This is a genomic window from Streptomyces sp. NPDC050704 (genome assembly GCF_040654355.1).
Classification (GTDB): Bacteria; Actinomycetota; Actinomycetes; order Streptomycetales; family Streptomycetaceae; genus Streptomyces.
Genome location: NZ_JBFAHW010000034.1, coordinates 57672 through 98933 on the forward strand (window position 1 = coordinate 57672; position 41262 = coordinate 98933).

At 70.6% G+C, this 41262-nt stretch carries 37 protein-coding genes (1 of these 37 cut by a window edge); 26 read left to right on the plus strand and 11 right to left on the minus strand.

Annotation, left to right across the window (positions count from 1 at the left end; all coding sequences use genetic code 11):
* The 5 genes from AB0I18_RS21235 to AB0I18_RS21255 form a co-directional block, all read left to right on the plus strand.
* Positions 1 to 207: the 3' portion of a hypothetical protein gene (locus AB0I18_RS21235; RefSeq protein ID WP_363107086.1), read on the plus strand. 120 nt of this gene lie to the left of the window's left edge; 207 of the gene's 327 nt are visible here — the last part of the coding sequence; the start codon falls outside the window, past its left edge; its stop codon occupies positions 205 to 207.
* A 494-nt stretch (positions 208 to 701) separates the two neighbouring features.
* The gene (locus AB0I18_RS21240) at positions 702 to 1370 is read left to right on the plus strand and encodes an NAD-dependent epimerase/dehydratase family protein (RefSeq protein WP_363107087.1); all 669 of its coding nucleotides are present in this window, start codon (positions 702 to 704) and stop codon (positions 1368 to 1370) included.
* 253 nt (positions 1371 to 1623) lie between these two features.
* Positions 1624 to 3045, plus strand: coding sequence for a DUF2252 domain-containing protein (locus AB0I18_RS21245; RefSeq protein ID WP_363107088.1), 1422 nt, complete (start codon positions 1624 to 1626; stop codon positions 3043 to 3045).
* Positions 3046 to 3212: 167 nt separating this feature from the next.
* Positions 3213 to 4247 carry a hypothetical protein gene (locus AB0I18_RS21250; protein ID WP_363107089.1) on the plus strand — a complete coding sequence of 345 codons (1035 nt, stop codon included), beginning with the start codon at positions 3213 to 3215 and terminating at the stop codon, positions 4245 to 4247.
* A gap of 150 nt (positions 4248 to 4397) precedes the next feature.
* The gene (locus AB0I18_RS21255; RefSeq protein ID WP_363107122.1) at positions 4398 to 4727 is read left to right on the plus strand and encodes a rhodanese-like domain-containing protein; all 330 of its coding nucleotides are present in this window, start codon (positions 4398 to 4400) and stop codon (positions 4725 to 4727) included.
* A 288-nt stretch (positions 4728 to 5015) separates the two neighbouring features.
* Here the strand turns inward: AB0I18_RS21255 and AB0I18_RS21260 are convergent, their stop codons facing one another.
* Positions 5016 to 6152 (minus strand): acyl-CoA dehydrogenase family protein, encoded by a 1137-nt coding sequence (locus AB0I18_RS21260; protein WP_363107123.1) that lies wholly within the window; start codon positions 6150 to 6152, stop codon positions 5016 to 5018.
* Between the two features lie 376 nt (positions 6153 to 6528).
* On the opposite strand from AB0I18_RS21260, the gene AB0I18_RS21265 reads away from it, so the two are divergent.
* The 3 genes from AB0I18_RS21265 to AB0I18_RS21275 are packed head-to-tail and all read left to right on the plus strand — an operon-like array spanning position 6529 to position 9532.
* Entirely contained in the window at positions 6529 to 7332 is an 804-nt protein-coding gene (locus tag AB0I18_RS21265; protein WP_363107090.1) for a DUF5819 family protein, read from the plus strand.
* Entirely contained in the window at positions 7329 to 8792 is a 1464-nt protein-coding gene (locus tag AB0I18_RS21270; protein ID WP_363107091.1) for an HTTM domain-containing protein, read from the plus strand. Before AB0I18_RS21265 ends, AB0I18_RS21270 begins: the two co-directional genes overlap by 4 nt.
* Complete coding sequence (locus AB0I18_RS21275; RefSeq protein WP_363107092.1) at positions 8789 to 9532, plus strand: TrmH family RNA methyltransferase; 744 nt, start codon at positions 8789 to 8791, stop codon at positions 9530 to 9532. The genes AB0I18_RS21270 and AB0I18_RS21275 overlap by 4 nt, the downstream gene beginning before the upstream one ends.
* Positions 9533 to 9613: 81 nt before the next feature.
* On the opposite strand, the gene paaN is transcribed toward AB0I18_RS21275, so the two are convergent.
* Entirely contained in the window at positions 9614 to 11308 is a 1695-nt protein-coding gene (gene paaN / locus AB0I18_RS21280) for a phenylacetic acid degradation protein PaaN (protein WP_363107093.1), read from the minus strand.
* A gap of 148 nt (positions 11309 to 11456) precedes the next feature.
* Between paaN and AB0I18_RS21285 the strand changes: the two genes are divergently transcribed.
* Entirely contained in the window at positions 11457 to 12977 is a 1521-nt protein-coding gene (locus AB0I18_RS21285; RefSeq protein ID WP_363107094.1) for a 3-hydroxyacyl-CoA dehydrogenase, read from the plus strand.
* Positions 12974 to 13564 (plus strand): TetR/AcrR family transcriptional regulator, encoded by a 591-nt coding sequence (locus AB0I18_RS21290; protein ID WP_363107095.1) that lies wholly within the window; start codon positions 12974 to 12976, stop codon positions 13562 to 13564. The genes AB0I18_RS21285 and AB0I18_RS21290 overlap by 4 nt, the downstream gene beginning before the upstream one ends.
* Positions 13565 to 13596: 32 nt before the next feature.
* On the opposite strand, the gene AB0I18_RS21295 is transcribed toward AB0I18_RS21290, so the two are convergent.
* The gene (locus AB0I18_RS21295; protein WP_363107124.1) at positions 13597 to 14082 is read right to left on the minus strand and encodes an Lrp/AsnC family transcriptional regulator; all 486 of its coding nucleotides are present in this window, start codon (positions 14080 to 14082) and stop codon (positions 13597 to 13599) included.
* A 189-nt stretch (positions 14083 to 14271) separates the two neighbouring features.
* Between AB0I18_RS21295 and pdhA (AB0I18_RS21300) the strand changes: the two genes are divergently transcribed.
* From pdhA (AB0I18_RS21300) to AB0I18_RS21330, 7 genes are all read left to right on the plus strand, one after another.
* Positions 14272 to 15447, plus strand: a complete 1176-nt coding sequence (gene pdhA / locus AB0I18_RS21300; protein ID WP_363107096.1) for a pyruvate dehydrogenase (acetyl-transferring) E1 component subunit alpha — start codon at positions 14272 to 14274, stop codon at positions 15445 to 15447.
* Positions 15444 to 16448: an alpha-ketoacid dehydrogenase subunit beta gene (locus tag AB0I18_RS21305; protein ID WP_363107097.1), complete on the plus strand. Its 1005-nt coding sequence runs from the start codon at positions 15444 to 15446 to the stop codon at positions 16446 to 16448. The genes pdhA (AB0I18_RS21300) and AB0I18_RS21305 overlap by 4 nt, the downstream gene beginning before the upstream one ends.
* The gene (locus AB0I18_RS21310; protein WP_363107098.1) at positions 16448 to 17974 is read left to right on the plus strand and encodes a dihydrolipoamide acetyltransferase family protein; all 1527 of its coding nucleotides are present in this window, start codon (positions 16448 to 16450) and stop codon (positions 17972 to 17974) included. Before AB0I18_RS21305 ends, AB0I18_RS21310 begins: the two co-directional genes overlap by 1 nt.
* A 113-nt stretch (positions 17975 to 18087) precedes the next feature.
* Entirely contained in the window at positions 18088 to 19068 is a 981-nt protein-coding gene (locus tag AB0I18_RS21315) for an NTP transferase domain-containing protein (RefSeq protein WP_363107099.1), read from the plus strand.
* The gene (locus AB0I18_RS21320; RefSeq protein WP_363107100.1) at positions 19065 to 20483 is read left to right on the plus strand and encodes a molybdopterin molybdotransferase MoeA; all 1419 of its coding nucleotides are present in this window, start codon (positions 19065 to 19067) and stop codon (positions 20481 to 20483) included. The genes AB0I18_RS21315 and AB0I18_RS21320 overlap by 4 nt, the downstream gene beginning before the upstream one ends.
* Positions 20471 to 21577 (plus strand): potassium channel family protein, encoded by a 1107-nt coding sequence (locus tag AB0I18_RS21325; RefSeq protein ID WP_363107101.1) that lies wholly within the window; start codon positions 20471 to 20473, stop codon positions 21575 to 21577. Before AB0I18_RS21320 ends, AB0I18_RS21325 begins: the two co-directional genes overlap by 13 nt.
* An 85-nt stretch (positions 21578 to 21662) precedes the next feature.
* Positions 21663 to 22643, plus strand: a complete 981-nt coding sequence (locus AB0I18_RS21330) for an NAD(P)H-quinone oxidoreductase (RefSeq protein ID WP_363107102.1) — start codon at positions 21663 to 21665, stop codon at positions 22641 to 22643.
* A 48-nt stretch (positions 22644 to 22691) separates the two neighbouring features.
* Here the strand turns inward: AB0I18_RS21330 and AB0I18_RS21335 are convergent, their stop codons facing one another.
* Positions 22692 to 23213 (minus strand): hypothetical protein, encoded by a 522-nt coding sequence (locus AB0I18_RS21335; RefSeq protein ID WP_363107103.1) that lies wholly within the window; start codon positions 23211 to 23213, stop codon positions 22692 to 22694.
* Between the two features lie 130 nt (positions 23214 to 23343).
* Here AB0I18_RS21335 and AB0I18_RS21340 point away from each other — a divergent pair, with 130 nt between their 5' ends.
* On the plus strand, positions 23344 to 23922 hold the full coding sequence (locus tag AB0I18_RS21340; RefSeq protein WP_363107104.1) for a PadR family transcriptional regulator: 579 nt from the start codon (positions 23344 to 23346) through the stop codon (positions 23920 to 23922).
* Positions 23923 to 24008: 86 nt separating this feature from the next.
* Positions 24009 to 24554: a bacterial proteasome activator family protein gene (locus AB0I18_RS21345; RefSeq protein ID WP_363107105.1), complete on the plus strand. Its 546-nt coding sequence runs from the start codon at positions 24009 to 24011 to the stop codon at positions 24552 to 24554.
* A 134-nt stretch (positions 24555 to 24688) separates the two neighbouring features.
* Here the strand turns inward: AB0I18_RS21345 and AB0I18_RS21350 are convergent, their stop codons facing one another.
* Positions 24689 to 26347 (minus strand): protein kinase, encoded by a 1659-nt coding sequence (locus tag AB0I18_RS21350; RefSeq protein WP_363107106.1) that lies wholly within the window; start codon positions 26345 to 26347, stop codon positions 24689 to 24691.
* 347 nt (positions 26348 to 26694) lie between these two features.
* On the opposite strand from AB0I18_RS21350, the gene AB0I18_RS21355 reads away from it, so the two are divergent.
* On the plus strand, positions 26695 to 28242 hold the full coding sequence (locus AB0I18_RS21355) for a protein kinase (RefSeq protein ID WP_363107107.1): 1548 nt from the start codon (positions 26695 to 26697) through the stop codon (positions 28240 to 28242).
* Between the two features lie 115 nt (positions 28243 to 28357).
* Here the strand turns inward: AB0I18_RS21355 and AB0I18_RS21360 are convergent, their stop codons facing one another.
* The 3 genes from AB0I18_RS21360 to AB0I18_RS21370 form a co-directional block, all read right to left on the minus strand.
* On the minus strand, positions 28358 to 29383 hold the full coding sequence (locus tag AB0I18_RS21360; protein ID WP_363107108.1) for a phosphotransferase: 1026 nt from the start codon (positions 29381 to 29383) through the stop codon (positions 28358 to 28360).
* 45 nt (positions 29384 to 29428) lie between these two features.
* Entirely contained in the window at positions 29429 to 29857 is a 429-nt protein-coding gene (locus tag AB0I18_RS21365; RefSeq protein ID WP_363107109.1) for a pyridoxamine 5'-phosphate oxidase family protein, read from the minus strand.
* A gap of 151 nt (positions 29858 to 30008) precedes the next feature.
* Positions 30009 to 30671: a response regulator transcription factor gene (locus tag AB0I18_RS21370; RefSeq protein WP_363107110.1), complete on the minus strand. Its 663-nt coding sequence runs from the start codon at positions 30669 to 30671 to the stop codon at positions 30009 to 30011.
* Between the two features lie 379 nt (positions 30672 to 31050).
* On the opposite strand from AB0I18_RS21370, the gene pdhA (AB0I18_RS21375) reads away from it, so the two are divergent.
* The 3 genes from pdhA (AB0I18_RS21375) to AB0I18_RS21385 are packed head-to-tail and all read left to right on the plus strand — an operon-like array spanning position 31051 to position 34695.
* On the plus strand, positions 31051 to 32226 hold the full coding sequence (pdhA, locus tag AB0I18_RS21375; protein WP_363107111.1) for a pyruvate dehydrogenase (acetyl-transferring) E1 component subunit alpha: 1176 nt from the start codon (positions 31051 to 31053) through the stop codon (positions 32224 to 32226).
* Between the two features lie 2 nt (positions 32227 to 32228).
* Positions 32229 to 33209, plus strand: a complete 981-nt coding sequence (locus AB0I18_RS21380; RefSeq protein ID WP_363107112.1) for an alpha-ketoacid dehydrogenase subunit beta — start codon at positions 32229 to 32231, stop codon at positions 33207 to 33209.
* A 10-nt stretch (positions 33210 to 33219) separates the two neighbouring features.
* Positions 33220 to 34695 carry a dihydrolipoamide acetyltransferase family protein gene (locus AB0I18_RS21385; protein ID WP_363107113.1) on the plus strand — a complete coding sequence of 492 codons (1476 nt, stop codon included), beginning with the start codon at positions 33220 to 33222 and terminating at the stop codon, positions 34693 to 34695.
* 140 nt (positions 34696 to 34835) lie between these two features.
* On the opposite strand, the gene AB0I18_RS21390 is transcribed toward AB0I18_RS21385, so the two are convergent.
* Entirely contained in the window at positions 34836 to 35858 is a 1023-nt protein-coding gene (locus AB0I18_RS21390; RefSeq protein WP_363107125.1) for a BRO family protein, read from the minus strand.
* A 177-nt stretch (positions 35859 to 36035) separates the two neighbouring features.
* Complete coding sequence (locus AB0I18_RS21395; RefSeq protein ID WP_363107114.1) at positions 36036 to 37295, minus strand: MFS transporter; 1260 nt, start codon at positions 37293 to 37295, stop codon at positions 36036 to 36038.
* Between the two features lie 102 nt (positions 37296 to 37397).
* Between AB0I18_RS21395 and AB0I18_RS21400 the strand changes: the two genes are divergently transcribed.
* Positions 37398 to 37844 (plus strand): helix-turn-helix transcriptional regulator, encoded by a 447-nt coding sequence (locus AB0I18_RS21400; protein ID WP_363107115.1) that lies wholly within the window; start codon positions 37398 to 37400, stop codon positions 37842 to 37844.
* A gap of 127 nt (positions 37845 to 37971) precedes the next feature.
* Here AB0I18_RS21400 and AB0I18_RS21405 read toward each other — a convergent pair whose 3' ends face one another.
* Positions 37972 to 38868, minus strand: coding sequence for a D-alanyl-D-alanine carboxypeptidase (locus tag AB0I18_RS21405; RefSeq protein ID WP_363107116.1), 897 nt, complete (start codon positions 38866 to 38868; stop codon positions 37972 to 37974).
* A gap of 246 nt (positions 38869 to 39114) precedes the next feature.
* On the opposite strand from AB0I18_RS21405, the gene AB0I18_RS21410 reads away from it, so the two are divergent.
* Both AB0I18_RS21410 and AB0I18_RS21415 read left to right on the plus strand, forming a co-directional pair.
* Positions 39115 to 39777 (plus strand): GntR family transcriptional regulator, encoded by a 663-nt coding sequence (locus tag AB0I18_RS21410; RefSeq protein WP_363107117.1) that lies wholly within the window; start codon positions 39115 to 39117, stop codon positions 39775 to 39777.
* On the plus strand, positions 39774 to 41117 hold the full coding sequence (locus AB0I18_RS21415; RefSeq protein ID WP_363107118.1) for an MFS transporter: 1344 nt from the start codon (positions 39774 to 39776) through the stop codon (positions 41115 to 41117). Before AB0I18_RS21410 ends, AB0I18_RS21415 begins: the two co-directional genes overlap by 4 nt.
* Positions 41118 to 41262 lie beyond the last annotated feature (145 nt).

Consider the following 41262-nt stretch of genomic DNA (forward strand, 5'->3'; position numbering starts at 1 on the left):
TTCTGCAACTGGCGGATCGACTTCACGTACGCGAACACCAACAACAAGACGTACAGGACCTCCCGGGGGCGAACGCACCCCGAGTGCAAGATCGATCCGATGCGGAACAACTCTCCCCAGACGCTGCCTCGTTATGGAAAGGCGTGTGCGCATCTCCACGTCAACGGGGTGCGCCGAGTGAGCCAGTGCCACCACATTACGAAGTGAGCCGTTCATGATTGATCAACAGCAGGGGCGGGACCAGCGATGGGAGGCGCGACGGCGGTCGGCTGGGACCGCCGTGTTCGTGGCGAGTTTCGTCGTGACACTCATCTTCTTCGCTTTCTTCCCCGGGCTTCCGCACGTCATCGACTGGGGGGCGATCGTCGTCGCCGTCCTGGCAGGAGCACTCGCCCGATGGGTGTGCCAATCCTGGATGGGAAAGAGGAGCAGGGAGAGCAAGTGAGACGTCTTGCGGGTGCTGGACGTTCGGAGCCTTGAAGCCCTTGATCTGCGCTGTGGGAAATCTGCGCCAACAGTGCCGGAAACGACCTACGCGTCGGACTCAGGGGCCTGATCAGTATGTTTCGTCGGTGCCCCACTATTGAAGACCCGCGTCTTGTTGTCCGGGTGGGGCGTGGGCGCTTCGGGGTTGTGGCGGTGAGGTATCTCACGTAGCAGGTCCCGGGCTTCCGGTCCGGCTGCGTGGGAGGTGGGGCTCTGTGAAGGTGATCCTCTTCGGGGCGACCGGGATGGTCGGGCAGGGGGTTCTGCGGGAGTGTCTGCGGGACGGGTCGGTTGAGAGTGTGCTGGTGGTCGGGCGTACGGCGGTGGGCGTCACGCATCCGAAGCTGCGTGAGGTCGTGCGTGCGGATCTCACGGACCTGAGCGGGCTCGACGGCGAACTCTCCGGGTACGACGCCTGCTTCTTCTGTCTCGGGGTTTCGGCGGCGGGTATGAAGGAGGACGCGTACCGCAGGGTCACGTACGACCTCACGCTCGCGGTGGCGCGCACCCTGGCCGGGTGGAATCCGGGACTGACCTTTTGTTACGTGTCCGGGCAGGGGGCCGACAGCTCCGCGCGGGGACGTGTGATGTGGGCGCGGGTCAAGGGAGATACGGAGAACGCGCTGCTCGCGCTGGACGGCGTGGACGCGTACATGTTCCGGCCGGGGCTCATCCAGCCGTTGCACGGGATCACGTCGAAGACCCGGGCGTACCGCGTCGTCTACACGCTGACCGCGCCGCTGCTCCCCGTCCTGCGGAAACTCATGCCCAGGCGCATCACCACGACCGAGCAGATGGGGCTGGCGATGATCGCGGTGGCGCGGGGTGGGGCGGGCGGTCGGGTGCTGGAGGCCGAGGGGATCAACAGGGCCGCGGCGGGGTGATCGGGCCTCTGCCGCCGTTTCGGGTCTTCTACCGCGCAGGCGCAGGCGGAGTCGGAGGCGGGTGCGGCGTGGGAGCCCTCACTCAAGGAGCCGGGGCCGGGGGTGTTGGCGAAGACGCGGTGAGGGTCTGGTGGTCGTGCTGAGCTGGGTTGTTTTCCACAGGTGCGGAGTTGTCCACAGGGGCTCACGCGGATCGGCGCCCGGCTGTACGGTCGTCACGAGTTGATGTTCGTACGCGGGGGAGGCGGTCGGTGTGAGCGAGGTCGGTGGCGCGGTGGCGGCAGAGGGATCGGCAAGGGTTCCGAGGGTGCGCGGATTCGCGCAGTGGCCCGTGGAGGGCTCGCCCAAGGAGGAGGGCAAGGCACTGCGGGAGCGCGTCCCGCGCGGCGCGCATGCCTCCTTCGACACGAACGGCGACCGGCCGGCCGCCGTGACCGCGGTCGAGGAGTCCAACCGCGGCCGCCTCCCCCAGTTCACGCCGATCCGGGTCGGCAGGATGGCGGCCACCCCCTTCGCCTTCCTGCGCGGTTCGGCCGGACTCATGGCGTACGACCTGGCGCGGACGCCCCTGACGGGCATAGGCGCACAGATCTGCGGGGACGCGCACGCCGGGAACTTCGGCCTGTACGGGGACGCCCGCGGCGGCCTCGTCATCGACCTGAACGACTTCGACGAAACCGTGCACGGCCCGTGGGAGTGGGACCTCAAGCGGCTCGCCACCTCACTCGTGCTCGCCGGCCGCGAGGCGGGAGCGGACGAGGACACCTGCCGCAAGGCGGCGCAGTTCGCGGCCGGTTCCTACCGGCGCACCATGCGGCTGCTCGCCAAGCTCCCGGTCCTGGACGCGTGGAACGCCATCGCGGACGAGGAACTGGTCTCCCACACCGACGCCCACGACCTGCTCGGCACGCTGGAGCGGGTCTCGGAGAAGGCGCGGGCCAACACCAGCGGGCGGTTCGCGGCGAAGTCCACGGAGGCGGTCGAGGGCGGCGGGCGGCGCTTCGTCGACGCGCCGCCCGTACTGCGGAGCGTTCCCGACGAGGAGGCCGCGGCGGTGGCGCTGGCACTGGACGAGTACCTGACGACGCTCTCCGATGACCGGCTCCCGCTCCTCGCGCGGTACACGGTGCACGACGTCGCCTATCGCGTGGTCGGCACGGGAAGCGTGGGCGCGCGCTCGTACGTGGTGCTGCTGCTGGACCACCTCGGTGAGCCCCTCGTCCTCCAGGTGAAGGAAACCCGCGGCTCTGTCCTGGTTCCCCACCTGGCGACGGCCGGTTTCGAGGTGCCGGAGGTCGTGCACGAGGGCCGCCGGGTCGTCCTCGGCCAGAAGCGCATGCAGGTGGTGAGCGACATCCTGCTGGGTTGGACCTCGGTCGACGGGCGGCCCTTCCAGGTACGGCAGTTCCGCAACCGCAAGGGCAGCGTCGATCCCGCGGCGCTGGCCGCGGACCAGATAGACGACTACGCCCGCATGACCGGGGCGCTGCTGGCACGGGCGCACGCACACAGTGCCGACCCACGGCTGATCGCGGGGTACTGCGGCAAGAGCGACGAACTGGACGAGGCGATCGCCTCCTTCTCGACGGCGTACGCGGACCGGACCGAAGCGGATCACGCGGAGCTGGTGGGAGCCGTGCGAGCGGGACGGATCGCGGGGGAGCTGGGGGTCTGACGGAGACGGAGGAGAGGGGACGGAGGGGGAGCTGAGGGTCTGACGGATCGGGGCAAAGGCCCCTGCCCAGGTGATTCCGAGCTTGGGGAAAACCTTGCCCAGGTGGCGAAAAGCCCTTGCCCAGGCGGTTTTGAGTGGGTGGGGGAGCCGTGGCCTAGGCTGGACAGGTGACGACCCCGGAAGCTGAGCAGTCCCCGACCGAGCCCTCCGAGGAGCCCGGCGCAGGCCAGGCGTCCGCCGAGGAGGTGACGTCAGCCGAGCCGTCCGCGGAACCGGGCACCGACGCGTCCTCGGACGCGGCCGGAGCCGACGGGACCGCGGGTGAGCAGACCGTGACTGACGAGACGGCGAGCGAGGAGACGGCGAGCGACGAAACCGCGCGTGTCGAAACCGCGGGCGGCGCCGGAGGCGAAGGGCAGGCGCGGCCCGAGGAGCGGCTGGAGCGGGCCGTGCGCGCGGCCGAGCAGGCGCTGATCGAGTACGAGATCGCGGTGGAGACGTTCCGGGTCGAGGTGGAGAACTTCTCCCGGATGCACCACCAGAAGCTCGGGCCGATGTACTCACGGCTCGACGAGCTGGAGGCGCAGATCGCCGAGGCGCGGGCCGCGCGCACCGGCGACCCGGAGGATGTGCGCAAGGCTCAGGAGGCGCGGGCCCGGGTCATGCCGATGCCGGGGATCGAGGAGCTGTTCCACGACTGGCTCGACTCGGACGGGCTGTCTCCCGAGGCCTCGGCCATGCTGACCGAGCAGTCGGTGCGGCCGCCACAGCGGGTCCGGCCGAGCGACGAGGCCCGCAAGCTCTACCGGGAGCTCGTCCGCAAGGCGCACCCCGACCTTGCTCAGGACGACGGTGAGCGGGCGCGGCGCGACGAGTTCATCGCGCGGGTCAACGCCGCGTACGGGCGTGGGGACGAGGCGCTGCTCCGGGAGCTGTCCGAGGAGTGGGCCGCCGGACCCGTACCCGAGGAATGGCGCCCGAGCCGCAGTGAGGAGCTCTACGCCCGCCTCGAATGGCTTGCCCAGCGCAAGGACCTGCTCACGCTCGTGGCCCGCGACCTGGAGGAGAGCGCGATCGGGGCCATGCTGAAGATGGCGCCGGACGACCCGGACCGGCTACTGGAGGAGATCGCCGAGCAGCTGCTGACGCAGGTGGGCGAGCGGGAGGCGGAGCTGGCGGGGTTGCTCGGCAGCGGTGCGTGACGGCTGCGCCGGCCGGGTGGTGTGCGGCGGCCTGTCCGCCCCCGGGTGACTGGCACCCCTGTGCGCCGGGCGAACCGGCCGACCGGCTGACCGGTCGATCGGCGAAGTGACCCGGTCGGGTAGCGTCGGGGCATGCAATTCGGATCTGGTGTGCCCACGGTCGAGGTCGGGGATCTCGCGGACGGAGACTTCCTGCTGGACGTCCGGGAGGACGACGAGTGGCAGGCAGGTCACGCGGAAGGGGCACTGCACATCCCCATCAGTGACTTCGTCGCCCGCTACGGCGAGCTGACCGAGGCGGCGCCGCAGGACGGCAGGGTCCATGTGATCTGCCGCTCCGGTGGGCGTTCTGCGCAGGTCGCGATGTACCTGGTCCAGCAGGGGGTCGACGCGGTGAACGTGGACGGCGGCATGCAGGTGTGGGCGGCCGCGGGCCGTCCCGTGGTGGACGACAAGGGGCAGCCGGGGTTCGTGCTCTAGGCCTCCGGCGGTTGCGCGGGTGTGGGCGCGTTGTTGTCCGCGAGTGGGTGGGTTGGGGTGTTGTCTGCGGGTTGAGTTGGGCTGGTCGCGCAGTTCCTCGCGCCCCTGGGGTGGTGGGTGGTGGGGTCGGTGCCGTGACGGGGTATCCGATCGCCGCTCCCGCATATCCAGCTTGAGCTGAGTTGCCGCGGCGATCGGACACCCCGACACGACCCCTCACGCCGGAGGCCGACAGCGGGTAGGTGGGGGCCGCGGTGACCTGTCCGCGTTTGTGAGTTTCGCCCCCGGTCATCCCAGTGGATGCGCCGCCAGCAGGTCGCCCAGTGCCTCCTCGTGGGCCGCCGCTGGGCCGAGGGAGAGTTCCAGGTGTTTGGCCCAGGCGTGGTAGCGGTGCAGGGGGTAGTCGGTGTCCGCGCCGAAGCCGCCGTGGAGATGTTGCGCGGTCTGCACGACACGTCGTACGCCGTCGGACGCCCAGATCTTGGCGACAGCGACGTCACCGGACGCGGGCAGCGCCCCGCCCGCACTCGTACTGATCCGCCACGCGGCCTGCCAGAGGGTCGCCTCCATCGCGCGCAGGTCGATATAGCGGTCGGCGGCCTGCATGGCCACGGCCTGGAACGTGGCGACCGGGAACCCGAACTGCTCCCGCTTGCTGGTGTACTCGCTCGTCATCCCGAGCACGCCCTCACCCAGCCCGAGGGCCAGCGCACACGTCCCGGTGGCGAGCAGTTCCCGTAGCCACTGCCAGGCGCCGTCGGCGTCGATGACGTCGCGGGCGGCGATTCGTACGGAGTCCAGCCGGAGTTCGCCGAGTCGCTCGCCCGTCGTGGAGACCTGCTCGGCGAGCACCGCGCCCTCGTGGACGCGGGGTACGAGGGCGAGTACGGAGCGGCCCGAGCCGGTGCTCAGCGCGGGGACCAGGACGAAGTCCGCGTTCTGCGCCCAGGGGACAGCCGTCTGTACCCCGTCCAGCACCCAGGCGTCGGCCTCCGGTCGCGCGGTCACGGCGAGTTCGGCGCCGTCGTGCCCGGTGCGCCCGTTCGCGGCGACGGTGAGCACCACCTCGCCGCGGCCGGCCCGCGCCAACAGGTCCGCCTTCAGCTCCGCACCGCCGTACGTCTGCACGGCCAGGGCGGCCGCGCTGCTCTCCAGCAGCGGCACCCGAGCGAGTACCTTCGCCGACTCGCGCAGCACCAGGCACAGCGCGACGGCGTCCAGGCCCGCCCCGCCGTAGCGCGCGTCGAGCAGCAGGCTCAGCAGGTCGCCGTCGGCGAGCCGGGCCCACAGTGCGCGGTCGAAGTCGTCCGCGACGGCGCCCGCGGTGAGCGAGGGACTCGGCACCCCGTCGGGCGCGACTCCGGCGAACACCGCCTTCGCCGCCTCCACGGCTGCCTGCTGTTCCTCGGTGAAGGTGAAGTCCACGGTCCCGCCCTTCCAGTCCGCCCAGTTCGCCCGGTCCGCACAGCCCGCCAGTCCGATCTGACGGAGCGTCAAGATAGAACAGGTTCTATGAGAAGGGAACGGTGGAGGGAGCGGAGAGGGGAACGGTGAGGTGAAGGGAATGGTGGTTCGGTTCAACGGCCGGTCGGAGGCCGGGCGAGGGCCGTAAGGTGTCAACCGCTGTGGATACCTCGTGATCATTGTGATGTCTGTGACGGCTGTGGCCGTTGGGGCTGGTCCGGGCGGGTCGGTCTGAGTACCGTTCCGGTGCGACCGTCGCGGCGCGGCGCCGTATGAGCGGTGACGGTGCCCCGCGGGCCGGCGACTGAACCAGGCCGACATCGGGAAACGGGGCGGAATGAACGCGTACGACGAGGGCTCGAACGCCCGGCCCGTGCCGGGCGAGCCCGCAACCGCCGCCTCGGGTGGCCCTCCCCCGGACGGTCACCCCGCCCCCGGCGACCCGCCCGCCGGCCCTCTTCCCCGCACCGGCATCGCCGCCCTCTCCCTGCGGTACCAGATCGCCGCCGCGCTCGCCCTCGCGGTGGTCGCGGTCGTCGTCTGCGCGCATCTCGCCCTGGTCTTCCTGCACGTCGCGCCGTCGAACACGGTCACCAAGCAGCACGGGCAGGCGATCGACGAGTGGGTCTACCCCGAGTTCGAGCAGAACTGGAAGCTCTTCGCGCCCAATCCGCTGCAGCAGAACATCGCGGTCCAGGTCCGTGCCGAGGTACGGGCCGAGGACGGCAGCATCGGCACGACCCGCTGGTACGACCTCTCCGCGCTCGACGGCGAGGCCATCAACGGCAATCTGCTGCCCAGCCACACCCAGCAGAACGAGCTGCGCCGGGCCTGGGACTTCTTCGTGGCCACGCACGACAACGAGAACCGTCCCAACGGCCTGCGCGGCGCCCTCTCCGAACGCTATCTGCGCCGCATCGTGGTGCTGCGCCTCGACCGTGAGCAGGCGGGCGGCCCGGGTGCGGTCGTGCACCAGGTGCAGGTCCGCTCCCGTACGACCAATGTGCCGCCTCCGAAGTGGAGCAAGGAGCAGGTGTCCGACAAGCCCGTGGTCCGGCAGCTGCCCTGGTGGCTGGTGTCACCGGCCGACCGGGCGGCCGGGACGCGGCCCGCGGCGAGGACGGAGGCGAGCGCCCGATGAGCAGCTTCGACCGCGACCCGAAACCCGGCCCTGAGCCCAGCCCGAAGATCAGCTCCGAGCCCAGCCCGGCGCCCGGCCGGGTGAGCCGCCTCGACGGCAGGAGCCGTGTCGAACGGACCCTCGCGCGCGCCATCACACGCGTCACCGGACAGGCCCTCGGCCCGTACCAGACCGCCGTGATCCGCATCGGCTTCGCCGCCACCTGGCTGCTGTTCCTGCTGCGCGAGTTCCCGCACCGTCAGGAGATGTACGGGCCCGACGGCCCCTGGAGCTGGGACCTGGCCCAGCAGCTCATCGCGAACAACCACGCCTTCACGACCCTGATGTGGTCCGACAGCCGGGTCTGGTTCGAGATCGTCTACGTGCTCGCCGTGCTGTCCAGCGCCCTGCTGGTGCTCGGCTGGCGCACCCGCACCATGTCCGTGCTCTTCCTGGTCGGCGTGCTCTCCCTGCAGAACCGCAGCATCTTCATGGGAGACGGCGGCGACAACGTCATCCACCTGATGGCGATCTACCTGGTGTTCACGCGCTGCGGCCAGGTGTGGTCCCTGGACGAGCGGCGGGAACGGCGGGAGCGCCTCGCGTGGGAGGCGTGGGAGGCAGAGGATGAGCAGGGTCCACGCGCGCGTGAAGAGCGGTTCGGTTCGGACGAGATCTCGAACGGGCCCTCGGAAAGCACCTCGGAAAGCGCCTCGGAAAGGCCCCTGTACAAGGGCTCGGGCTCATACAGGGCGCGCCCCGACCGGACCGGCCCCGTCCTCTGGTGCGTACTCGGCTTCGCCCTCGCCGTGGCCACGCTCGCGGGGAAGATCGACGGGGGCTTCTTCGGCGGCTGGCTGACGATCTACTGGGGTCTGTGGGCCGCACAGGGCCTGTGGTGGCTGGCCGGCCGGTACTCCCGAAGCGCCGAGCCGCGCATCCTCCTCGACGTCGTCGCCAACCTCGCCCACAACGGCGCCCTTTTCGTGATCATGGCCGAGGCCTGCCTGATCTACGCGACCGCCGGCTGGTACAAGATCCAGGGCTCCCGCTGGCAGGACGGCACCGCCGTCTACTACCCGCTCCACCTGGACTACTTCTCGCCCTGGGCGGCCCTCTCCGACCTGCTGTCCGAGTACGGCACGATAGTGATGCTGGTGACCTACGGGACGGTCGTCGTGCAGGTCGCCTTCCCCTTCACGCTCTTCAACCGGCGGGTGAAGAACGTCCTGCTGGCGGCGATGATCACCGAGCACGCCGTGATCGCCGTCGTCCTGGGGCTGCCGTTCTTCTCGCTCGCGATGATCGCCGCCGACGCGGTGTTCCTGCCGACGTCCTTCCTGCGCCGCCTCGGCGGATGGACGACACGCGCGCGTGGACGGCTGTTTTCGAGCGTCGGCCGTGCGCGGCGAGGGCCGCGCACGGAGGCTCCGCGCACCCCGGAGACGGCCGAGCCCCCGCACGTAGGCTTCACGGCATGACGGCCCCCCACGACCCCGTACGCGCCTGGCGCCGGCTCGCCGACACCTCCGTCCTGCTCGACGGCTTCCACGCCCTCAAGCACGCGGTGCGCTTCCGGGCCGAGGTCACGATGGCCGTCACCACGGACCGGCGGGCGGCGCTCGCCCTCGCCGACGAGCTGGCCCCGGACGTACGAGACGTGCTGGACGGCCTCCTGGAAGAGGTCGCGGAGACCGCGTACCAGAGCCTCGTCCCGCGACCGCACCCCACCGCGGTGGCCGCTCTGGCGGTACGTCCCTCACGCGACGCCCAGCTGCGGGTGCTGGCCCGCACTCCGCGCACCGCGCCCGTGGTCGTCCTCGACCATCCGCGCAACCTCGGCAACGCCGGCGCCGTGATCCGGCTCGCGGCCGGCTTCGGCGCGACCGGTGTCGTCACCACCGGCACGCTCGACCCCTGGCATCCCACGGTCGTACGCGGTGGGGCGGGCCTGCACTACGCGACCACCGTCGAGCGGCTGACCGTGGACGAGCTGCCGCCCGGGCCGGTGTTCGCCCTCGACCCGGAGGGCGAGGACATCCGGGGCCTGAAGCTCCCGGACGACGCCCTGCTCGCCTTCGGCTCGGAGCGCAGTGGTCTGTCCGACGAATTGCGCGCCCGTGCCGACCACCTGGTAGCCCTGCCGATGCGCCCCCAGGTCTCCAGCTACAACCTCGCGACCAGCGTCGCCATGACCCTGTTCCACTGGAGTGTTTCGTAAGGGGACGGGGCTGCGGGATGGTCGTCGGCTGCAGGCCGCTGGGGGCTGGTCGCGCAGTTCCCCGCGCCCCTAACGGGGCGCCTACGCCTCCCTGCGAACCTCCACCACCCGGAACCGGTTAGCCACAAACGCCCCGTCGCACAGCGCAGCGTTGGCCGCCGCGTTGCCGCCCGAGCCGTGGAAGTCAGAGAAGGCCGCGGTCTGGTTGACGTAGACCCCGCCCGTGAGGTTGAGGGAGAGCTGGGCGCATTCCTCCAGGCAGGCCTCCTGCACGGTCTGCTCGAACTCCTCGGAGGTCGTGTACGCGCCGACCGTCATCGCGCCCTTGTCCCTGATCGTCCGCCGCAGCAGCCCCACCGCGTCCGCCGCGGAGTCGACCGCGACGGCGAAGGAGACCGGCCCGAAGCACTCGCTCATGTAGGCCGCCTCGGCGTCGGGCTTGGCGCCGTCGAGCTTCACGATCACGGGAGTGCGGACGACCGCGTCCGGGAACTCGGGGTTGGCGATCTCCCGTGAGGCGAGCGCGACTTCACCGAGCCCGGCCGCGGCTTCCAGGCGTGCCTTCACGTCCGGGTTCACGATCGCGCCGAGCAGGGCGTTCGCCCGGGCGTCGTCCCCGAGGAGTCCGCCGACCGACTTGGCGAGATCGGCGACCACCTCGTCGTACGTCCTGGGGCCCTCCTCCGTACGGATGCCGTCACGCGGAACGAGGAGGTTCTGCGGGGTCGTGCACATCTGGCCGCTGTAGAGGGACAGGGAGAAGGCGAGGTTCGACAGCATCCCCTTGTAGTTGTCGGTGGACTCCACGATCACCGTGTTGACGCCGGCCTTCTCCGTGTAGACCTGCGCCTGGCGGGCGTTGGCCTCCAGCCAGTCGCCGAACGCCGTCGAGCCGGTGTAGTCGATGATCCGGATCTCGGGGCGGGTGGCCAGGGTCTTGGCGATGCCCTCGCCGGGGCGCTCGGCGGCCAGCGCCACCAGGTTCGGGTCGAAGCCCGCCTCGGCGAGCACCTCGCGGGCCACCTGGACGGTGAGCGCGAGCGGCAGCACCGCGCGCGGATGGGGCTTCACGAGGACCGCGTTGCCCGTGGCCAGGGAGGCGAACAGGCCCGGATAGCCGTTCCACGTGGGGAAGGTGTTGCAGCCGATCAGCAGCGCGATGCCGCGCGGAACGGGGGTGAACTGCTTGGTCAGCGCGATCGGGTCGCGCTTGCCCTGGGGCTTGGTCCACTCGGCGTTGTCCGGGGTGCGGACCTGCTCCACGTACGCGTACGCCACCGCCTCCAGGCCGCGGTCCTGCGCGTGCGGGCCGCCCGCCTGGAACGCCATCATGAAGGCCTGGCCGCTGGTGTGCATGACCGCGTGCGCGAACTCGTGGGTGCGGTCGCTGATCCGCTTGAGGATCTCCAGACACACCACCGCGCGCATCTCCGCGCCCGCGTCGCGCCACGCGCGCTGGCCGGCCTTCATGGCGGGCAGCAGTACGTCGATGTCCGCGTGCGGGTACGTGACGCCAAGATCGATCCCGTACGGCGAGACCTCGCCGCCCGCCCAGTCGTCCGTGCCGGGCTGGCCGAGGTCGAAGCGGGTGCCCAGGAGGGCGTCGAAGGCGGCCTTGCCCTCCGCCATGCCCAGGCTGCCGTTCTCCCCGTACGCCTTGGGGTGCTCGGGGTGCGGGGACCAGTACGCGCGCGTGCGGATCGCTTCCAGCGCCTGGTCGAGGGTGGGCCGGTGCTGGGCGATCAGCTGGTGCGTGGTGAGTGCGGCAGCGGCCATCAGGGACCAACTCCTCGTCTCGCGAGCTCTTCCTCGAACCCGCGACCTGGGCAGAAACAGGCGGACAGAGCTAGAGTAACCGAACGATCGGTCGGGACAAGGGGGTCCGCTGAACCTGTGGAAAACCCCGTGCGGGAGGATCGCGAGCATGACAGCACTCGACCTCGCCGGCCCCGTGGCGGTCATCGGCACCGGCACCATGGGCCAGGGCATCGCTCAGGTCGCGCTCGTCGCGGGCCACCCCGTGCGGCTGTACGACGCCGTGCCCGGCCGTGCCCGGGCCGCGGCCGAAGCGATCGGTACCCGCCTCGACCGGCTCGTCGAGAAGGACCGGCTGACCGGCGCCGAACGGGACGCCGCCCGCGCCCGCCTGCGCCCCGCCGAGACCCTCTCCGAACTCGCCGACTCGGGTCTGGTCGTCGAAGCAGTCCTGGAACGCCTTGACGTCAAACAGCAGCTGTTGCGCGAGCTGGAGGAGACCGTCGGGGACGACTGCCTGCTCGCCACCAACACATCCTCCCTGTCGGTGACCGCGATCGGCGGCGCCCTGCGCAACCCGGGCCGCTTCGTGGGGCTGCACTTCTTCAACCCCGCGCCGCTGATGCCCCTCGTGGAGGTCGTCTCCGGGTTCGCGACCGACGTCACGTACGCCACGCGCGCGTACGAGCTGGCCCGCGCCTGGGGGAAGACCCCGGTCGCCTGCGCGGACACCCCGGGGTTCATCGTCAACCGCATCGCGCGGCCCTTCTACGCCGAGGCGTTCGCGGTCCACGAGGCCCAGGGCGCCGATCCCGCCACGATCGACGCCGTCCTGCGTGAGTCGGGCGGCTTCAAGATGGGTGCCTTCGAACTGACCGACCTCATCGGCCAGGACGTCAACGAGTCGGTCACGCGCTCCGTGTGGGAGGCCTTCTTCCAGGATGTGCGATTCACGCCCTCGCTGGCCCAGCGGCGGCTCGTCGAGTCCGGCCGGCACGGCCGCAAGACGGGACACGGCTGGTACGACTACGGGGCCGAGGGTGAGGGCGGGCGCCCCGAGCCGCATACCGCGGAGAAGGCCCAGCCGCCCGCGTACGTCGTCGTCGAGGGCGATCTGGGACCCGCCGCCGAGCTGGTCGCGCTGATCCGCGAGGCGGGCATCCAGGTCCGCGAGGACGAGGAGGACCACGGCACCCGTCTGGTGCTGCCGAGCGGTGGCCAGCTGGCTCTCGCGGACGGCCAGACCGCCGTCGAGTTCCGGGACGTCGTCTACTTCGACCTGGCGCTCGACTACCGCCGGGCGACCCGTATCGCCCTGTCCCACTCGCAGGACACCCAGACCCAGACCCTCGCCGAGGCCACCGGGCTCTTCCAGGCGCTCGGCAAGGACGTCAGCGTCATCGGGGACGTACCCGGCCTGATCGTCGCCCGCACCGTGGCCCGCATCGTCGACCTGGCGCACGACGCCGTCGCCAAGGGGGTGGCCACCGAGGAGGACATCGACACGGCGATGCGGCTGGGCGTCAACTACCCCCTGGGGCCCTTCGAATGGAGCCGCAGGCTCGGCCGGAGCTGGGCCTACGACGTCCTGGACGACCTGCACATGCGCGACCCCTCGGGGCGTTACGCGCCGTCCCTCGCCCTCTACCGCCACGCGTACGCCTCCGAGAAGCGGGAGGGCACCCCATGACCACCGCCAAGCGCGACACCTACACCCCGGAGACGCTGCTCTCCGTGGCCGTGCGGGTCTTCAACGAGCGCGGCTACGACGGCACGTCCATGGAGCACCTCTCCAAGGCGGCCGGCATCTCCAAGTCGTCGATATACCACCACGTCACCGGCAAGGAGGAACTGCTGCGCCGGGCCGTCAGACGAGCGCTCGACAGCCTCTTCGGGATCCTCGACGAGGAGCACGCGCGCGAGGGACGTGCCGTGGAGCGGCTTGAGTACGTCACCCGGCGCATGGTCGAGGTGCTCACCGCTGAACTGCCGTACGTGACGCTGCTGCTGCGTGTGCGCGGCAACACCGACGCCGAACGCTGGGCCCTGGAGCGGCGCCGCGACTTCGACCACCGGGTGGCCGAACTCCTGAGAGCGGCGGCCGCCGACGGGGACGTACGCGGCGATGTGGAGTTCCGGCTCGCCACCCGGCTCGTCTTCGGAATGATCAACTCGCTCGTCGAGTGGTACCGGCCCGACGGGCGGGGCATGGGCGAGCGCGAGGTTGCGGACGCGGTCGTGCGGCTGGTCTTCGGGGGACTCCGGAAAGAGGGCTGAGAGGGCTGAGAGGGCCGAGAGCGCTTAGGGCCCTAACCCTGCGGCTCCAGGTCCTCCTCCTCGAAGACCAGCAGGGTCCGCGTGCTGAGTACCTCGGGGATGGCCTGGAGGCGGGTGAGGACCAGTTCGCGCAGCGCCCTGTTGTCCGGCGTGTGCACCAGCAGCAGGACGTCGAAATCGCCGCCCACCAGCGCGATGTGCGAGGCCCCGGGGAGCGCCCTCAGCTGCTCGCGGACGGTGCGCCAGGAGTTCTGCACGATCTTGAGGGTGACGTACGCCGAGGTGCCGTGCCCCGCGCGCTCGTGGTCGACGCGGGCGCCGAAGCCCCGGATCACGCCGTCCTCCAGGAGGCGGTTGATGCGCGCGTAGGCGTTGGCACGTGACACGTGGACGCGCTCGGCCACGGACCGTATCGAGGCGCGTCCGTCGGCCTGGAGCATCTGGAGGATGTCCTGATCGATGGCGTCGAGCGGGCGCGGGGGCGGAAGCGAGCTTCCGGTCTCCGGCCCCTCGGCCATTTGTTCAGGTGGCATGTCCCTCCGCTTCCCTACCATGGACGTACTGCGTCCATCTCAGGCTGTGGAGAACCGTTTGTCCACAGCCTGAAGGTGCCTGTAGCCAAAATGTGCCGACGACCGAACAATCGGTAGGTGAGGCGCATCACTTTTGGCGTGCCTCCCGAAGCCGTCCCACGAGGAGGTGCCGACATGACGGTCATGGAGCAGCGAGGCGCATACCGGCCAACGCCGCCGCCCGCCTGGCAGCCCCGCACCGACCCCGCGCCGCTGCTGCCCGACGCGCTGCCCCACCGCGTCCTCGGCACCGAGGCGGCCGAGCGGGTCGACCCGGGACTGTTGCGCCGTCTGTACGCGGAGCTGGTGCGCGGCCGTCGCTACAACGCGCAGGCCACGGCCCTCACCAAACAGGGCCGTCTTGCCGTCTACCCCTCCTCCACCGGCCAGGAGGCCTGCGAGGTCGCCGCCGCGCTCGTCCTCCAGGAACGCGACTGGCTCTTCCCGAGCTACCGGGACACGCTCGCCGCCGTGGCCCGCGGTCTCGATCCCGTACAGGCTCTTACCCTCCTGCGCGGCGACTGGCACACCGGATACGACCCTCATGAGCACCGCATCGCGCCCCTGTGCACGCCGCTCGCGACGCAGCTCCCGCACGCCGTGGGTCTCGCGCACGCCGCCCGTCTCAAGGGTGACGACGTGGTCGCACTCGCCCTGGTCGGCGACGGCGGCACCAGTGAGGGCGACTTCCACGAGGCGCTGAACTTCGCCGCCGTCTGGCAGGCCCCGGTCGTCTTCCTCGTCCAGAACAACGGCTTCGCGATCTCCGTCCCGCTCGCCAAGCAGACCGCGGCCCCCTCGCTGGCCCACAAGGCCGTCGGCTACGGCATGCCGGGCCGCCTGGTGGACGGAAACGACGCGGCCGCGGTGCACGAGGTCCTGAGCGACGCCATCGCCCACGCGCGCGCGGGAGGCGGCCCGACGCTCGTGGAGGCGGTGACGTACCGCATGGAGGCCCACACGAACGCCGACGACGACAAGCGCTACCGCGGCGACGCCGAGGTCGAGGCCTGGCGTGCACACGACCCGATCGCCCTCCTGGAGCACGAGCTGACCGAGCGCGGGCTGCTCGACGAGGCCGGCATGCGCGCCGCGCGCGAGGATGCCGACGCGATGGCCGCGGACCTGCGCGAACGCATGAACCAGGACCCGGTCCTGGACCCCATGGACCTCTTCGCGCACGTCTACGCCCGGCCCACGACCCAACTGATGGAGCAGCAGGCACAGTTGCGGGCCGAGCTGGACGCCGAGCACGGGCATCAGGGCTCGGGTCACGAGCCGGGTCACGAGTCGGAAGGAGCGGCCCGATGACCACCGTCGCGGTGAAACCGGCCACCATGGCGCAGGCTCTCGGGCGCGCCCTGCGCGACGCGATGACCGAGGACCCGACCGTGCACGTCATGGGTGAGGACGTGGGCACCCTGGGCGGCGTTTTCCGGGTCACCGACGGGCTCGCCGAGGAGTTCGGCGAGGACCGGGTCACGGACACGCCGCTCGCCGAGGCCGGCATCCTGGGGACGGCCGTCGGCATGGCCATGTACGGGCTGCGGCCGGTCGTGGAGATGCAGTTCGACGCCTTCGCGTACCCCGCCTTCGAGCAGCTGATCTCGCACGTGGCGCGGATGCGCAACCGCACGCACGGGGCTATGCCCCTGCCCATCACCGTCCGCGTGCCCTACGGGGGCGGTATCGGCGGCGTCGAGCACCACAGCGACTCCTCCGAGGCGTACTACATGGCCACTCCGGGGCTCCATGTCGTCACGCCCGCGACGGTCGCCGACGCCTACGGACTGCTGCGCGCCGCCATCGCCTCCGACGACCCGGTCGTCTTCCTCGAACCCAAGCGCCTGTACTGGTCGAAGGACTCCTGGAACCCCGACGAGCCGGGGACCGTTGAACCGATAGGCCGCGCGCTGGTGCGGCGCTCGGGCCGGAGCGCCACGCTCATCACGTACGGACCGTCGGTGCCCGTCTGCCTGGAGGCGGCCGAGGCGGCCCGGGCCGAGGGCTGGGACCTCGAAGTCGTGGACCTGCGCTCGCTGGTGCCGTTCGACGACGAGACGGTCTCCGCGTCCGTACGGCGGACCGGGCGGGCCGTAGTCGTGCACGAGTCCGGGAGCTTCGGCGGGCCGGGCGGAGAGATCGCCGCCCGGGTCACCGAGCGGTGCTTCCACCACCTGGAGGCGCCGGTGCTGCGGGTGGCCGGCTTCGACATCCCGTATCCGCCGCCGATGCTGGAGCGGCACCATCTGCCCGGCGTCGACCGGATTCTGGACGCGGTGGCGCGGCTGCAGTGGGAGGCGGAGAGCTGATGCCCCAGGTCTTCGAATTCAGGCTTCCCGACCTCGGCGAAGGACTCACCGAGGCCGAGATCGTCCGCTGGCTGGTCCAGGTCGGCGACGTCGTCGCCGTCGACCAGCCCGTCGTCGAGGTCGAGACGGCCAAGGCGATGGTCGAGGTCCCCTGCCCGTACGGCGGCGTGGTCACGGCCCGCTACGGCGACGAAGGGGTGGAACTGCCCGTCGGTGCCCCGCTGCTGACGGTCGCGGTGGGGGCGCCGGTGTCGGCGCCGACGGAGGACGGCAAGGGAGACGAGGGGTCGGGCAACGTGCTGGTGGGGTACGGCACGGCTGCCGCACCCGCGCGGCGCAGGAGGGTACGGCCGACTCGTGCCGTCGGCGGGGCGGACCGGAACGCGGACCGGAACGCGGACCTGACCGTGGCCGGCGGCGCGGGCCCGTCGGCCGTGGCGACCGCGGGGACCGGGGTCGCGGGGACCGGGACCGCGGCCCGTCGCCCCGGGCCGGACACGGGACCCGGGCGAGGCGCGTCCGGTACCGGGCGCCGTGGCGACGGCCCCGTGCCGGTGATCTCTCCGCTGGTACGCAGGCTCGCCCGCGAATACGGGCTGGACCTGCGGGAGTTGACGGGGTCGGGCCCCGACGGCCTGATCACGCGCGCGGATGTGGAGTACGCCGTGCGGGCCGCCGGGTCCGCCGGGTTCGCAGTGCGGGCACCGGAAGCACCGGTGGCAGCTCCGGGTGCGACCACTCCCGCGCCGACCGCTTCCGCGCCGACCGCTTCCGCGCCGACCGTTTCCGCGCCGGCCATGGCGCCGATGCCCGCCGCCCCCCGCGCACCCGTCTCCCCCGGCACCCGCATCCCCCTGCGGGGCATCCGCGGTGCCGTCGCCGACAAGCTCTCCCGGAGCCGTCGCGAGATACCCGACGCGACCTGCTGGGTGGACGCCGACGCCACGGAACTCATGCACGCGCGCGCCGCGATGAACGCGGCCGGCGGCCCGAAGATCTCCCTCCTCGCGCTGCTGGCCCGTGTCTGCACAGCCGCGCTGGCCCGTTTCCCCGAGCTCAACTCGACGGTCGACATGGACGCCCGCGAGGTCGTACGGCTCGACGAGGTGCACCTCGGGTTCGCGGCGCAGACCGAGCGCGGGCTCGTCGTGCCGGTGGTGAAGGGCGCGCACGCGCGGGACGCGGAGTCGCTGAGCGCGGAGTTCGCGCGGCTCACCGAGGCGGCCAGGACCGGAACGCTCACACCCGCGGACCTCACCGGCGGCACCTTCACCCTGAACAACTACGGGGTGTTCGGCGTCGACGGTTCCACGCCGATCATCAATCATCCCGAGGCAGCCATGCTCGGCGTCGGCCGGATCGTCCCCAAGCCGTGGGTGCACGAGGGCGAGCTGGCCGTGCGGCAGGTCGTGCAGCTCTCGCTCACCTTCGACCACCGGGTGTGCGACGGCGGCACGGCAGGCGGTTTCCTCCGGTATGTCGCGGACTGCGTGGAACAGCCGGCGGTGCTGCTGCGGACCCTGTAGCCGCTCGGTAGCCACCGCGTGGCCACCTGGGCCCGTCCGGCCTCGTGACCACCTCCGTCCACATGCCGTGCACGGGGGTGGAAATGATCCTTCGCGCGCCCATACTCGTGAGGGTGACCGCCCACAAGTCCACCAGCTCACCCGGTACCGTCGGCCATGACGCCGTCGTGCTCGCCGGCGGCTCCGCCCGCCGACTCGGCGGGGCGGACAAACCCGGCGTACGGGTGGGCGGCCGCGCCCTGCTCGACCGGGTCCTGGCCGCCTGCTCCGGCGCGGTCACCACGGTGGTCGTGGCGGAGCCGAGGCCCACCGCGCGCCCGGTGGAGTGGGCGCGCGAGGACCCGCCCGGCGCGGGCCCGGTGGCCGCCCTCGACGCCGGACTGCGGCGCACCACCGCCGAGTTCGTCGTGGTGCTCTCCGCCGACCTGCCGTTCCTGGACCAGGGGACGGTACGGCGGCTGCTGACCGCCCTTCAGGAGGCGGGCACCGAGGGCGTGCTGCTCACGGACGCCGACGGCCGGGACCAGCCGCTCGTGGCCGCGTACCGCGGTCCGGCACTGCGCCGCGAACTGGCGGCCCTCCGCGCCGAACACGGCAAGCTGACCGGACTGCCGCTGCGGCGGCTCACCGGCGCGCTCGACCTCGCCCGGATCACCGACCCCGTCGCGTCGTTCGACTGCGACACCTGGGACGACATCGCCGCCGCCCGGGCACGTATCAGGGAGCATGGGCACGTGTTGGATGAATGGATTACCGCAGTCAAGGACGAACTGGGCATCGACCTGGACGTCGACATCAGCATCCTCCTCGACCTCGCCCGCGACGCCGCGCACGGCGTGGCGCGTCCCGCGGCGCCGCTGACCACGTTCCTCGTGGGATACGCGGCGGCGCGGGCAGAGGGAGGACCCGAGGCGGTGGCGGAGGCCGCCCGCAAGGCGACGGCGCTGGCGCTGCGCTGGGCGGCGGAGGACGGCACGACGGCCGACGCTACGACAGCCGAAGGCACCGCGGCCCCGCCGGGCACCGGCACCAGCACGGCTCCGCCCGCCGCCGGGTCCGCCGCCGCTCCGGATGCCCGCCCGGACGCCGGGTGACCGCCCGGGGCAAGTACGAGGACGTCGGCCTCGACGATCTCGACGTCGAGGAGGCCCTCGCCCTGGCGAAGGAAGGTGGTGGGCAGGTGTCCGACGGCTCCGGAGCCGCTGGAGGTCCGCCCTCCGTACCCCCGCCCTCGCCGCGGGGCGGGAGACCCGAGCACGGCGAGCACGCCCCCGAGGGCACCTCCCGGGCCCAAGCGGCCGAACGCGCCCACCACACCGCCACCCCTTGGCCCGAGGCCCGCACCACCGCCGGGCGGGCCCCCCGCCGGCCGGGCGCCCCCGTCTCCGTCACCCTCGACGCCGCGCTGGGTCTCGTCCTGGCCGCCCCTCTCACCGCCCTCACGGACCTCCCGTCGTTCGACACGTCCGCGATGGACGGCTGGGCGGTCGCCGGGCCCGGCCCCTGGGACGTCCGGGCCGAGGGAGTGCTCGCGGGTCACGCCGAGCCGGAGCCGCTCACCGACGGCGAGGCGGTACGGATCGCGACCGGCGCGCGCATTCCGCAGGACGTCACCGCGGTGATCCGCAGCGAGCACGGCCGCACCGACGAGAAGGGCCGGCTCCACGCCACCCGGGAGGTCGCACACGGGCAGGACATCCGCCCCCGCGGCCAGGAGTGCCGCTCGGGCGACCCCCTGCTGCTGGCCGGCACCCTGGTCACCCCGCCCGTGCTCGGACTCGCCGCGGCCGCCGGTTACGACACCGTCTCCGCCGCTCCCCGGCCACGAGCCGAAGTCCTCGTCCTGGGCGACGAGTTGCTCACCGAAGGCCTGCCCCACGACGGGCTGATCCGGGACGCGCTCGGCCCGCTGCTGCCGCCCTGGCTGCGCGCACTCGGCGCGGACGTCATCGCGGTACGCAGGCTGGGCGACGACGCCGAGGCGCTCCACAAAGCCCTGAAGAGCTCCGACGCAGACCTCATCGTGACGACCGGCGGCACCGCCGCGGGACCCGTCGACCACGTCCACCCCACCCTGCGCCGCATCGGAGCCCAACTCCTCGTCGACGGCGTCAAGGTGCGCCCCGGCCACCCCATGCTGCTGGCCCGCACCAAGGAGAACCAGCACCTCGTCGGCCTGCCAGGCAACCCCCTCGCCGCCGTCTCCGGCCTGCTCACGCTCGCCGAACCCCTGCTGCGTACGCTCGCGGGCCGCGCGGCCCCGGAGACGTACACGCTGCCCCTCCAGGACGCCGTGCACGGACACCCGTACGACACCCGGCTGATTCCCGTCGTCCTGCGCGAGGACCAGGCCGTGCCGCTGCACTACAACGGACCGGCCATGCTGCGCGGCATCGCCGTGGCCGACGCTCTCGCGGTCGTCCCGCCCGGCGGGGCCCGTTCGGGCCAGGAACTGGAGATCCTCGACCTGCCCTGGGCGACGGCCGGGATCGGAGTGTGTTTCACGTGAAACTTCCGGGCCATGACGTGATCGCCCGCCACGCGGACGAACGCCTTGTCACCCACCGGGTGAAACTGCCCCGCCGACGGGTGGAACACCCGTTCAGGCAGGTCACCAAACGGGTCGTCATCGCGCTGCTGGTGCTGGTCGGGACCGCCTTCATCGTCTATCTCGACCGTGACGGCTACACCGACAACTCCGACAAGTCGGTCGACCTGCTCGACGCCTTCTACTACGCGACCGTCACCCTCTCCACCACCGGTTACGGCGACATCACCCCGGTCAGCGACGCCGCCCGGTTCACCAATATCTTCGTGATCACGCCGATGCGCGTGCTCTTCCTGATCATCCTGGTCGGCACGACTCTCGAGGTCCTCACCGAACGCACCCGGGAGGAATGGCGACTGAACCGCTGGAGGACGGCTTTGCGGGACCACACCGTTGTCATCGGATTCGGCACGAAAGGGCGCTCGGCGATTCAGACCGTGTGCGCGGCCGGGCTGAAGAAAGAGCAGGTCGTCGTCGTCGACCCCAGCTCCAAGGTGATCGACACCGCGACGGCGGACGGGTACGCGGGAGTGGTCGGCGACGCCACGCGCAGCGACGTACTGCTCCGGGCCGAGGTGCAGCGGGCGCGGAAGATCATCATCGCGACCCAGCGCGACGACACCGCCGTGCTCGTCACCCTGACCGCCCGGCAGCTCAACCGCGGGGCCAAGATCGTGGCCGCGGTGCGCGAGGAGGAGAACGCGCCGCTGCTGAAGCAGTCCGGCGCCGACGCCGTCATCACCAGCGCGAGCGCGGCCGGCCGGCTCCTCGGGCTCTCCGTGCTCAGCCCCAGCGCGGGCATGGTCATGGAGGACCTCATCCAGCAGGGCAGCGGACTCGACATGATCGAACGCCCCGTCATAAAGGCCGAGGTGGGCAAGGGCGTCCGCGAGATCGAGGACCTGGTGGTGAGTGTCGTACGCGGGCACCGGGTCCTCGGCTACGACGATCCGGCCCTCGGGAAGCTGCAGTTGACGGACCGGCTGATCACCATCGTCCGGGTCACACCGCACACACAGATCGCGCCGGACATGCGGCCGCTACCGCAGGACTAGGGGGTTTGTGATGGATCTCCGAGGGATCCATCAGAAACCCCCTGGACGCAGAAGCCCTCTGGACGCCCGGAGTAGCCTCGCCCGCATGCGTGCGATCACGATTTCTGAACCTGGTGGGCCCGAGGCGCTGGTGTGGGACGAGGTCCCGGATCCGGTGCCGGGAGAGGGCGAAGTGCTGGTCGAGGTGGCGGCGAGCGCGGTGAACCGCGCCGACCTGCTCCAGCGGCAGGGCCTCTACAACCCGCCGCCCGGCGCCTCCCCGTACCCCGGGTTGGAGTGCTCCGGGCGGATCGCGGCGCTCGGTCCCGGTGTGTCGGGGTGGGCCGTCGGCGACGAGGTGTGTGCGCTGCTCGCGGGCGGTGGGTACGCCGAGAAGGTGGCCGTGCCGGCCGGGCAGCTGCTGCCGGTGCCCGAGGGCGTCGGTCTCGACAGGGCGGCCGCGCTGCCCGAGGTGGCCTGCACGGTCTGGTCCAACGTCTTCATGATCTCCCACCTCCGCCCCGGCGAGACGCTCCTGGTGCACGGCGGAGCCAGCGGCATCGGCACCATGGCGATCCAGCTGGCCAAGGCCGTCGGCGCGCAGGTCGCCGTCACCGCGGGCAGCAAGGAGAAGCTGGAGTTCTGCGCCGGACTCGGCGCGGACGTGCTCATCAACTACCGCGAGCAGGACTTCGTGGAGGAGATCAAGGCCGCCACCGACGGGGCGGGCGCCGACGTCATCCTCGACAACATGGGCGCCAAGTACCTGGACCGCAACGTCCGGGCCCTCGCGGTCAACGGGCGGCTCGCGATCATCGGTATGCAGGGCGGCATCAAGGGCGAGCTGAACATCGCGACGCTCCTCGGCAAGCGGGCCGCCGTCACCGCGGCCTCCCTGCGGGCCCGTCCCGTCAGCGAGAAGGCGTCGATCGTCGCGGCCGTACGGGAGCATGTCTGGCCGTTGATCGCCGCCGGTCACGTACGTCCGGTGGTCGACCGCGAGCTGCCGATGAGCGAGGCGGCCGCCGCGCACCAGGTGCTGGAGGAGAGCGCAAACATCGGGAAGGTGCTGCTCACGCTCCCGTAGGGCGCTCCTGACAGGCGCTCCCACACGGCGCTCCTGTAGGGCTCTGCCTCAGCTCCGCCGTACGCGCAGTGCGAGGAACGCGAGTCCCAGGCCCAGGCCGATGAGGACCAGCCCGCTGCCGAGGGGCAGGACCCGGAGCACGGGTTCCGAGGTCACGACCGGGCGGCCGGCGGCCCGCTCTGCCTCTACGGCCGGGAGGGCGGGCCGTGACGCGGTGGTCCGGGACGGCTCGGGGGCGGCATCGGCCTCCGGCCGGTCCGGGCTCGCTGGGCTGTCCGGGTGAGTCGCGGCGGTGTTCTCCGGCTGCGCGGCCTCCCGCCCCGGCCGCTCGCGCCCCTCCCCGGCGCGGCTGCCGGCCCGCGACTCGGCGGGTGCGGGCTCGACGGCGTACGAAGGGGCGTACGGGGTGGCATACGAGGCGGCGTACGAGGTGTGGGCGGGGCCCGCCGCCAGGATCAGCAGCAGGCCGGCCGTGCGCAGGGTGCGGAGCCGTGGAGCCACGTCGGTGACCCCCTCCCGGTGCGGAGGAGCCGAGATCAACGGCATCAGCGTCACACGGGCTACCCGCACCGGCATCTCGGTCCACCGGATCGGTCCACCGGATCGAGCCATTGGATCGGGCCTCTGGATCAACCGACCAGGGAGTCACTCTCAGTGACACCCTTGGCGCACACAGGTCCACGGGGTAGAGATACCGATTATGTCGATACGCCACGGTCTGCTGGCGCTCCTGGAGCGCGGCCCCCGCTACGGTTCACGGCTGCGGACTGAGTTCGAGGCGCGCACCGGCTCCACCTGGCCCCTGAACGTCGGGCAGGTCTACACGACGCTCGGCCGGCTGGAACGGGACGGCCTGGTCGTACGTGAGGGCGTGGACGAGGCGGGACACGTGCTGTACGCGTTGACGGACGACGGCCGGGCCGAGCTGCGGGCCTGGTTCGCGCGTCCCGTGGAGCGGACGGATCTGCCCCGCGACGAACTGGTGATCAAGCTGGCGATGGCGGTCGGCGCGCCCGGAGTCGACGTACGGGCGGTTGTCGGGGCCCAGCGGCGGCATCTGTCGGAGGCGATGCACACGTACACCCGGCTGCGGGCCCGGGCGCTCTCCGAAGCCCCCGCGCATCCCGACGAGGTGGCGCGGCTGCTGGTGCTGGAGCACCTCGTCTTCCGCGCGGAGGCCGAGATCCGCTGGCTCGACCACTGCGAGGCGAGGCTGCTGCGGCTCGCGGAGGCGACGGCCGCGGAACCGCCGCAGACACCGCCGGCGCCGCCCGTCTGACACGAAGGGCCGGTGCGTACAGGGTGGATCACGCTCAGGAGGGGGCACGAGGGTGATGACATGTGCGCGTGCGAGAGAATGGCGGCATGGAGATGCCGAGGAGCGAAAGGTCGCCGGAGAACCCTCAGATCCTGGTTGTTGGCCAGGATGGGATGGCTCTCGGTGGCGGAGGAGACGAGGACTCCCGTGAGGTCCCGGTGACGGAGATGGTGGAGCAGCCCGCCAAGGTCATGCGCATCGGGAGCATGATCAAGCAGCTGCTGGAGGAGGTGCGTGCGGCTCCCCTGGACGAGGCGAGCCGGGTACGGCTCAAGGAGATCCACGCCAGCTCGGTGAAGGAGCTGGAGGACGGTCTCGCCCCCGACCTCGTAGATGAGCTGGAGCGGCTCTCCCTGCCGTTCACGGACGAGGCGATTCCCTCCGATGCGGAACTGCGCATCGCGCAGGCGCAGCTGGTGGGCTGGCTGGAGGGCCTTTTCCACGGGATCCAGACCACCCTGTTCGCCCAGCAGATGGCGGCCAGGGCGCAGCTGGAACAGATGCGTCGCGCGCTCCCGCCGGGCGTCGGCGGCGGCGAGGACGACGAGATCGACCCGCGTGCGGGCGGCCGGTCGGGCGGTCCGTACCTGTAGATCCGTACGTGTAGATCCGTATCTGTAGGTCCATCCGGACAGCACACAGACGAAAAGGGCCCGGCAGGAATGCCGGGCCCTTTCGCGTGTCCGAGCGAGTGATCAAAGCGGCCGGTGCGGGTGGGGCGTGCGGTTCAGGAGGGGTTGCCGGTCGAGATGTAGAGCTCGATCTTGGGCATGTCCTTGGGGTCGACGTCCGAGTCCGCCTCGGGGATCTGGTTCATGACCATGCCCTCCCCGTAGACGTTCTCGTCCACCGACTTGCGGTCGTACTGCCAGCCCGCCGCCTGGAAGCACGCCACTACGGAGTCGATGTTCTTGAACCTGAAGTTCGGCACCTTGATCTTTTCGGGGTCGTTGTACGACTCGTCGGGCTCCGTGCACTCGGTCTTCTCGATCTTCTTCGTCGTGTCAGGGCCCTTGTACCCGGCAGCCTTGGACACGGGCGCCGACGCGGACGCCGACCCGCCGGCGCCCGCGGTGCCGCCCCCGTCGTCGTCTCCGCCACCCAGGGTCAGCGCGGCGATCAGCCCGCCGACGGCGGCGAGCGCGACGACGATCGAGCCGATGATCACCGGCAGGTTGCTCTTGCGGCCACCGCCACCGCCGGCGGCCGGGGCCGTGGGCTGCGGCGAGATGTTGTACGGCGGCGGGGTCGCCAGGCCCTGCTGCGGGGAGTACGCGGCCGTCTGGGCCGGCGTCGGATAGCCGCCCTGCTGCGGATAGCCGTACGACGGGGCAGGGGCGGGGGTGGGCGCCGGGGTCGGCGGGCCGTACGGGCCCGGCTGGTACGGCGTCTGTACGTTCCCCATCGGCGGCCGGGCCGTCTGGTCGACCGGCGGGAACACCGCGGAACCCACGCCGGCGCCGCTGGACGTCTGCACCCCGGGCACGATGCTCGGCGGTGCGGCCTGGAAGGACTGGGCCACCCGCAGGCACTCGTCGCGCATCGACTCGGCGTTCACAAAACGCTCGTTCGGGTTCTTCTTCAGCGCGCGGGCGATCAGCGCGTCCACGGCCGGCGGCAGCGAGCGGTTGACCGAGGAGGCCGTGACGGGCTCCTCCTGGACGTGCGCATACGCTATGGCCAGCGGCGAGTCCGCCTCGAACGGCAGCCGTCCGGTGACCAGTTGGAACAGCATGATGCCGACGGAGTACAGGTCGGAGCGGGCGTCCACGCCCCGGCCGAGGGCCTGCTCCGGGGAGAGGTACTGCGGCGTGCCGACGACCATGCCGGTCTGCGTCATCGACGTGACCCCGGACTGCATGGCGCGGGCGATGCCGAAGTCCATCACCTTGACGACGTTCCGCTTCGTCATCATCACGTTGCCCGGCTTGATGTCCCGGTGGACCAGGCCCATCTCGTGGCTGATCTCCAGCGCGGCCAGCACGTCCGCGGTGATCTTCAGGGCCTTGTCGGCGGGCATCGCCCCGTAGTGCGCGATGTCCTGGTCGAGGACCGAACCGAGCGGGTGGCCCTCGACGTACTCCATGACGATGTACGGAGTCGTCACCCCGTCCAGATCGTCCTCGCCGGTGTCGAAGACCGAGACGATGTTCGTGTGGGCGAGCTTGGCCACCGACTGGGCCTCGCGGCGGAAGCGCTCACGGAAGGCCTGCTCACGACCGAGGTCGGTGTGCAATGTCTTGATCGCCACTTGCCGGTCGAGCACGGAGTCGTACGCGAGATGCACCGAGGCCATACCGCCCTCGCCGAGCAAGTCACGCAGCTGGTAGCGCCCGCCGGCGACCGAACGCCCTGCGTACCGGCCGTGTGCGCCGTCCTGGCTCATCTTTGTGCGTCCCCCATCGGCGTGCGCCGCGCGTGGGCGAAAGCTACTGGTGTGGCCCCCGCGGCCAGTGATCCTCTGTGTTATTCCCGGCCAAGTCTGCCCGAGGGCACTGACACGTCAAGCTCGGTGCCCGTTCCGTGACCGTACGCGAAAGAAGCGTCGCGGAAGCGTTACAGGTGCCGTACGGCCGGTACACAGAATTTGCATCCGCTGACCGGCTCTGGGTTTGATGGCCGGTCCATCCCGGATCGGCCCCGCACACGGAGGCTGTAGCGTGGGCCGACGGAAACCGTAACAACCACCGCGCGTACTTCGACCGGTGCGGACAGAAACGACGGCGAGGACTGATGGCACAGCAGCAGCGCGCTCAGGGCCCGTCCGACCCCGAGGCGACTGGCGGCGGTATGTCAGATGCGCCGGAGATGTGGGGTAACGGCGGGCTGGTCGGGGACGGCCGGTATCGGCTGACGCACAGACTCGGCCGGGGCGGCATGGCAGAGGTGTTCGCCGCCGAGGACGTGCGTCTGGGACGTACGGTCGCGGTCAAGCTGCTCCGCTCCGACCTCGCCGAGGACCCGGTGTCCAAGGCCCGCTTCACACGCGAGGCCCAGTCGGTGGCAGGCCTCAACCACCATGCGGTGGTGGCGGTCTACGACTCCGGCGAGGACGCGGTCGGCCACCAGGTCGTTCCGTACATCGTGATGGAGCTCGTCGAGGGCCGCACGATCCGCGACCTCCTGATCAACGCCGAGGCCCCCGGGCCCGAGCAGGCGCTGATCATCGTCTCCGGTGTGCTGGAAGCGCTTGCTTATTCGCACCAGCACGGCATTGTGCACCGCGACATCAAGCCCGCGAACGTGATCATCACCGAGACCGGCGCGGTCAAGGTGATGGACTTCGGCATCGCGCGCGCCCTGCACGGCGCCCAGTCGACGATGACGCAGACCGGCATGGTCATGGGCACGCCCCAGTACCTCTCGCCCGAGCAGGCGCTCGGCAAGGCGGTCGACCACCGCAGCGACCTGTACGCGACGGGCTGTCTGCTCTACGAACTCCTCGCGCTGCGGCCGCCGTTCACGGGTGAGACCCCGCTGTCCGTGGTCTACCAGCACGTCCAGGACATCCCGGTGCCCCCGTCCGAGGTCTCGGACGGGGTGCCGCCGGAGCTGGACGGACTGGTCATGCGCTCGCTCGCGAAGGAGCCGGACGACCGGTTCCAGACGGCCGAGGAGATGCGCGGGCTCGTCCAGTACGGGCTGCAGATGCTGTACGACCAGGGGGGCCACACCGGCACCTGGAACACCGGCCACGTACCGACGCACGAGGGCATGAAGACCCCGGCGACGGGCCTGATGGGTGCGGCCGGGCTGCCGCACCCGGGCGACTCCGGCACCACGCAGATCCCGGCACCGATCCTGCCGGGCCGCGGCGGGGACGATGGGGGCTTCGACGGGCACGGCAACAGGGGCAGCGGCAGCGGCCGCGGCAAGCTGTGGATCCTGGCGTTCTTCGCCGTGATCGCCATCGCGGCGGGTGTCGCGCTGGCGCTGAACGGCAACGGTGAGAAGAAGGAGTCGCCCGGCACCTCGGTGTCGCCGACCGCCACGCCGAGCGAGAAGGAGACCACGCCGAGCGAGACCCCGTCCGACAAGGAGACGGACACCTCCACGGAAGACGACTCCAGCACGGGCGGCGGCTCGAACTACGAACCGTCGTTCACGCCGTCGCCGAGCTACACGCCCTCGCCCACACCGACCGAGCCCACGGGTGAGCCGACGAACCCGACGCCGACGAACACGACGCCGACGGGCGAGGAGACGACTCCGCCACCGGACGAGGAGACGACTCCGCCGCCGGACGAGGAGCCGACGGGCGAGACCGGCGGCACACCCTGATCCAGCACCGGGGTCTTTGAAAACACCCTTCGCGCGCGTGGAGCCCGAAAACGGGCTCCACGCGCGCGTGCCGTTTCACGTCTCGGCGAGGCCGCACCCGGCGCCCGGCGAGGCGTCACCCCACGAACGCCTCGCACACCGCGTCGTACTCCCGGGTCCACCACACCGCCAGTGCGGAAGCCGCCGGGAACTGGGAGTCGGCGCGGGTGTCCCCGCGTTCGTAGTGCCAGCGCAGTATCCAGAAGTCGTTCAGCCGCTCCCACCACACGCGGTGCACGGCGGCCGAGAGCTCGGACGCGGTGGCGTGCGCGGAACGCCGGTACGCGCGCGCGTAGGCCCGTACTTTCGTCAGGTCGAGCGTGCCGGTGGGGCGTACGAAGAAGATCACCGCGGCCCGTACCGCCTCCTCGGCGCGTGGCTGGACACCCAGCCGGTCCCAGTCGACGATCGCGGCGGGAGCGTCCCCCCGGTAGAGCACGTTGAAGGGGTGGAAGTCGCCGTGCACCCAGCCCACCGAGCCGCCCTGCGGAGGCCGCCGGTCCGCGTGCCGCTCCAGGAGGGCGCGCCGTTCCAGGAGGCGGTGACGGGCCAGTTCGTCGAAGGCGTCCGCGGGGCGGTGGCGGTGGACCTCGGCGAGCAGGTCGTCGATGAGCGTGAAGGTGTCCGCGGGGTCGGCGCTCTCCGCCCGTGTCCCGGACGGCCGCGGCGGCATCACCCGCTCCAGACAGGCGTGGACGACGCCCAGCAGCGCCCCGAGGCGCCGGCACTGCTCCGTGGTGAGCTGGGCGCCGCCACGGTGACGTCCGTCGATCCAGGGGTGCAGCGCGTAGGCGTGGCCGCCGACGACGGCGACCGTGCGGCCGTCGGTGCCGGTCAGTGGCGGGGCCACCGGGACGCCGAGGTCGGCGAGGCGCTGGGTCGCGCGGTGCTGGCGGGCGATCGCGACGGGGTCGGCCGTCTCGGGGTCGAAATGGTGCTTGAGGAAGTACCGGCCTTCGGTGGTGGCGAGCCGGTAGCCGCGGTTGAGCAGCCCCTCCTCGACGGGTTCGCAGGCCAGCGGGGCCCCGGCGGCGTAGCGCCGCAGCAGGGCGCGCAGTGGGGGCGCGGGGGAAGGAGCGGGCGAAACAGATGAGCGCGGCACGCGCCAGATGTTAGGGCACGGAGGAGGGCGTTGACCTCGGGTTTGTCACGGACAGTGTTCGTGATGTAGCTGAAGCGCGCCGTCCGTGGAATGCACGGTGGCGAACTGGGGATCGATCTCCAGGTACACGGGCTCGAACGGCTCGCCGTCCGCGAGGCGCGGGGCGGGGCCGAGGAGTTCGAGCTGGGCGCCGGTGGGCTCGACGGCCTCGCACACTCCCACGACCTGGACCGACCAGTGACCCTCCCCCGCGCGGCTGGAGCCCGGACCCAGGCTGTCCGCGCCGTACGCGACCACGCTCCCGACGCAGGCCCGGTGGTATCCGTACCCGCGGTGCATCCGCAGCAGGACACGGCCGTCCACGACGACGTGGCGGGCCGCGGCCAGGAAGGGCAGCGCGCGCATGCTGGTCGCCACGCGGCCGTGGTCGACGCGGCCGAGCAGTCCGGCGGCGAGCTGTTCGTCGGTCGGCATGCCACCAATGTGCGGCAGTACGGGGGACGGCAAAAGGGGCGCCCGCCCCCTCACAAAGGGACGTAAGTCCCGAATAAACGGCCTCCAGGTGGTCCAGGCGGCCTCTACGTAGTCCCCGTAGTGCCCGTAGTCCCCGTAGTCCCCGGAAAACTCAGCGCCGCTTCTCCGCCTGCAACCGGGCCACATACGCGGCCGCCTGTGAACGGCGCTCCATGCCGAGCTTGGACAGCAGGCTGGAGACGTAGTTCTTGATCGTCTTCTCGGCCAGATGCAGCCGCTCGCCGATCACGCGATTGGTGAGCCCCTCGCCGATCAGATCGAGAATCCGGCGCTCCTGGTCGGTGAGTTTCGCGAGTCTGGCGTCGCCCTTGGCGGTGCCTCCGTCGCGCAGCCGCTCCAGGACGCGGGCGGTCGCCGCCGGGTCGAGGAGGGACTTTCCGGCGGCCACGTCACGTACCGCGGCCAGCAGTTCGGTGCCGCGGATCGCCTTCAGGACATAGCCCGAGGCGCCCGCCATGATCGCGTCGAACAGGGCCTCGTCGTCGGCGTAGGAGGTCAGCATGAGGCACTTGACGTCCTCGTCCCGGGAGCGGATCTCGCGGCAGACCTCGACACCGCTGCCGTCCGGCAGGCGGACGTCGAGGACGGCGACATCGGGACGGGTGGCCGGAATTCGCGCCAGCGCGTCCGCCGCCGTGCCGGCCTCGCCGACCACCTCGATGTCGTCCTCCACGGAGAGCAGCTCGTGAACCCCGCGGCGGACCACCTCATGGTCGTCCAGGAGAAATACGGTGATTTTTCCTTCTTCGTGCACGGAGTCAGTTTCACACGCGATCTACGGGTCCGCTCCAGTCGAGCTCTTCCGGAGTGCGGGGTGACCGGGATAACGTGCCGGTGTTCCGGCCCCCTGCAAGGCTGAAACCAGTGCTGTGACCAGCGACTGCTCCCGATCGACGCGAACTAGTTGGAAATCCGAGCAAAAAGTACTTGGAAATCCAATCAAAATCGCAGGTCAGGAGGGGTTTCACAGAAATGTGAAGCACTGGGTAACGTGATGGTTGCAGGGCGCTCGCCGGGGCACCTGTCACGCCTGTTCCCGGCCGAGGGCACCCACCCCGTGCACGCGTACGGAGCAGGCGAGCCGCAACTGGCCACTCGGCAACCCCGGGGGCCGGACCGACGGAGGAGCACACGTGACCGTGGAGAGCACTGCCGCGCGGAAGCCGCGCCGCGGCGCCGGCGCCAAGCGCACCGCTGCGAAGAAGCCGCCGGGCGCCAAGACCGAGCTCGTACAGCTGCTGACCCCCGAGGGCAAGCGCGTCAAGACCGCCGAAAACGCGCCGTACGAGGCGTACGTCGCCGACATCACCACCGAAGACATGCGCGGTCTGTACCGCGACATGGTGCTCACCCGCCGCTTCGACGCCGAGGCCACCTCCCTGCAGCGCCAGGGCGAACTGGGTCTGTGGGCCTCGCTGCTCGGCCAGGAGGCCGCCCAGATCGGCTCCGGGCGGGCCACCCGTGAGGACGACTACGTCTTCCCGACCTACCGCGAGCACGGCGTCGCCTGGTGCCGCGGGGTCGACCCGACCAACCTGCTCGGCATGTTCCGGGGGGTGAACAACGGCGGCTGGGACCCCAACAGCAACAACTTCCACCTCTACACGATCGTCATCGGCTCGCAGACGCTGCACGCCACCGGCTACGCCATGGGTGTCGCCAAGGACGGCGCCGACTCGGCCGTGATCGCGTACTTCGGGGACGGCGCCTCCAGCCAGGGTGATGTTGCCGAATCGTTCACCTTCTCCGCCGTCTACAACGCGCCCGTCGTGTTCTTCTGCCAGAACAACCAGTGGGCCATCTCCGAGCCCACCGAGCGCCAGACCCGCGTGCCGCTCTACCAGCGCGCACAGGGCTACGGCTTCCCGGGCGTCCGTGTCGACGGCAACGACGTCCTCGCCTGCCTGGCCGTCACCAAGTGGGCCCTGGAGCGGGCCCGCCGGGGCGAGGGCCCGACGCTCGTCGAGGCGTACACGTACCGCATGGGCGCGCACACCACCTCCGACGACCCGACCAAGTACCGGGCCGACGAGGAGCGCGAGGCGTGGGAGGCGAAGGACCCGATCCAGCGCCTGCGCAGCTATCTCGAGTCCGAAACTGACACGAATGAGGGATTTTTCGCGGAACTCGAAGCCGAGAGCGAGGCGTTGGGAAGGCGAGTGCGCGAAGTGGTGCGAGCCATGCCGGACCCGGACCACTTCGCCATCTTCGAGAACGTGTACGCGGACGGGCACGCGCTCGTCGACGAGGAGCGGGCCCAGTTCGCCGCCTACCAGGCGTCGTTCGCGGACGAAGGGGAGGGCAAGTAGCGATGGCAGCAGAAAAGATGGCGCTGGCCAAGGCGATCAACGAGTCGCTGCGCACAGCCCTAGACGCGGATCCCAAGGTCCTGATCATGGGTGAGGACGTCGGCAAGCTCGGCGGTGTCTTCCGGGTCACCGACGGCCTCCAGAAGGACTTCGGCGAGGAGCGGGTCATCGACACCCCGCTCGCCGAGTCGGGCATCGTCGGCACGGCGATCGGCCTGGCGCTGCGCGGCTACCGGCCCGTCGTGGAGATCCAGTTCGACGGCTTCGTCTTCCCGGCCTACGACCAGATCGTCACGCAGCTCGCCAAGATGCACGCGCGGGCGCTCGGCAAGATCAAGCTCCCGGTCGTCATCCGCATTCCGTACGGCGGCGGGATCGGCGCGGTCGAGCACCACTCGGAGTCCCCGGAAGCCCTGTTCGCCCACGTGGCGGGCCTCAAGGTGGTCTCTCCGTCGAACTCCTCGGACGCCTACTGGATGATGCAGCAGGCCATCCACAGCGACGACCCGGTGATCTTCTTCGAGCCCAAGCGGCGCTACTGGGACAAGTCCGAGGTCAACACGGACGCGATCCCCGGGCCGCTGCACAAGGCCCGCGTGGTGCGCGAGGGCGGCGACCTGACGCTGGCCGCCTACGGGCCGATGGTGAAGGTCTGCCTGGAGGTCGCGGCCGCCGCCCAGGAGGAGGGCAAGTCCCTCGAAGTCCTGGACCTGCGCTCGATGTCCCCGATCGACTTCGACTCCATCCAGGCCTCGGTCGAGAAGACCCGCAGACTGGTCGTCGTGCACGAGGCTCCGGTGTTCCTGGGTACGGGCGCGGAGATCGCGGCCCGGATCACCGAGCGGTGCTTCTACCACCTGGAGGCGCCGGTGCTGAGGGTCGGCGGCTATCACTCGCCGTATCCGCCGGCGCGGCTGGAGGACGAGTACCTGCCCGGCCTGGACCGGGTGCTCGACTCCGTCGACCGCTCGCTGGCGTACTGAGGAGAGGGTCGTGACGACGATGACTGGGACTGCCTCCGGCCTTCGAGAGTTCAAGATGCCCGACGTGGGCGAGGGGCTGACCGAGGCGGAGATCCTCAAGTGGTACGTCCAGCCCGGTGACACGGTCACCGACGGGCAGGTGGTGTGCGAGGTCGAGACCGCGAAGGCCGCGGTCGAGCTGCCGATTCCCTTCGACGGGGTGGTGCGCGAGCTGCACTTCCCCGAGGGGACGACGGTGGACGTCGGACAGGTGATCATCGGGGTGGACGTGGGCGGCGGAGCCGCTCCGGCCGCGGAGCCCGAGGCGCCGGATCAGCAGGGTCGCCCGGTTCAGCAGGAGCAGCCGGCCGCGGAACCCGCAGCGGCCGCCGTTCCCGCTCCGGCCGAAGAACCCGCCGAGAAGCCCAAGCCGGAGGGCCGCACGCCGGTTCTCGTCGGGTACGGGGTCTCGGTGGCCTCCACGAAGCGCCGTCCCCGCAGGGGCGTCCCCGCCCAGCAGCCCGAGTCGGGCACCGCGGCTCTGGCGGCCGCGGCGATCCAGGGCGAGCTGAACGGGCATGCCGCTCCGGTGGACCGCCCGCTGGCCAAGCCTCCGGTGCGCAAGCTCGCCAAGGACCTCGGGGTGGACCTGGCGACGGTCACGCCGTCGGGGCCCGACGGGATCATCACGCGCGAGGACGTGCACGCGGCGGCGGCCCCGACGGCCGCTCCGGAGCCTGCGGTCACGCAGGCGCCGACTCCCGCGCCTGCCCAGGCTCCGGCTCCGGTCGTGACGTACGACGGCGCCCGCGAGACCCGTATCCCGGTCAAGGGCGTCCGCAAGGCGATCGCGGCGGCGATGGTCGGCTCGGCGTTCACCGCGCCGCACGTCACCGAGTTCGTCACGGTCGACGTCACCCGCACCATGAAACTCGTCGAGGAACTCAAGCAGGACAAGGAGTTCGCGGGTCTGCGCGTCAACCCGCTCCTGCTGATCACCAAGGCGTTCCTGGTCGCGATCAAGCGCCACCCCGAGGTGAACGCCTCCTGGGACGAGGCCAACCAGGAGATCGTGCAGAAGCACTACGTGAACCTGGGCATCGCGGCGGCCACCCCGCGCGGCCTGATCGTCCCGAACATCAAGGACGCCCACGCCAGGACCCTGCCCGAACTGGCCGGGGCACTGGGCGACCTGGTCGCCACCGCCCGCGACGGCAAGACCTCCCCGGGGGCCATGCAGGGCGGCACGGTGACCATCACCAACGTCGGCGTCTTCGGCGTCGACACCGGCACGCCGATCCTCAACCCCGGTGAGTCGGCGATCCTCGCCGTCGGCACGATCAAGCTCCAGCCGTGGGTCCACAAGGGCAAGGTCAAGCCCCGCCAGGTCACCACCCTGGCGCTCTCCTTCGACCACCGGCTGGTCGACGGCGAGCTGGGCTCCAAGGTGCTGGCCGACGTGGCGGCGATCCTGGAGCAGCCGAAGCGGCTGATCACTTGGGCGTGAGGCCGTCGGCCGGATAGGTTGAACGCGAAGAGGGGCGCCGCAAGTTCGAGTTGCGACGCCCCTTTTTCTTACCGGTCCCGCTTGCGTTTCTTGCCCGTCCCCGTCGTTCCCCGTTCCCGTTCCCGTTCGCGCGGCCCGGATCAGGACCGGGTGAGCACGTACACCGGTGCCGCGTCCTCCGATCCGCCCCGGGAGTGGATGCAGGCGTGCTTGCGCAGCAGGCGCAGGCATTCGTTGACCCGGTGCACCGACAGTCCGGTGCGGGCCGCGATCGATTCGATCGGCTGACGCAACTCCCCCTCCTCGACCAGGACCGGGGCGATCACCACCGCTACCGCCCAGACATCCGTCGTCACGGACAACCGCTGCCGCCAGTCGGCCAGTACGGACTCCGTGGTCGGATGCGCGGAGAAGCTGGCGGTGGGCGCCGGACGGTCGAGGGCCAGGACGTCGAGCCGGTTCGCGATGCGTTCCATGGCCTGGGCGATGGCTTGCTGCGCGGAGAGCGTCTGGCTCTGCATTTCAATCATGGTGCGCTGCATCTCGATGGTGGTCCGTTGCATCTCCACCATGCTTCGCTGAGTCTCCAGCGTGTCCCGCTGCAGGGCGAGTGATTCGTGCTGGGCGACGGCGAGTTGCTCGTCCGCCTGGAGGTTGCGTTCTTCCAGCCGGACGATGGCCTCGGCGACCTGCTCCGGCATCGCGTACGCGACGGGGGCGGCCGGGTCGGCGGGCTGTACCTCGGCCTCCTCAAGCGAGTAGGAACCCTCTCGCTGAACGGTCTCGATCACCTCGGCGACCCACTGCTTGAAGGGGGCGCAGGCGGGCTTGGTGCAGGCGTTGACGAGAAGAATCAGACCCTGGAGGTCGATGAGATTCAGGTCTCGACGCCACTCTCTACCTGCGGGAATGCTGAGACAGTGACTTCCAGTCACTGTCTCGAGAAAGTCTCGATGCTCCTCTGGAACATGGTCGAGGAGCGCCTTTCGAGGGGTGGTGTACCCCAACTGCTTGCAGACATCCACCGCCGGGAACCAGTGGGCTCCGTCCGGCATGGTCAGCCTGCGGACGCGGGCTCCCGTGGCCGCGTAGACGAAATCACCGATGTCGATCGCGTCGCGCTGTGTGGCCGGGCTGGGCTGGTGCTTGCTGGGTTCGATCATGTGAACCACCTCCGCCCCGGAACGTAAAGCGGAGGAAATCGAATATGCCAGCTGGCGCAAGAATGTTCACGATTGTGAGGGATGAGCGCCGATTTCGCTGCCAAGGGGTATCGCTATGTGCATGACCAACAACGACCCGCTCCTTACCTGCGCAAATGCTGAGACCGTAACCTCCAGTTACGGTCTCGGTGATCTCTCACTGCCTTTGGGGAAACGGTCGGAGAGTGCCCGTTTCGATTTCTTGGACGTCAGGACGGGCACCGCGGTCAGCGCGAGCGCGCTGATGGTGTTGAGGGCCGGAGTGAGGCCGAGGGTCGCGACGAGTGCCGGTGCGCACAGTGCGCCGACGACCGCGGCGAGGGAGTCCACGGAGAAGAAGATGGCACCGATGCGGCCGAGCATGGTGGGTGGGGCGGTGCGCTGGATGTGGGTTTCTACGGTGATGAGCAGGATGCTGCCGGGTAAGCCGATCAGCGCCGCGGCCGCGATGGCGGTCGGCAGGTTCGGTGCGTTGAACAGGGCGAAGTACGCCGCGCCGTTGGCCAGTTGAGCCGTACCCAGGATGTGTCGGGTGCTGAACCTGGCGATGACGCGGCGGCTGACCGCCGAGCCCGCGATGAAGCCCGCGCCGAGCCCCGAGACCAGGTAGCCGACGGTGTAGCCGGGTGCGTTCAGGTGCCCGGTGACGAACGGGACGAGGAGCACTGTCAGGGCCGCGTTCGCGGTCAGGAACACCCCGTTGGCGGCCAGCGGGCCGCGCAGCGAAGGAGTCCGGATGACACACGTGAGTCCGGCGCGGAGTTCGGCGGCGAGTCCGGCCAGGGTGTTCCGTTCGCCCTCGGGCGGTGTGCGGGAAGGAATGCGGCGTCCCACCCCGGCGATCAGGACGGCCGAGACCAGATAGCTCGCGATGTCGACGAGCAGGACCGAGGTGATGCCGGGACCCGCCAGCAGCAGGGCGCCGAGTGGAGGCACTACGAGGCGGAGCACGCTGCCGGTAAGGGCGTTGAGGGCGTTCGCCGTGACGAGTTCCGGGCCGGTGCCGAGGACAGCCGGGGTCAGCGCCCGGGCGGCGGGACGGCACACCGTGGTCGCCACGCTCTCGCCCAGTACGGCCACGTAGATCAGCCATACGTCCGCCGCGTCGTCGGCCAGCAGGATCAGGGCGACGGCGCCGGCGCTCGCGAGGTCGGCAAGCCACATGGCGCGGACCGGGTTCCAGCGGTCGAGGAGCGTGCCGGCCCAGGGGCCGATCAGCAGGGCGGGCAGCGCCTCCAAGGCCAGGGTGAGGCCAGTCGCGGCCGGTGAACCGGTCAGCTGGAAGACGTGGAACGGCAGGGCGACCACGAGCAGCCAGGAGCCCAGACCCGAGACGGTGCTGCTGGTCCACAGGAGGCGGAAGCTGCTGTTCTTGAGTGCGGACGGGTAGGGGAACACGCCGAGCAATATATTCCCATGGAATACTTATCTGCAAGAGTGTTCTGTTGGGATAGTCGTGGTAGTCGTTGGGGTAGCTGTTGAGATGGTTGGTGGCGTCACGTGGACAACGTTGAACTCGGGCGGATGCTCCGGAACCGACGGCAGGAGGCCGGGCGGACGATCGCGTCCGTGGCGATGGACGCGGGCCTGTCGGTGCCGTACATCGCCAATCTGGAGAACGGCCGCGGCAATCCGACGCTGTCCGCGCTGCAGCAGCTGGCAGCGGCCCTCGGCACCCGCCTGGAGATCGGTCTGCCCGACGAGAGCGAAGGCGCGGCGGAACCCGAAGTGCCGGATGCGGTACGCGGGCTCATGGCGTCGCCACGTGTGCGCGCGGTGGCTCGACGGCTGGCCGGGAAGCGCCGGACGCAGGTGACGGCCGTGACGGAACGCCTTCAGGATGCGCTGCTCGCGCTGAGCGCCGTGACCGGTGATGAGCTCAGTGAGCGGGACCTCGACCGGCTCCTGGACCTGCTCCTGCTGTCCCAGTCGGAGCTTGAGGGGTGAGAGAGGGAGGGGCGAGAAAGGGGCATGAGAAAGGGGTGGGGCGGGGCAGTAGCTGCTCCGTCCCACCCCGCTCATCGCGGCCGGGCCCTTCTCGTGTGCCCGGGCCTACCGGCTCGTCTGCCCGTACCTACCGGGCGAAGGCGTAGTTCATCATCTTCTTCGCGTCCGATTCGCGGGCCGAGATGGACGTGGAGGCGAGGACCGTGCCGATGACGGTCTTGCCGTTGCGGGTGGCGGCGAAGACCAGGCAGTACTTGGCCTCCGGGCCGGAACCGGTCTTCACGCCGATCGTGCCGCTGTACGTGCCGAGCAGGCCGTTGGTGTTCTTCCAGGCAGCCATGGTGCGGGTGCTGCCGGTCTTGGTGATGGTCTTCGCGGTGTACGACTTCGTCTTCACGATCGCGCGGAAGTTGGCGCTCTTCATCGCGCTGCGGGCGATCTTCGTCAGGTCGCGCGGCGTGGAGTAGTTGGCGCCGTTGCCGATGCCGTCGAACGAGTCGAACTTCGTGTTCGTCAGGCCGAGGTCCCTGGCCTGCTTGTTCATCTTGCCGATGAACGACTTCACGCGGGCGGCCCGCGTGCTGCCGGTGCCGAACTTGTCGGCGAGCGCGTACGCGGCGTCGCAGCCGGACGGCAGCATCAGGCCGTACAGCAGCTGGCGGACGGTGACCTTGTCGCCGACGATCAGCCGGGCCGACGAGGCGGTGTTGGCGACGATGTAGTCGCTGTACGCCTTCTGGATCGTGACCTTGGAGTCCAGGTTCAGGTTCGACTGCGCCAGCACGACCTTCGCGGTCATGATCTTCGTCGTCGAGCCGGTGGAGAGGCGGGTGTCCGCGGCCTTGGTGTAGAGGGACGTGCCCGTGCCGCTGTTCATCACATAGCCGCCCTTGGCGGCGATGGTGGGCTTGGTGAGCGCCTGCGCGGGCGCCATGCCGAGGGCGCCGGTCGCGAGCACGGCTCCGGTGGTGAAGACCACGACGGCAGCTCTGCGAACCCGTACGCCCTTGATGCCGGTTATCAAGTCGATTACCCCGATTGGTTAAATGCCTCGATTGAGCTGAATGTCTTGGGAGTGCGGCCACTTGAGGGTGCCGTCAACTCGTCTGACACGTAAGTAGCACGAAAGGATGTGCGGTCGGATAGGCGGGGTACCTCTTTTTGCCTCGTCCATATCCGGCGGCCCGCGTCGGGTGGGGCTCGTATCCCACCGGGTCCACATCCTGGACGGCACGGGGCCATGGGTACGTGTTGTATCTATGATGTGCGCATGCCTTCCGCGCCACCCGTGCCCCTGAAGCAGCCGCCCGCCGCCGACCGTGTCTACGCCCACGTCAAGCAAGCCGTGCTGGAACGCCGCTACGAGGGCGGCACGCTGCTCACCGAGGGCGAGCTGGCCGAGGCCGTCGGGGTCTCGCGGACGCCGGTGCGCGAGGCGCTGCTCAAGCTGGAGGTCGAGGGCCTGATCCGGCTCTACCCGAAGAAGGGCGCCCTCGTGCTGCCCGTCTCCGCGCAGGAGATCGCGGACGTGGTGGAGACCCGGCAGCTCGTCGAGGAGCACGCCGTCCGCAAGGCGGTGCCGGCCTCGCCCGCACTCATCGAACGCCTCACCGAACTCCTGGAGAAGCAGCAGGAGCAGGCCGCCGCCGGAGACCTGGCCGGAGCCGCCGTCACCGACCGCTGCTTCCACGCCGAGATCGTCCGCAGCGGGGGCAACCAGATCCTCTCCCGGCTCTACGACCAGCTCCGCGACCGGCAGTTGAGGATGGGCGTCGCCGTCATGCACGCCCACCCCGACCGGATCACCAAGACGCTCACCGAGCACCGGGAGATCCTCGAAGCGCTGCGCTCCGGCGATGCCGAGGCCGCCGTCGACCACGTCCACCGGCACGTCAGCTGGTTCTCCAGCCTGGCGCGGGGTGACGTCCGATGAGCTCGTCCTCTTCTTCGTCCTCCTCTTCTTCGTCTTCCTCGTCGTCGTCCTCGCTGAGCCTGCCCGGGGATCCGCCCGGCGGCCGCCGGGCCGTCGTCGTCTGGTCGGCCGGCGTCGCCGTCTACTTCGTCGCGGTCATCTTCCGTACGTCCCTGGGGGTCGCCGGCCTCGACGCCGCCGACCGGTTCCACGTCAACGCCTCGGCCCTGTCGACCTTCTCGATCCTCCAGCTCCTCGTCTACGCGGGCATGCAGATACCCGTGGGCCTGCTGGTCGACCGGCTCGGCACCAAGAAGGTGCTGACCATCGGCGTCGTCCTGTTCACGGCCGGGCAGCTGGGCTTCGCGTTCTCGCCCTCGTACGAGATGGCGCTGGCCTCGCGCGCGCTGCTCGGGTGCGGTGACGCGATGACCTTCATCAGCGTGCTGCGGCTCGGCTCGCGCTGGTTCCCGGCCCGGCGCGGGCCGATGGTCGCGCAGCTCGCGGGGCTCGCCGGCATGGCGGGCAACCTCGTCTCGACGCTCGTCCTGGCCCGCCTGCTGCACGGCGTCGGCTGGACGGCTGCCTTCGCGGGCAGCGCGCTCGCCGGTGTCGTCGTCCTCGTCCTGATGCTGGTGTTCCTGAAGGACCACCCCGAGGGGCACGAGCCGGAGCCGTTCCCGCACCGGGGCGCCGCGTACGTGCGCAAGCAGATCGCCGCGTCCTGGCGGGAGCCCGGGACCCGGCTCGGGATGTGGGTGCACTTCACCACCCAGTTCCCGGCGATGGTGTTCCTGCTGCTGTGGGGGATGCCGTTCCTCGTCGAGGCCCAGGGCCTGTCGCGGGCGACGGCCGGCGAACTCCTCACGCTCGTCGTGCTCTCCAACATGTTCATCGGCCTGGTGTACGGGCAGATCGTCGCCCGGCACCATGCGGCGCGGCTGCCGTTGGCGCTCGGTACGGTGCTGGCGACGGCCGTCGTGTGGGGGGCCGCGCTCGCCTATCCCGCCGACCGGGCGCCGATGTGGCTGCTGATCGTGCTGTGCACGGTGCTCGGTGCCTGTGGGCCCGCGTCGATGCTCGGCTTCGACTTCGCGCGGCCCGCGAATCCGCCCGAGCGTCAGGGCACCGCCTCCGGGATCACCAACATGGGCGGTTTCGTCGCTTCCATGACGACCCTGTTCGCGATCGGTGTGCTTCTGGACGCCACCGGGGACGACTACAGCGTCGCGTTCTCCGCGGTGTTCGTGCTCCAGGCGTTCGGGCTCAGCCAGATCCTGCGGTTGCGGAAGCAGGCGGCTCGGCGGGAGCGGGAGCGGTTGGTCGCGAGCCGGGTGGAGACGGTGCACGTTCCTGTGTAGGCGGGCGGGGGTGGGTTCGGAGGGGCTTTTTTCGCCCCCTCCGCCCCTACCCGTCCCGTCCCTGGGGGCTGCGCCCCCAGACCCCCGCTTTTCGGCCTGAACGGCCTCGTCCTCAAACGCCGGACGGGCTGAAAGCAAGACAAGC

What these genes read in the sequence shown, in the direction of transcription:
- pdhA (WP_363107096.1), top strand. Translation starts at nt 14,272, where the DNA reads ATGACGGTCATGGAGCAGCGAGGCGCATACCGGCCAACGCCGCCGCCC.
- AB0I18_RS21390 (WP_363107125.1), bottom strand. Translation starts at nt 35,858, where the DNA reads ATGATCGAACCCAGCAAGCACCAGCCCAGCCCGGCCACACAGCGCGAC.
- AB0I18_RS21305 (WP_363107097.1), top strand. Translation starts at nt 15,444, where the DNA reads ATGACCACCGTCGCGGTGAAACCGGCCACCATGGCGCAGGCTCTCGGG.
- AB0I18_RS21380 (WP_363107112.1), top strand. Translation starts at nt 32,229, where the DNA reads ATGGCAGCAGAAAAGATGGCGCTGGCCAAGGCGATCAACGAGTCGCTG.
- AB0I18_RS21285 (WP_363107094.1), top strand. Translation starts at nt 11,457, where the DNA reads ATGACAGCACTCGACCTCGCCGGCCCCGTGGCGGTCATCGGCACCGGC.
- AB0I18_RS21310 (WP_363107098.1), top strand. Translation starts at nt 16,448, where the DNA reads ATGCCCCAGGTCTTCGAATTCAGGCTTCCCGACCTCGGCGAAGGACTC.
- AB0I18_RS21365 (WP_363107109.1), bottom strand. Translation starts at nt 29,857, where the DNA reads ATGCCGACCGACGAACAGCTCGCCGCCGGACTGCTCGGCCGCGTCGAC.
- AB0I18_RS21295 (WP_363107124.1), bottom strand. Translation starts at nt 14,082, where the DNA reads ATGGCCGAGGGGCCGGAGACCGGAAGCTCGCTTCCGCCCCCGCGCCCG.
- paaN (WP_363107093.1), bottom strand. Translation starts at nt 11,308, where the DNA reads ATGGCCGCTGCCGCACTCACCACGCACCAGCTGATCGCCCAGCACCGG.
- AB0I18_RS21330 (WP_363107102.1), top strand. Translation starts at nt 21,663, where the DNA reads ATGCGTGCGATCACGATTTCTGAACCTGGTGGGCCCGAGGCGCTGGTG.
- AB0I18_RS21275 (WP_363107092.1), top strand. Translation starts at nt 8,789, where the DNA reads ATGACGGCCCCCCACGACCCCGTACGCGCCTGGCGCCGGCTCGCCGAC.
- AB0I18_RS21290 (WP_363107095.1), top strand. Translation starts at nt 12,974, where the DNA reads ATGACCACCGCCAAGCGCGACACCTACACCCCGGAGACGCTGCTCTCC.
- AB0I18_RS21355 (WP_363107107.1), top strand. Translation starts at nt 26,695, where the DNA reads ATGGCACAGCAGCAGCGCGCTCAGGGCCCGTCCGACCCCGAGGCGACT.
- AB0I18_RS21340 (WP_363107104.1), top strand. Translation starts at nt 23,344, where the DNA reads ATGTCGATACGCCACGGTCTGCTGGCGCTCCTGGAGCGCGGCCCCCGC.
- AB0I18_RS21270 (WP_363107091.1), top strand. Translation starts at nt 7,329, where the DNA reads ATGAGCAGCTTCGACCGCGACCCGAAACCCGGCCCTGAGCCCAGCCCG.
- AB0I18_RS21265 (WP_363107090.1), top strand. Translation starts at nt 6,529, where the DNA reads ATGAACGCGTACGACGAGGGCTCGAACGCCCGGCCCGTGCCGGGCGAG.
- AB0I18_RS21415 (WP_363107118.1), top strand. Translation starts at nt 39,774, where the DNA reads ATGAGCTCGTCCTCTTCTTCGTCCTCCTCTTCTTCGTCTTCCTCGTCG.
- AB0I18_RS21345 (WP_363107105.1), top strand. Translation starts at nt 24,009, where the DNA reads ATGGAGATGCCGAGGAGCGAAAGGTCGCCGGAGAACCCTCAGATCCTG.
- AB0I18_RS21350 (WP_363107106.1), bottom strand. Translation starts at nt 26,347, where the DNA reads ATGAGCCAGGACGGCGCACACGGCCGGTACGCAGGGCGTTCGGTCGCC.
- AB0I18_RS21410 (WP_363107117.1), top strand. Translation starts at nt 39,115, where the DNA reads ATGCCTTCCGCGCCACCCGTGCCCCTGAAGCAGCCGCCCGCCGCCGAC.